At 67.4% G+C, this 56,618-nt stretch carries 55 protein-coding genes and 2 pseudogenes (2 of these 57 running past the window's edge); 23 read left to right on the top strand and 34 right to left on the bottom strand.

Translation table 11 applies throughout. The features are described from left to right. The 3 genes in view from ACWF0M_RS12505 to ACWF0M_RS12495 are tightly spaced (at most 46 nt apart) and all read right to left on the bottom strand, a layout consistent with a single transcriptional unit that may run on beyond the window. Positions 1-430 carry the start of a hypothetical protein gene (locus ACWF0M_RS12505; RefSeq protein ID WP_452235738.1) on the bottom strand. It extends 503 nt beyond the left edge of the window, so the window shows 430 of its 933 coding nt (coding positions 1-430); the start codon lies at positions 428-430; its stop codon lies beyond the left edge, outside the window. A 46-nt stretch (positions 431-476) separates the two neighbouring features. Continuing rightward, complete coding sequence (locus ACWF0M_RS12500; RefSeq protein ID WP_452235737.1) at positions 477-1,418, bottom strand: DUF4326 domain-containing protein; 942 nt, start codon at positions 1,416-1,418, stop codon at positions 477-479. A 46-nt stretch (positions 1,419-1,464) separates the two neighbouring features. Next, positions 1,465-1,818: a hypothetical protein gene (locus ACWF0M_RS12495; protein WP_452235736.1), complete on the bottom strand. Its 354-nt coding sequence runs from the start codon at positions 1,816-1,818 to the stop codon at positions 1,465-1,467. 117 nt (positions 1,819-1,935) lie between these two features. Between ACWF0M_RS12495 and ACWF0M_RS12490 the strand changes: the two genes are divergently transcribed. The 3 genes from ACWF0M_RS12490 to ACWF0M_RS12480 are packed head-to-tail and all read left to right on the top strand — an operon-like array spanning position 1,936 to position 4,138. Continuing rightward, positions 1,936-2,802 carry a Clp protease N-terminal domain-containing protein gene (locus ACWF0M_RS12490; protein ID WP_452235735.1) on the top strand — a complete coding sequence of 289 codons (867 nt, stop codon included), beginning with the start codon at positions 1,936-1,938 and terminating at the stop codon, positions 2,800-2,802. Positions 2,803-2,828: 26 nt separating this feature from the next. After that, the gene (locus tag ACWF0M_RS12485) at positions 2,829-3,215 is read left to right on the top strand and encodes a MerR family transcriptional regulator (protein WP_452235734.1); all 387 of its coding nucleotides are present in this window, start codon (positions 2,829-2,831) and stop codon (positions 3,213-3,215) included. Then, entirely contained in the window at positions 3,212-4,138 is a 927-nt protein-coding gene (locus ACWF0M_RS12480; protein WP_452235733.1) for an alkylmercury lyase family protein, read from the top strand. Before ACWF0M_RS12485 ends, ACWF0M_RS12480 begins: the two co-directional genes overlap by 4 nt. Here the strand turns inward: ACWF0M_RS12480 and ACWF0M_RS12475 are convergent. Continuing rightward, the gene (locus ACWF0M_RS12475; protein WP_452235732.1) at positions 4,106-4,276 is read right to left on the bottom strand and encodes a hypothetical protein; all 171 of its coding nucleotides are present in this window, start codon (positions 4,274-4,276) and stop codon (positions 4,106-4,108) included. The two genes, ACWF0M_RS12480 and ACWF0M_RS12475, sit on opposite strands and share 33 nt — an antisense overlap. A 226-nt stretch (positions 4,277-4,502) precedes the next feature. On the opposite strand from ACWF0M_RS12475, the gene ACWF0M_RS12470 reads away from it, so the two are divergent. Both ACWF0M_RS12470 and ACWF0M_RS12465 read left to right on the top strand, forming a co-directional pair. Beyond that, positions 4,503-5,432 carry a hypothetical protein gene (locus ACWF0M_RS12470; RefSeq protein ID WP_452235731.1) on the top strand — a complete coding sequence of 310 codons (930 nt, stop codon included), beginning with the start codon at positions 4,503-4,505 and terminating at the stop codon, positions 5,430-5,432. Positions 5,433-5,435: 3 nt separating this feature from the next. Beyond that, positions 5,436-5,966 carry a restriction endonuclease gene (locus tag ACWF0M_RS12465; protein ID WP_452235730.1) on the top strand — a complete coding sequence of 177 codons (531 nt, stop codon included), beginning with the start codon at positions 5,436-5,438 and terminating at the stop codon, positions 5,964-5,966. A 577-nt stretch (positions 5,967-6,543) separates the two neighbouring features. Here the strand turns inward: ACWF0M_RS12465 and ACWF0M_RS12460 are convergent. After that, the gene (locus tag ACWF0M_RS12460; protein WP_452235729.1) at positions 6,544-6,924 is read right to left on the bottom strand and encodes a hypothetical protein; all 381 of its coding nucleotides are present in this window, start codon (positions 6,922-6,924) and stop codon (positions 6,544-6,546) included. A 151-nt stretch (positions 6,925-7,075) separates the two neighbouring features. Here ACWF0M_RS12460 and ACWF0M_RS12455 point away from each other — a divergent pair, with 151 nt between their 5' ends. Beyond that, positions 7,076-7,288, top strand: coding sequence for a hypothetical protein (locus ACWF0M_RS12455; RefSeq protein ID WP_452235844.1), 213 nt, complete (start codon positions 7,076-7,078; stop codon positions 7,286-7,288). A 471-nt stretch (positions 7,289-7,759) separates the two neighbouring features. Here ACWF0M_RS12455 and ACWF0M_RS12450 read toward each other — a convergent pair. Next, positions 7,760-7,936 (bottom strand): annotated as a pseudogene (locus ACWF0M_RS12450) (recombinase family protein); the annotation flags it as partial. A 566-nt stretch (positions 7,937-8,502) separates the two neighbouring features. Between ACWF0M_RS12450 and ACWF0M_RS12445 the strand changes: the two are divergent. Beyond that, the gene (locus tag ACWF0M_RS12445; protein WP_452235728.1) at positions 8,503-9,309 is read left to right on the top strand and encodes a hypothetical protein; all 807 of its coding nucleotides are present in this window, start codon (positions 8,503-8,505) and stop codon (positions 9,307-9,309) included. 459 nt (positions 9,310-9,768) lie between these two features. Here the strand turns inward: ACWF0M_RS12445 and ACWF0M_RS12440 are convergent, their stop codons facing one another. The 4 genes from ACWF0M_RS12440 to ACWF0M_RS12425 all read right to left on the bottom strand — a co-directional run bounded on the left by ACWF0M_RS12440 (position 9,769) and on the right by ACWF0M_RS12425 (position 13,953). Then, on the bottom strand, positions 9,769-11,745 hold the full coding sequence (locus ACWF0M_RS12440; RefSeq protein ID WP_452235727.1) for a heparinase II/III domain-containing protein: 1,977 nt from the start codon (positions 11,743-11,745) through the stop codon (positions 9,769-9,771). 1,071 nt (positions 11,746-12,816) lie between these two features. Then, positions 12,817-13,254, bottom strand: a complete 438-nt coding sequence (locus ACWF0M_RS12435) for a hypothetical protein (RefSeq protein WP_452235726.1) — start codon at positions 13,252-13,254, stop codon at positions 12,817-12,819. A 195-nt stretch (positions 13,255-13,449) separates the two neighbouring features. After that, positions 13,450-13,719: a hypothetical protein gene (locus ACWF0M_RS12430; RefSeq protein ID WP_452235725.1), complete on the bottom strand. Its 270-nt coding sequence runs from the start codon at positions 13,717-13,719 to the stop codon at positions 13,450-13,452. A gap of 45 nt (positions 13,720-13,764) precedes the next feature. After that, a complete protein-coding gene (locus ACWF0M_RS12425) occupies positions 13,765-13,953 on the bottom strand; it encodes a hypothetical protein (RefSeq protein ID WP_452235724.1) in 189 nt (62 codons plus the stop codon). On the opposite strand from ACWF0M_RS12425, the gene ACWF0M_RS12420 reads away from it, so the two are divergent. Genes ACWF0M_RS12420 through ACWF0M_RS12410 form a run of 3 tightly spaced genes read left to right on the top strand, consistent with a single transcriptional unit; the run spans position 13,937 to position 19,708 of the window. Then, a complete protein-coding gene (locus ACWF0M_RS12420) occupies positions 13,937-19,042 on the top strand; it encodes an RHS repeat-associated core domain-containing protein (protein ID WP_452235723.1) in 5,106 nt (1,701 codons plus the stop codon). The genes ACWF0M_RS12425 and ACWF0M_RS12420 overlap by 17 nt on opposite strands. A 29-nt stretch (positions 19,043-19,071) precedes the next feature. Then, positions 19,072-19,392: an SCO4225 family membrane protein gene (locus ACWF0M_RS12415; protein ID WP_452235722.1), complete on the top strand. Its 321-nt coding sequence runs from the start codon at positions 19,072-19,074 to the stop codon at positions 19,390-19,392. Between the two features lie 25 nt (positions 19,393-19,417). Then, positions 19,418-19,708: a hypothetical protein gene (locus tag ACWF0M_RS12410; RefSeq protein WP_452235721.1), complete on the top strand. Its 291-nt coding sequence runs from the start codon at positions 19,418-19,420 to the stop codon at positions 19,706-19,708. 491 nt (positions 19,709-20,199) lie between these two features. Here the strand turns inward: ACWF0M_RS12410 and ACWF0M_RS12405 are convergent, their stop codons facing one another. The 5 genes from ACWF0M_RS12405 to ACWF0M_RS12385 form a co-directional block, all read right to left on the bottom strand. Beyond that, positions 20,200-20,532 (bottom strand): hypothetical protein, encoded by a 333-nt coding sequence (locus tag ACWF0M_RS12405; protein ID WP_452235720.1) that lies wholly within the window; start codon positions 20,530-20,532, stop codon positions 20,200-20,202. 63 nt (positions 20,533-20,595) lie between these two features. Then, positions 20,596-21,174 (bottom strand): hypothetical protein, encoded by a 579-nt coding sequence (locus ACWF0M_RS12400; RefSeq protein ID WP_452235719.1) that lies wholly within the window; start codon positions 21,172-21,174, stop codon positions 20,596-20,598. 29 nt (positions 21,175-21,203) lie between these two features. Next, a complete protein-coding gene (locus ACWF0M_RS12395; RefSeq protein ID WP_452235718.1) occupies positions 21,204-21,728 on the bottom strand; it encodes a hypothetical protein in 525 nt (174 codons plus the stop codon). Between the two features lie 172 nt (positions 21,729-21,900). Next, entirely contained in the window at positions 21,901-22,851 is a 951-nt protein-coding gene (locus ACWF0M_RS12390) for a hypothetical protein (RefSeq protein ID WP_452235717.1), read from the bottom strand. Positions 22,852-23,177: 326 nt separating this feature from the next. After that, entirely contained in the window at positions 23,178-23,705 is a 528-nt protein-coding gene (locus ACWF0M_RS12385) for a hypothetical protein (RefSeq protein ID WP_452235716.1), read from the bottom strand. 1,164 nt (positions 23,706-24,869) lie between these two features. Here ACWF0M_RS12385 and ACWF0M_RS12380 point away from each other — a divergent pair. The 8 genes from ACWF0M_RS12380 (at position 24,870) to ACWF0M_RS12345 (ending at position 29,710) form a co-directional block, all read left to right on the top strand. Then, entirely contained in the window at positions 24,870-25,268 is a 399-nt protein-coding gene (locus tag ACWF0M_RS12380) for a response regulator (protein ID WP_452235715.1), read from the top strand. Between the two features lie 88 nt (positions 25,269-25,356). Next, complete coding sequence (locus ACWF0M_RS12375) at positions 25,357-25,911, top strand: sigma-70 family RNA polymerase sigma factor (protein ID WP_452235714.1); 555 nt, start codon at positions 25,357-25,359, stop codon at positions 25,909-25,911. A gap of 19 nt (positions 25,912-25,930) precedes the next feature. Continuing rightward, a complete protein-coding gene (locus ACWF0M_RS12370; RefSeq protein WP_452235713.1) occupies positions 25,931-26,698 on the top strand; it encodes a response regulator in 768 nt (255 codons plus the stop codon). 95 nt (positions 26,699-26,793) lie between these two features. After that, positions 26,794-27,420 carry a hypothetical protein gene (locus ACWF0M_RS12365; protein WP_452235712.1) on the top strand — a complete coding sequence of 209 codons (627 nt, stop codon included), beginning with the start codon at positions 26,794-26,796 and terminating at the stop codon, positions 27,418-27,420. Positions 27,421-27,484: 64 nt separating this feature from the next. After that, entirely contained in the window at positions 27,485-28,402 is a 918-nt protein-coding gene (locus ACWF0M_RS12360) for a serine/threonine-protein kinase (RefSeq protein WP_452235711.1), read from the top strand. 157 nt (positions 28,403-28,559) lie between these two features. Then, positions 28,560-28,757, top strand: a complete 198-nt coding sequence (locus ACWF0M_RS12355) for a hypothetical protein (RefSeq protein ID WP_452235710.1) — start codon at positions 28,560-28,562, stop codon at positions 28,755-28,757. Between the two features lie 13 nt (positions 28,758-28,770). Continuing rightward, positions 28,771-28,914 carry a hypothetical protein gene (locus ACWF0M_RS12350; RefSeq protein ID WP_452235709.1) on the top strand — a complete coding sequence of 48 codons (144 nt, stop codon included), beginning with the start codon at positions 28,771-28,773 and terminating at the stop codon, positions 28,912-28,914. Between the two features lie 97 nt (positions 28,915-29,011). Beyond that, positions 29,012-29,710 carry a response regulator gene (locus ACWF0M_RS12345; protein ID WP_452235708.1) on the top strand — a complete coding sequence of 233 codons (699 nt, stop codon included), beginning with the start codon at positions 29,012-29,014 and terminating at the stop codon, positions 29,708-29,710. 3 nt (positions 29,711-29,713) lie between these two features. Here the strand turns inward: ACWF0M_RS12345 and ACWF0M_RS12340 are convergent, their stop codons facing one another. After that, the gene (locus tag ACWF0M_RS12340; protein WP_452235707.1) at positions 29,714-30,082 is read right to left on the bottom strand and encodes a response regulator; all 369 of its coding nucleotides are present in this window, start codon (positions 30,080-30,082) and stop codon (positions 29,714-29,716) included. A 372-nt stretch (positions 30,083-30,454) separates the two neighbouring features. On the opposite strand from ACWF0M_RS12340, the gene ACWF0M_RS12335 reads away from it, so the two are divergent. Further along, the gene (locus ACWF0M_RS12335; RefSeq protein ID WP_452235706.1) at positions 30,455-31,321 is read left to right on the top strand and encodes a hypothetical protein; all 867 of its coding nucleotides are present in this window, start codon (positions 30,455-30,457) and stop codon (positions 31,319-31,321) included. Between the two features lie 16 nt (positions 31,322-31,337). Beyond that, complete coding sequence (locus ACWF0M_RS12330) at positions 31,338-33,215, top strand: Na+/H+ antiporter NhaA (RefSeq protein ID WP_452235705.1); 1,878 nt, start codon at positions 31,338-31,340, stop codon at positions 33,213-33,215. A gap of 65 nt (positions 33,216-33,280) precedes the next feature. Here ACWF0M_RS12330 and ACWF0M_RS12325 read toward each other — a convergent pair whose 3' ends face one another. The 7 genes from ACWF0M_RS12325 to ACWF0M_RS12295 all read right to left on the bottom strand — a co-directional run bounded on the left by ACWF0M_RS12325 (position 33,281) and on the right by ACWF0M_RS12295 (position 41,068). Next, positions 33,281-34,144, bottom strand: a complete 864-nt coding sequence (locus ACWF0M_RS12325; protein WP_452235704.1) for an aldo/keto reductase — start codon at positions 34,142-34,144, stop codon at positions 33,281-33,283. A gap of 13 nt (positions 34,145-34,157) precedes the next feature. Further along, entirely contained in the window at positions 34,158-35,333 is a 1,176-nt protein-coding gene (locus ACWF0M_RS12320) for a TDT family transporter (RefSeq protein WP_452235703.1), read from the bottom strand. Beyond that, the gene (locus ACWF0M_RS12315) at positions 35,330-36,880 is read right to left on the bottom strand and encodes an MFS transporter (RefSeq protein ID WP_452235702.1); all 1,551 of its coding nucleotides are present in this window, start codon (positions 36,878-36,880) and stop codon (positions 35,330-35,332) included. The genes ACWF0M_RS12320 and ACWF0M_RS12315 overlap by 4 nt, the downstream gene beginning before the upstream one ends. Positions 36,881-36,884: 4 nt before the next feature. Further along, a complete protein-coding gene (ftsH, locus tag ACWF0M_RS12310) occupies positions 36,885-38,810 on the bottom strand; it encodes an ATP-dependent zinc metalloprotease FtsH (protein ID WP_452235701.1) in 1,926 nt (641 codons plus the stop codon). Then, a complete protein-coding gene (locus ACWF0M_RS12305; RefSeq protein ID WP_452235700.1) occupies positions 38,807-38,983 on the bottom strand; it encodes a hypothetical protein in 177 nt (58 codons plus the stop codon). Before ACWF0M_RS12305 ends, ftsH begins: the two co-directional genes overlap by 4 nt. Positions 38,984-39,057: 74 nt before the next feature. Continuing rightward, positions 39,058-39,327, bottom strand: a complete 270-nt coding sequence (locus tag ACWF0M_RS12300) for a hypothetical protein (protein WP_452235699.1) — start codon at positions 39,325-39,327, stop codon at positions 39,058-39,060. Between the two features lie 31 nt (positions 39,328-39,358). Beyond that, a complete protein-coding gene (locus ACWF0M_RS12295) occupies positions 39,359-41,068 on the bottom strand; it encodes a sodium:solute symporter family protein (RefSeq protein WP_452235698.1) in 1,710 nt (569 codons plus the stop codon). A 140-nt stretch (positions 41,069-41,208) separates the two neighbouring features. Between ACWF0M_RS12295 and ACWF0M_RS12290 the strand changes: the two genes are divergently transcribed. Then, positions 41,209-43,206: a GAF domain-containing protein gene (locus ACWF0M_RS12290; protein ID WP_452235697.1), complete on the top strand. Its 1,998-nt coding sequence runs from the start codon at positions 41,209-41,211 to the stop codon at positions 43,204-43,206. Here ACWF0M_RS12290 and ACWF0M_RS12285 read toward each other — a convergent pair. The 6 genes and pseudogenes from ACWF0M_RS12285 to ACWF0M_RS12260 all read right to left on the bottom strand — a co-directional run bounded on the left by ACWF0M_RS12285 (position 43,203) and on the right by ACWF0M_RS12260 (position 48,993). Next, complete coding sequence (locus tag ACWF0M_RS12285; RefSeq protein WP_452235696.1) at positions 43,203-44,717, bottom strand: ATP-binding cassette domain-containing protein; 1,515 nt, start codon at positions 44,715-44,717, stop codon at positions 43,203-43,205. The genes ACWF0M_RS12290 and ACWF0M_RS12285 overlap by 4 nt on opposite strands. Then, complete coding sequence (locus tag ACWF0M_RS12280; RefSeq protein ID WP_452235838.1) at positions 44,714-45,496, bottom strand: ATP-binding cassette domain-containing protein; 783 nt, start codon at positions 45,494-45,496, stop codon at positions 44,714-44,716. The genes ACWF0M_RS12285 and ACWF0M_RS12280 overlap by 4 nt, the downstream gene beginning before the upstream one ends. A gap of 60 nt (positions 45,497-45,556) precedes the next feature. Further along, a pseudogene (locus ACWF0M_RS12275) lies at positions 45,557-45,967 on the bottom strand (ABC transporter transmembrane domain-containing protein); the annotation flags it as partial. 439 nt (positions 45,968-46,406) lie between these two features. Next, complete coding sequence (locus ACWF0M_RS12270; protein ID WP_452235695.1) at positions 46,407-46,640, bottom strand: hypothetical protein; 234 nt, start codon at positions 46,638-46,640, stop codon at positions 46,407-46,409. Beyond that, a complete protein-coding gene (locus ACWF0M_RS12265) occupies positions 46,637-47,659 on the bottom strand; it encodes a cytochrome d ubiquinol oxidase subunit II (protein ID WP_452235694.1) in 1,023 nt (340 codons plus the stop codon). The genes ACWF0M_RS12270 and ACWF0M_RS12265 overlap by 4 nt, the downstream gene beginning before the upstream one ends. Positions 47,660-47,670: 11 nt before the next feature. After that, positions 47,671-48,993 (bottom strand): cytochrome ubiquinol oxidase subunit I, encoded by a 1,323-nt coding sequence (locus tag ACWF0M_RS12260; RefSeq protein ID WP_452235693.1) that lies wholly within the window; start codon positions 48,991-48,993, stop codon positions 47,671-47,673. Between the two features lie 178 nt (positions 48,994-49,171). Between ACWF0M_RS12260 and ACWF0M_RS12255 the strand changes: the two genes are divergently transcribed. Next, positions 49,172-50,863: a GAF domain-containing sensor histidine kinase gene (locus ACWF0M_RS12255; RefSeq protein ID WP_452235692.1), complete on the top strand. Its 1,692-nt coding sequence runs from the start codon at positions 49,172-49,174 to the stop codon at positions 50,861-50,863. A gap of 7 nt (positions 50,864-50,870) precedes the next feature. Here the strand turns inward: ACWF0M_RS12255 and ACWF0M_RS12250 are convergent, their stop codons facing one another. Genes ACWF0M_RS12250 through ACWF0M_RS12230 form a run of 5 tightly spaced genes read right to left on the bottom strand, consistent with a single transcriptional unit; the run spans position 50,871 to position 55,919 of the window. Continuing rightward, a complete protein-coding gene (locus ACWF0M_RS12250; protein ID WP_452235691.1) occupies positions 50,871-51,812 on the bottom strand; it encodes an alpha/beta hydrolase family esterase in 942 nt (313 codons plus the stop codon). 10 nt (positions 51,813-51,822) lie between these two features. After that, positions 51,823-53,175: an MFS transporter gene (locus ACWF0M_RS12245; RefSeq protein WP_452235690.1), complete on the bottom strand. Its 1,353-nt coding sequence runs from the start codon at positions 53,173-53,175 to the stop codon at positions 51,823-51,825. Beyond that, positions 53,172-54,272 carry an acyltransferase gene (locus ACWF0M_RS12240; protein WP_452235689.1) on the bottom strand — a complete coding sequence of 367 codons (1,101 nt, stop codon included), beginning with the start codon at positions 54,270-54,272 and terminating at the stop codon, positions 53,172-53,174. The genes ACWF0M_RS12245 and ACWF0M_RS12240 overlap by 4 nt, the downstream gene beginning before the upstream one ends. Before the next feature lie 44 nt (positions 54,273-54,316). Beyond that, positions 54,317-55,744, bottom strand: a complete 1,428-nt coding sequence (locus tag ACWF0M_RS12235; RefSeq protein ID WP_452235688.1) for a class I adenylate-forming enzyme family protein — start codon at positions 55,742-55,744, stop codon at positions 54,317-54,319. Next, on the bottom strand, positions 55,737-55,919 hold the full coding sequence (locus ACWF0M_RS12230) for a hypothetical protein (protein ID WP_452235687.1): 183 nt from the start codon (positions 55,917-55,919) through the stop codon (positions 55,737-55,739). Before ACWF0M_RS12230 ends, ACWF0M_RS12235 begins: the two co-directional genes overlap by 8 nt. Positions 55,920-56,128: 209 nt before the next feature. Between ACWF0M_RS12230 and ACWF0M_RS12225 the strand changes: the two genes are divergently transcribed. Continuing rightward, positions 56,129-56,618: the 5' portion of a hypothetical protein gene (locus ACWF0M_RS12225; protein WP_452235686.1), read on the top strand. It continues 98 nt past the right edge of the window; only the first 490 of its 588 coding nucleotides appear in the window; the start codon lies at positions 56,129-56,131; the stop codon falls past the right edge of the window.

The following is a 56,618-nucleotide window of genomic DNA, read 5'->3' as shown; positions in this document are numbered from 1 at the left end:
AGGCGTCCGATTGCTTGTTCTCCTCGAAGTCGACGGAGATCGCGTCCGGCTGCAGGATGGCGAGGCTGAGGCGCTTCCTGTTCGCTTCCTGGATGCTGCCGATCGTGTAGCGCGAGAGCAGAGACGCGCGAGCTGACTCGGAGACGGCTTTGGCGGAAGGTTCGAAGCGGTAGTTGATCCATTGATGCTGGTTCTGGTCACGGTTTCCCGCGATACGGAACGACTCCTTGCGGCTGTCCGCGGGGTTCCGTTCGAGCTGCACGCGGCTGACTCCCCAGCGGCGCGGAGCGTTTCTCCGAGCGAGTGGGTAGATCCGGATCAGGCTTCCGTATTCTGTGCTGACACCTGCTGAACAAACGAAGACTCGTCCGTCGCTGTTGGGCTCCGGCACGGTGGTGCCGAGCATGACGAAATCTTCGATGATCACCATGCCTACCATTCGGCCGTTCGGCGGTGGCGTTGGGCGGCGGGCAGTGTCATGGCTGGCCTGCCAGCCGCTTCAAGGTGTCGGCATGGCAGGGTTCGGGGGCGCACCAGCATCCCAGCGCCTTCCCGCGCAGCTCGGCGATCCTGCTTAACAGCGAGGGTTTGTGCGGCAGATAGTGGGTTGCGTAGTTCTCGATCACTGTGGACCGATCACCGTCGTACGGAAGCTCGAACGGGTTGCCCCACTCGGTGCTCCGGTCGACTGCAACGAAGGTACCGTTGGCCTTGGCCCAGTTCACCAGGTTGGCATGATTGTCGCGCATACTCACTACTACGGCCTCGCCGGCCTGCAGGGCTTTGTAAAGTCGCTGTTCGTCAGTTGACCACGTCGAAACATCGTGATGCTTCTTAATTTCTTCCGCGCGTTCGACCAGTCGTACGCGCATCCGGGCACCGGAGACATTCCCGGTCTCGTCGATCTCGTCCAAAGCGGCTCGGGCAGCCTGCCGCACTCGTTCGGGCCGCGATGGGTCCTCGGCTATCAGCTTTACCTCGCCGACCTTTTCGAGCGTCTTGTACCGGCCGGCACTTCCGCTCACGATGTCCGCGATGGCACCGCGGTCCTTGCCAGACACGGTCGGCTTACCGCTCGTGTTGCCAGCGTTGGCTGCGGCCAATGCTACGAGCGCCTCGTAGAGAGTGTGCTCCTCGGTCAGTGTGAAGGACTTGCGACAGGTATTCTCATCACGTTCGGCACGAAGGAGCTCTGCTGCGCCGTTCAGGTCGTCGACGACCTTTGCCTCGATCTCGGACCAGCCGAGCTGTGTTGCTGCTGCGAGGCGTCGCCCGCCGGCAATCAGACGTAGTTCGGAGTTGACCACAATCGGCTGTAGCTGGCCAATCTCCTTCATCGAATTGGCGAGAGAATCGATATCGCCGAAATTGGTTCGGTGGCGATCAACCACCTTGATCTCGGCAAGTTCAACCATCATCGCGCGTTCGATCCTCTTCTGCTCCGGCAGTGCTACTGGCTGTCACTCAGTCATGGTGCCGCCTGGTGGTTCGACTGGCAACCGGTAGGCCGTCGCGCCTGACTATTTGGTCAGTTGACGCTCTTGGACCTGAGAATTGGCAACTGTTGATCGCGTCGAAGGGTTTGGTGCCGGCGTTGAGGATCCAGGCGTATGCCCTGCTCGCGCCGTCCGGTAGTCGCCCGAAGATCCGTACGAGCCGCAGGAGCGCGCGGATGATCAGATACCCGAGCAACATGTGGAACAGCAACTGCCGGTTGGTCCACCGCGTGCCGTTCGACCTCCGGCGCAGGCTGGCGGCGTCGGCAAGTTCGACGAGCTCGTGGAACTCCTGTCGAGCCCGCTCCCAGTCCTCGTGCACCGGAGCACGGTCCATATCTCATGGTCAGCCGGGATCATCTCCGTGCCAACCTCCAGACATCCGTAGAGCGACAACAGCATCTTGTCGAAGAGTGAATCGACAACCTAACGTTGTCGCATGGAACTGAGTGCTCAGGCGCTGATCGAGATGGTCGTCGATCAGGCGCCGTCGCAGGACCCGTTGGTGGTGCTCGAGACCGCGGTTGCGGTTGCCGCTCAGGTCGGTGGGATCGCCGACGTGATGGTCGATCACTATGTCGGCGCCGCGCGCGCCGCGGGGCTGTCCTGGACAGAGATCGGTGAGCGGCTCGGCGTCTCGAAGCAGGCGGCGCGGCAGCGGTTCTCGCCGCGATTGGACGGTGGTACGTCGGTCGCTGGTGAGCTGCCTGCCTTGGCGCCGCGTTTGGTCGCCTGTGTCGACGTGGCGCGCTCCGCAGCTGATGCCGAGCACAGTGTCCCCGGCACGCAGCATCTTCTGCTTGGTCTGCTGCACGTTGGGGTGGCGGCGAACGTGCTGGATCGCCTCGGTGTCACGCGGGAGGCGGTGACGGAGGCGTCCGGACGGCTGCTGTCGGCACGCGACGCGAGCGGAGGCGAGCGGCTGATCGGCGACGGTGAGGCGGACAGCGCTTTGGAGGCTGCGCGGCGGTTCGCGGCCGGGCGTAGTCAGAACCTGACGCGGACCGAGCACCTTCTGTTCGTACTCGCCTTGGACCCCGGGTCGTCGGCCCGGCGGGTGCTGGACAGCCTGGGAGTCGAGCTGGCCCGGGTGAAGAAGGAACTTGCCGACCTGATTCCGCCGCCAGCACGGTCTGGCCGGCGCGGCCGCCGTACCGGGAAGCCGGACCGGGACGGTCGGGCGTGCTCGTTCTGTGGCTGCAGCGACACCGGCCGGGCGATGGTGAACGGGCCGGGCGTGCGGATCTGCAGCGAGTGCGTCGTACTGGCATCGGACATCGTCGGAGCTCAGCGGTTGACTCCGTAGTTGGGTACAGGGTTCACGATGGGGGTATGCGTACGAGCGAGCTGGCCGATCAGGTTGGGGTGAACACCCAGACACTGCGGTACTACGAGCGGCGCGGGCTGCTGGAGGCGCCTCCGCGCACTGTCGGCGGTTACCGCGACTATCCGGTCTCTGCGGTCGACCTGCTGCGGTTCGTGAAGCGGGCGCAGGAGCTGGGGTTCACGCTGGACGAGGTGGAGGAGTTGCTGCACCTGGACGGTGGGGGACCGGACGGATGTGATGCGGCGCGGGCCTTGGCTGAGCATCGTCGCGATGACCTCGCGGCCCGGATCGCGGACCTGCAGCGGATGCACGACTCGTTGTCTGCGCTCGTCGAGACTTGCGATCTGCCGCGGGCCGATCGTCGGTGTGCGTTGCTGGCGGCGATCCGATGAGGCTGGAGGTGCTGCACGTCCCGGACTGCCCGAACCTGGCTCCGTTGCTGGAGCGCGTCGCGCAGGTCACGGATCTGCCGGTAACGACTCGGGTGATCGAGAGTGACGCGGCCGCGGCGCGATACGGGATGGCCGGCTCTCCGACGCTGCTCGTCGACGGCGTCGATCCGTTTGCCGAGGCTGGGGAGTGCGGCTGCGGTGTGTCTTGCCGCCTGTACCGGGACGAGGACGGATGGATCGTGCCTGCACCGTCGGTCGCTCAACTTCGTGATGCGCTCGGGGACAGGGTCGCGCCTGTCGAGGTACTCAGCGAGTGGCGGCGGCGTGCCCTGCCGTTGGACCCGGCCGAGCGGGCGGCGCACCAACGGATTCTGCGGTCGTTCGCCGCCACCGGACAGCCACCTGATGACGTTCCGAGCGGCGTACTCCGCGCACTGCATGACGTGGACGCGATCCGGCTGACGCCGACGGGTGAGATCGCCGTCGCCTACCCGTTCTCCGCAGTGCCGACGCGGCACCGGGTGCGGATCGGCGATCGGGCGGACGTGTACGCGATGTGCGCGATCGACGCGTTGGGCATCGCACCGATGCTCGGTGAGAACACCGTGATCGAGTCGATCGATGTGACCACCGGCGAACCGATCCGGGTGGTGACGCGGGATCGCCGCAGTAGCTGGGAACCGGCTGAGGTGGTCGCGTTCGTCGGCGCCGAAGCCGGCGGTGGACCGTCCGCGGACTGCTGTTGCGACTATTTGAACTTCTTCACAGATCGTTCGTCGGCGCAGGCGTGGGTCGACGGGCATCCGGCCGTACCGGGCGAGGTCCTCGATCGGCAGCAGGCCGAAGCGCTCGCCACCAGACTCTTCGGGCATCTCCTGGTCGAAGACATCTCAGGGCAGATGGCGGTTGATCCTGTGCAGTAGCGGGCCGATGAGGCGCTTGTGGTGCCAGTCGTGGGCGATCACCCACTCGCGCAGCCGCCGTACTCCGATCCGCAGGCTCGCTGTCGGCGTCGGCCGGACCTCGTCCTCGCGCTGGCCGGCGCGCTGCCTGATGTCCACCGCGCACCGAAGACAGATCGCAACCTCAGGATGAGCACCGAGCCGCACCAATTCGCGCTCGTCGTACTCCCCGTCACAACACCAACACCTCACCGACACAGGTGGCGGCGACTCCTCCAAGCTGGTCACATGACCATCATGGCTGCATCGCTCCCCGGAGGAGCCGATCGGCCGCGGCTGTCTTGCTCGAGCGAAGATCGGCTGGGCTCGATACGCTGGTTTGACCATGACCGTGGAACCGATCCGTGCCGAAGTCCCGATTCGGACCTGCTATGTCGCCGAGTCGGAGGACGGCCGATCGACGGAAGCGGCCGAAAACGTCAGGCTCATCCTGGCGGAACTGCAGATCGGAATGACCGGTCCGGAGGCGATCGACTCACTGCCCCGTACCGCGGGCGCAGGCCCGGCACGACCAGACTTCGGTGTCTTCGTCCTGACTCGGGTACTGACTCCGATCCTCGTCTATGAGATCGGTCTACTGGTCGGAGCCCGCAAGCCAGTACTGCTGATCACCGTGGATGAAGTCGACCTGCCCCTACCACTGCGTGAGCTGCCGCAGTTGGCGTGGCCGCTCAGCCGCGACGCGTTGGCATTTCAGCTCTGGGCCTTCGTACGATCGCAGGTTCCGCTACGGAAGCTGCGATCCGGAAAGCGGCGGCAGCTACCACCATCGCCTGCAGAGTTGCAGCCCGAACTGATCCGTGAGCAGGAAACCACGCAGTCCGGCTGGGCGCAGTGGCAATCTGGCACTCACCTGGAACGGGAAACCGCATTGGCTCTGGCCTCGGCTCCTTTCAAGGTCGCGCCGATGTTTTCCTTGCTGCCAGAAGAGGCGCGCGACAGCTGGGCAGACGCAGGTCTCTGGGTACCGGAGATCGGCCCGATGAACCCTGTCGTTCTCGAACTCAAGTCGACTCGTACAGCTGACAGCACCGAGGCGATCCATCAACTGGCGAGGCTCATCCAAGGGGCGGGACTACATCTGGGACTTCTCATAGTCCCAGACCATCTGAAAGATCCCCGAACGATCCTTGTCGACGACGTGGCTATCGTGCGGGCACCAGTCCGCCTGTTGCAGGACCTTTCCCCAGAGGGGGAACTGAGGGGAACCCTTCGTCGTGCACGCAATCGACTCGTGCACGGCAAAGTCGACTGAAGGATGGCTGTCATAGCAGCCGGCAGAGTTGCCGGGTTCCTTCAGCACGGCGACGTCGCGTCATCGACGACGGCCAAGGGACGCGCCCTGGAGGATGCTGTCGCATATCTCTTCGGACGGATGCCTGGACTCACCCTGTTTGCGCGCGACGAGATCGACGTCTTCGGCTGCGCGGAAGTCGACCTGTGCTTTTCCAATGACCATCTGAAGAGTCAGCTCGGCTTCCTCGACTGGGGGCTGATCATCGAGTGCAAGAACCTCGCCAGGCCGGTGGGGAGTGCCGACGTGGACTACTTCCGGACGCGCCTGCGGGACAAAGGCGCCCGGTCCGGACTTCTCGTTGCCGCGGGCGGGTTGACAGGTGGTCAAGGAACTCACGCATTTCATGCCATCGAGACTGCGCTGTCCGATGGGGTGCACATCTTGGTTCTAACCCGCGAAGAGATCGAGCGAGTTCGGACCACCCAGGAGTTGGCGGGCTTACTCCTCGGCCGCTACATGGAGCTGAAGTCTCGAGGCACATTGACTTTGTGAGCGTCCAAAGCCCCGGCAGGCGGACAACCCGCCGGCTTGCTCATCGAGATGGCACAACGCGAACGTTGCCACGCAGCACGTTTGCTAGGCGTCGTGCCGCCCACTGGTGCAGAAGGTGTCTGGATCACCCCTGTGTCTGTGGGAGTCAGCACTGCGAGTTGATCCTGCCGATGCTGCTGGGATCACGCCCGCGTCTGCAACGAAGGACTCGCTCTGGCCCGGGCTCCGGGTGATTCCCGCGTGTGCGGGGAGGACGATTCTGCTGGTGGAGCATGGTCACGTTGACGGACTCGGCCCTGCGTGTGCACGGAAGTTGGTGCCTGTCGGAGTATTCGTCGGGATCCGGGGGCGTTGGCCGGACTCCACGACCGCATGCCCATGGCGATCGCCCGAACCGCTGGGCCGAGTGGCTCGATCCCCGCAACCACGACGTCGACCAGCTCCGCGGCCTCATGGCGCCGCCGGTCGACGGAAGCCTCAACGTGTACGCGGGTGTCGGAGGCCGTGAACAACGTGCGGAACAACGGGTCCGAACTGCTGGAACCACTGCCTGTGTCGCGGTGGCAGACCGAGAAGTTCAGGCCTGGTCGCCAGCTGCGTCGCGGGTCTTCAGACGCTTTGCCAGCCCTTGCCTGGTGAGGCCCAGCGCGGCCGCCATCTCCCGGAGAGACACCCCGTTCTCGAGCCCGTAGAGGATCCACGTATCGAGCTCGTGCTCCAACTGCTCACGCATGCCCACCAGCTTCTCCAGGGCAAACATGAGCGAGACGTCCTCCTGGTTCATCCTGGCCCAGCCCGCCAGGCTATCGCCCGCTGCAGCGAGGTACCAGCGAATCGCGATCCGGCCGGACGGATCCGCCTCTACACCCGCGTCATCGGATTCTTCGAGTGATTCCCACCACGCCTCAGAGAGGGGAGGATCGGGCTGGGGATCGGGGGTAAGTGCACGCCGAGTCATGCCAGGCAACTTTAGTTGCCTAACGCTTTCCGCGTCCTGTCAGGCTGTTCTACGAGACGGCGCGGCTGGCTGTGAAAACAGACGGCCCCCGCGCCAACGGGAGCCGTCTCGACCCCGAAGTGCAGCGCAAACCGAACTGGAGGTCCTGTCCTTGAGCGTAAACGATCCTCAGCTGGAGCAACAGCGGTCCAAGGTCAAGCGCTTCATGCGCCAACGCCCACGCCGGACTCTCGCAATCATCGTGGCTATCGCCGCGACGCTGGCTCTCATCACCTTGATCTGGCCAACGTTGGCTGGCGCCATCGCCCTGTTCGCGGCGCTGTTGGCCGCCCTCGCGCAGGTTGTCGAGTGCTGCAGGAAGTAGCAGAGGACCGGTCGGCCAGCCCCGGCGCTCCTGGTCGCTGGCTCTACCCGTGCCGGTCGCGCCGCCCGCACAGCCAATGGAGACCGCGTCGAGTCCACCCTCGACCGGCTGGCCACGATGCAACCGGGTCGGGGACATTCTCCTCGCGGCCAGTTGCCAGAGCTGCGCCGAGCATGACGGCTGAGCTGCACAGGCCGCACATGACGATCCGCGCCTCGTGAGATTGGCAACGCTCGCAGTGTCGAGCCAGACAGTTGACAGTCCTTCGCGGTGCAGCCAGCTCGTGCTTGCTGGACGGGCTGTGCCCGCAGGTCGGGCACGGAGGGTGATCGTTCGCCGTACCGTCGCGGCGGCGGTGACAGCCAGGAGCTTGAGCGAAGCGGGTGGGCTCGGTATGGCGGGGGTGCGGAGTTCCGGTACGTACTTGTAGATCGTCGAGCGGCTGACGCCGAGCAGTTTGGCGATCGAGGTCACGGAGTGCTCGGGTTCGACGAGAAGGGTTCGGGCCGAGTGCACCTGGTCTGGTGTCATCGCCGGCGGCCGGCCAAGCCGTGTGCCCCGCGCTCGGGCCGCGGCCGGGCCTTCGTGCGTACCTTCCACGATGAGCTCGCGGATGAACTCGGCGAGCGCGGCGAAGATGTGGAACACGAGCCGGCCGCCAGGGTCGTGGTGTCGATCGCCTTGTGCAGCGACCGGAACCCGCCGCCGCTGCGCCGAAGGTTCCCGACGATGCTGAGCAAATCCTGCAACGACCTGGCCAGCCGATCGAGGCTCGGCACGACGAGCGTATCGCCCGGGCGCAGGTGTCGATGTTTGAAGTCGTTTGCACAGATGTCCGTACTCGTCTGCACAGCAGCGGATGTGCCGCGCTAGAACTTGTTGCGACACCCCGAAGCGCTGGCCGAAATCCCTACCTGGTCCCAACCCCGCCGTCACCACCTAGAACGTCATTCCCTCGGACCCAGAACCCCTACTCACCTACACAACAGCCACAACTTGCGCGCGCACCCTTACCGCCCACCTCACCTGAGGAACCTCGCTGCTTGAGGGGCCGAGAAGGGAAGCGGATACTCGGCCCCATGGTGGGGAAGGTGTGGTTGGGGGTGGTGCTGGTGCTCGCTCTCGGAGGGTGTGGGTCCGAGGCAGCGCCGGGCTCTGCTCCCAGTAGTACGTCGGCTCCTCGGCCGGCGTGGAAGACACCGGAGGGTGATCTGGTGCCGCAAGCTGAGCCCACACAAGCGTTTGTGGAGCGCGCGGGAGTGGTGGCGCGGGTCGTGCGGGCGGCGGGGATTCCGGCGCCGGTGACCGGGGTCTTCTTGTACTCGACGCGGACGCCGGGGCTCGGGTTCGACACCGGGCAGCAGAAGATCTCGTGGATGTCCGGGCGGGTTGCCTTCGCGGACGGGGTCCAGTTCGCGGAAGGTGGTACGACGCGGGTCGATTTCGCGGACGGGTCGAACGAGACGATGCAGGTGCTCGACGCTCAGCAAGCTCTGACCGAGGCGATCGGACCTCCGAACGACATGTGCGAGAGGATGCCGAGCTGCGAAACGCTCACGATCACCGGCGGCTCGTTGACGACGACCGACGTGGAGACCAGCCATGGCCGGGCGACCGTGCCGGCTTGGTCCTTCACGGTGCAAGGCCTGTCGAGACCTGTTGTCGCCGTCGCAGCCCCCGCGGATGTGCTCAAGTCGCTGCAGTGGCCCGACCCGCTACCCGGTCTCGCCCGGCTCGAGCAGGGTCTGCTCCGCGTCGGCGTTCTCGACTGGGTCGACGGCAAGACCCTCAGTTTCGAGGTCAGCCACGGACTCTATGAGACCGACCTCCGGGCCCACGTCGTCGAGTACGACGATCTGGTGGTCATCGGCGGCAGTCACGGTCCATTACTCCCGGGCGGTGCGGACGTCGGGAAGACATCGACCGCGGTCGTCACCCTCGGCAAGCCGCTCGGCGACCGGGCCGTCATCGCCGCGGACACCGGCGTACGTCTCACGCCGTACCCGTACCTCAGAAAGTGATGGAGGTGAAGGCTCGGTTTTGGCCGCTGAGGGCTCGTTCGACGGGGAGGCGTTCCAGGGAGGAGGCGCCGTAGAAGCCGTGGTTGCCGGTGGTTTGCGGGGACGCACTCGGCGTCGGCGGGTTCGGCGACCGGGCCGCCGTAGACCAGGGTTCGAAGTCGTCTGCACGGATGTCCGGAGTCGTCTGGACGGGCCACCGCTTGCCACTGTTGGCGCAACCTCTTGGTACTCAGCGGCGCGGGTTGGCTGAGCCACAGCCAACCCACCGACGTTGCCTTCCCGGGACGTTTCCGTCCTCGGATCCCTTGCTCGGCGGAGGCGCTTTTACGACTCAGCGTTGCGGATGGTGAGGCCGCGTCGCTGCCGGGCGGGGGGTACCAGCGCCAAGGGCAGGAAGATGATTCGCGTGCCTGGCAGGCTCACGGGAATGCAGTGCCGTGCGGCGAGTTGCGGCTGAGGTCAGGAGATGCGATAGAGGGAGCCGCCGGCGGAGATGCCGATGGATGTGCGGACGCTGCCGAGGGACAGGTCGATGATGGTTGTGGTGCCGGATGTGCGGACGGCGTAGGTGACGCCTTGGGTTGCTCTGGTGGGGACGATGAAGGAGAGGATAGAGGCGGTGTAGCCGGACCGGGCGAACATCAGGGTGGGGGCGGGGTTGCGGGTGGTGATGTTGGGGTAGTGCCAGCCCTGGATGGGGTTGGTCTGGCCTTGTTTGATCAGGATCGCGCCGGGGGGGAGGGCCTGTTTGTAGGGCACTTGGAACAGGATTGTTCGGGTCACGTCGCCGGGCTTCATCGCGAGCGCGGTGGTGCGGGAGTAGACGGTGGCGTTCTGGTCCGACGGTAGGTGCCACAGGGTCTGGAACTGCTGGGCCGTGGTCGAGGTCGCGCGGTCCAGCGCCATGATCAGGTCGGGGTCTTTCAGCACGAGCACGGCCCGGGTGCGGTTGATCCCTGCACCTGGGACGTCGGTGAACTCGTAGAACTCCGACGTCGCACCAGTCGCTGAGCGGGTCAGCTTCGTGGCCGGGTACTTCTCCGCCGAGAGTGGTGTCGTCATCGTGCTGGCCGAGAATTGGCCTTTGGCCCAGGTCCGCCACACGTCGTTCTGGTAGCCGGCGTGGCCACCGGTGATGAGGATGTCGCGGCCACGGGCGGTGTAGGTGATGCCGGTGTGGTCGCTGTGGCCGTGCAGGGCGCGCGCCGGCCCGAAGCGGATGCTGTACGTGGATTCTTGCGAGAATGGGCGGGTTTGTCCCCAGCCGGTCCGTCCGAAGATGTAGCCCGCGGAGTAGATGCCGACGCGCTGCTGCGGGGCAACTCCTTTGGTGCCGAGGGATCCGGCGTATTCGGCGGAGGTTCCGGGGAATTGGCCGGTGGCGATCAGCTCGGAGTCGCCGATCTGGTGCAGCTTGCCCAGCGAGTTCGTCGCGAGCGCGAGCCACTCAGCCAGCTTCGCGCGCCTGTCGGTGATGGTCGTGCCGGGATCGACTCCGCAGTTCTGCAGAACCGTGACGGCCCGTCCCCACAGCGCGTAGTTGAACTGCGCATATCCCGTCGACTGCTCGTTGGTCGCTCCCTGGTCGTCGATCGAGGTGGTGATGCCTGCGGCGAGGCGGTCCTGCGCGGTCTGTTTGTAGTCGGCGCGGTCCAGCGTGCAGCCGACACCGAACAGCGCGATGCTTTCGTCGGTGCCGTGGTTCCAGGCGCCGGACCAGTTCGCGGTCAGGAACGAGGCGTGGTCGATCAGCGCCTGGTCGAGCCAGGTGTAGTCCGGCGGCAGTGTGGTTTGCGCGAGCCCGGACAAGACGGCCTGGCGCAGACAGACCAGCACGTTGGTCCGGTGCATCGTGGACTCCCACGCCCCGATGTCGGCCTTCCACGAGTACGGGTTGTCGGTGACCCAGTCCTTCGCGATCGCGGTGACTCGATCCATCGCGATGGTGTCGCCGGTGGCGGCGGCGGTGATGCCCTGGCCGAGCCAGCGCAGCGAGTGGAACCACATGTACCAGCTGGGGTTGTTGTACGGGTTCAGCCGCCAGTTGATGTTGCCGTTGCCGTCGCCCACCTGGTACGGCGCGAACGTGCTCCAGGTGAAGGTGTCCTTGAGGAGGTTCGCGACCGGATTCGGGCCGTCGATCCCGCTGTACCCAGGACACGTGTAGCTACCGGCAGCCTGCGCCGCGGCGCTGGAGGTGGTGGAGGTCTTGATATCGGTGGCCGGTGCTGCGGTCGGCTTGATCACGGGGCTTCGGCCCTCCGCGAACTGGGCGACCTTCGGCTCCGGCAGAGCCGGCGCGACGGCAATCCCGGCCGACCGAGTTTTCGGCGGGACGGGCGACGTGGCGGCGGACGACCCACCGGTGATCGTCAGCGTGGCCACAACGGCGGCAGCCGAGGCCGCAGCGATCCAGCCGACCAACTTTGCAGACATGAAACGCTTCCTCACCCTGTTGAAACCTTGCCGATGCCGCTCCCGCGGCCCGACCATCCCGGCGTCCCCCGCAGTTCGCCGCCTGCTGTGCCGCAGTACCGGTGGCGGTATCGATGCGAGGTCGGCCAGATGGGCCAGGAACCGTCACCGCACTGGTGTGCGATCACCTTGTGGTTGACAACCATCGGGCCGTCCGCGCGCGGCCGGCTCCCGCATCATCGTTGTAAGCACGTCCCGTGTTACAACGCCATCAGTGACGCCAGCTGCATCGCCTTGAAGGCTTCATCGCATCAGGCGGAGCGTGCGATGTCGCAACGGCCTGCTGCACGACCTGGCCGCCGGCCGCTCCCGTGCGTGACAAGGACCCGGCCGAGATCGTGACCACCTAGGTCCTGGGCCCTCGAAGCTGCCCAGACCGACAGGTCGTGTCGGAGGTTGTGGCCTCGGTCCGTGATTGGACTGGGTGTCAAGGGATCGCCGCGAATTTGCAGCTTTGTGCAATTTCGGTAACGTCCGGAACCATGCCGGCGATGTAGCCGATGCTGGCCTAGCCTGGTGACCCGTCTGTCGCCTGTGCTTTCTCCTGGGGCCGGCGTGAGGTGGGGGTGTCATGTCTGGTTCTCGGCGTGCCCGGAAGCAGTGGATTTCGCGTGCCGTTGCGGTTCTGGTGTCGTTCTCGTTGCTGGCGACAGGTCTTCAGATCGAGGACACGGCGATAGCCGCCCCTCTTGCGGATCCGAACCTGTCGGTGGCCAAGGTCGCGTCTCGACCGGACCTGGTGTCAGCGGTCGTATCTGCGCGGTCGCAAGGTTCGCGGGTCGAGGTCGAGTCGATGCGTTCGGAGACGTCCACCACGTGGGCAAATCCGGACGGAACGATGACGACGGAGGCGCACAGTGTGCCGGTCCGATTCAAGGACGCGAAGGGCACGTGGCAGTCGATCGACCTGACGCTGGCGAGGAGTGCTGACGGCACAGTCGCGCCGCGCGGCCATGGCTTCGGTTTGCAGTTGGGGAAGCGGAACGCTGCGGCTGGAGGTGTGTTCGCGTTCGTGACGGCGGGGACGGGCCGTCAGGTGGAGTGGATGGCTCCCTGGAAGCTTCCGGAACCGACGATCGAGGGGACGGCGGCGACGTACGCGGAGGTGCAGCCGGGTGTGGATCTGAGGCTGGATGCACGCAGGTCGGGCTTCGAGTCCGACCTCGTGGTGAAGGAGCGGCCGGCTGATGGTGTGGTGCCGGTGTGGCGGATCGCGTTGCGGACCAGGGGCCTGACTGCGCGCCAGAACGCCGACGGGTCGATCGAGTTCGTGGACGCGAAGAACGTCGTACGGTCGCGGATCCCGGTGGGGCGGATGTGGGACGCGGTCACCGACGAGCACACAGGCTTGCCGGCGGACACTGAGTCGGTGGCGATGTCGCTCGAGGCGGTGTCGCCGGGGAAGGCGACGCTCGTGATCGCCCCCGACAAGGACTGGTTCCTGGATCCGGCTCGGGTCTTCCCGGTCACGGTCGACCCGACCTACAGCAACACGGCGGTGTACTCGAGCTTCGATACGTTCGTGCAGACCAGCGTCAGCACGGATTTGTCGTCGTGGGTGGATCTGCGGGCGGGCAAGAACGGGACGCACATCGAGCGGTCGTTCCTGAACTTCCCGACCTCCACGTTCGCTGGTAAGGACGTGGTGGACGCGACGCTCGAGCTCTACCAGTACGGTGCGACGACCTGTACGCCGACCCAGGTCAACCTGTACTCCGCGGCCCCGGCCTCGACGACCACGACATACGCGAACCAGCCAGCCACCAGCACCACGGTCTCGGGTTCGGCCACGGTCGCGAAGGGGTTCTCGAGTTCCTGTGCGGCGGGCCGGATCGGAATCCCCATGACCAGCCTCGCCCAAGCCTGGGCGAACGGAACGATCGGCTCGTCCGGGACCGCGGGTGTGGCGTTGAAGGCCGCGAACGAATCGGACACGGCGTACTGGAAGCGGTTCGTGTCCAGCGAAGGCGACGCCGACCCCTACATCTCGTTCACCTGGAACCGGCCCCCGAACGCGCCCGCGACGGTGGAGACGACCGAGGCAGTCGCGTACGGTGCGCCGGCGGACTCGACGTCGTACATGTATTCGCCGAGTGCGACGCCGTGGGTGCGGACCAAGGCGACGGATCCGGACGGGAACACGGTGAAGTATGTGTTCGAGTTCTTCACCGGCGACGGCCCGACCTTCCACTCCTACGGCACGTGCACGTCCTCGGTCTATGCCTCGGGCACGACGGCGGGCTGCCGCCCGTCCACCCCGCTGCCAGATGACACGTTGCTGTACATCAGGGCGAAGGCCAACGACGGGCGTATCGATGGCGCGTGGACGAACTACCAGACGAGGTTGCGGATCGGGGCCGCGACGCCGGCCGAGCCGCAGATCTCCTGCCCGAGCCCCTACGCAAACAATTCATGGCAAGACGTCAACCCAACGGCCGACGTTCAATGCACCGTAACTGCGACGGGCAACGGGTACAACGCGCCGGGCTACATCCGGCTGGCCGTCGATGGTCAGCCGGTGGCGACGAACTTCACCGGAGGGGCGCCCGGGCAGATCAAGGTCACTCCGTCCAGTGATCCAACGGTCGCGAAGACGACGGTGACGATCTCGAAGGGGACGCCGGGGCTGCACACGATCAATGCCCACGCCGAGACGCCGTCGGGCCTTTTGTCGGCAGACCCGGGGGCCGAGTACGACATCGGTTGGGGCGGTACTTCGGTTTCGTCTCCGGCCGCGGATCGGCGGATTACTACGACCGGTGGCGTGACGATTGCCGCGTCGGGTCCGCCGAAGGGTTCCGGTGCGACGCCGACGGCCAAGCTCAAGTGGCGGCTCTCGGGGTACGACCGCACTAACAGTGAGCTCGTCGGCTGGAATGACGGCCCGGATCTCACCGTGACCGACAAGGGCACCGCCGGTGTCACCGTGAGCGGCCTCTGGGACACCGCCTCGGCAACGGCCGACAGCCAGCTAGATGCCGATCCCAACATGCCAGGCGTGCAACCGACGCCCGTGTCTGCGTCCAGGCCAGTCTTGCTGGATGTTCAGGTGTGCCTGACCTACTCGACCGCCACGCAATGCACCTGGTCGCAACAGGCCACGTCCGTCCTTCGCGTGCCCCACGCCTTCGGCGGCGACTACCCCACCGCGACAGCCGGTCCAGGACAGGTGGCCTTGTGGACGGGGGAGTTCAGCCTCAGCGTGACGGATGCATCCCTCGGAACCCCCGATGGTGCGCTGGAGCTCTCACGCACACACTCAACCTTCGATGGACCTACTAATGCGACCACAGGGATCTTCGGGCCTGGGTGGACTGCACAAATCGATGGCCCGACTGCACAGGACATCGGGATACAGGTCGTGGACTCGACACGAACCGATGGCACCATCGCGTTCATCGACGGAGTGTCAGCTCCTCTGGTCTTCAGCACGCCGAACGGCGCGCGTCGTACCGCTGCCGCCTTCCCGCAGGGAACGTGGCAGCCGGCCGACCAGTGGACCACGGACGCCAAGGTCAAACTGACAGTCTCGGGAACCGACTCGGCGACGAAGCTGACACTTGCCAGTGAGGCTGGCGACACGACCACGTTCATCTTGGCAGCACCGCTCTCCACGGGCGCCGATGCCAAGTTCAAGCCAGACGCCGTCACGGAGGCTGACACCACAGACACGACGCGATACCTCTACGATCCGGTGAATCCGAGCCTCGTAACGAGGATTCTCGCGCCCGCCGCTGCGGGTGTCACCTGCGTGGCGTCCGACGGCCAGTACACAGGGGCCGTTGGCTGCCGGTCGCTGCGGCTGCAGTACGGGACGGGTGCAACCAGCGGGTTGCTGACGAGTGTCTGGCTGGACGTCTACAACCTAGCAAAGACCGGCGGCGCGGGAATGGACTCGGTCCAGATGGCGGCATACAGCTACGACGCGTCGGGGCGGCTGGCCAGCGTCACCGATCCGCGCTCAGGGCTCGTCACCGCATACACCTATGATGCGGCCAACCGGGTGACAGCTGTGACCCCTCCTGGCCTGAAGCCCTACGTCCTCAACTACGCGACCGTGGGCCCTAGCACCAAGCTGACCTCGGTGACCCGTGAGCGGCCATCAACGGACTCGGCTGGCGGCACAGCGACACTCGCCTCGTTCGTCTACGACGTGCAGCCGACGGGCCAGGGATTACCTGATCTGTCCTCGACATCAGTGGCCCGCTGGGGGCAACACGTCACACCGACGCATGGGTTTGCCGTCTTCGGACCGGACCATCCGGCGCCAGGAGCCACGTCCAGCCAGGTCACGGCCAACGACTGGCAATACGCACAACTTCAGTACACCGACGACGACGGTGTCACGCTCAACACCGCAGACTTCGGAGCCGGAGCCTGGCAATACTCGGCGAGCGAGCGCGACGAATGGTCGAACGTGACGCGGTCTCTCGACCAACGCGCGATTCGCCAGATACTCGACAACACCTTGCCGGCATCCGCGGCCGACCTCCTCGCGACGAACTCCGTCTACAACGAGGAGATCAGGAACGCGGACGGCGTAACCATCGTTGCCGCCGGCACCCGACTCACCGACACCTACGGCCCCGTCCGAAACGCCGCCACGCCCAGTGGAACGGTCCGGCTTGTCCGCCTTCACACGCATCTCGCCTACGACGAAAACGCACCGAACGGTGGCATCAGCCCCCTCACGAATACCCCCTACGGTCTCGTGACGAGTGCGACGAAGTCTGCCTACGACCCCGGAATCTCTACAGGTGAAGTGGTGCTGCGCACGCTCAACAACTACTCCGCCGCAGTCACCGGTGACACGGACGGTTGGGAGACAGGTGAGGCTTCCCGAGTGATCACCGATCTAGACCTCGACGGTCAGTGGAGCACCGGAGACGTCGTTAACTTCACGCGGCGAGACTCCGACGGCCGGGTGGTCGAGATCAGGCAGCCGAAGTCGGCCACCGCCGGCGGCGACGCGGGCACGACGCTAACCACCTACTACACCGCTGGCACCAATAGCGACGCCGCCGAGTGCGGCAACAAGCCCGAGTGGGCCGGACTGACATGCAAGACGTCCCCGGCCGCGGCGCCTAGCCCATCCGCTGGACAGCCCGCGACCCCGAGCCTGCCGTCCTCCCGGGTTGTCGCGTACAACTACCTGCTGCAACCGACAGTGATCGAACAGACGTCGGACGGGGTCACCCGAACGGCTAGCACCGTCTACCGACTCGACGGCCAGGTCGACAACACGCGCACGGCCGTGACGGGACTGACCGGATCGACACCCAACACGGCGAAGTTCACGACATACGACCCAGCGACCGGTGCGGCGACCACGATCACCGCGCGCAACGCCGACTCGTCCATCGCCGGCACCGTGACAACGACCTACGACACGTGGGGACGCCCAATCAGCTACCAGCCGTCGGGCGAGACCGCGACCACAACCGCCTACGATGTCGGCGGCGGCGTCAAGAGCGTCGTTGATGCGAACGGCGCCACCCTGTACACCTACGACGGGACTGACGCGGCCGGTCACCTTGAACACCGAGGGCTACCCACCAAGATCGACATCACGACCGGAACCTCAACGTGGACATCGACAGGCGCATACGACTCAGCCGGCGCCTTGACAGTTCAGAAGCTGCCAGGCGGTATCACACGAAACCTCATCACCGACGTCACCGGGTCGCCGGTGAGCCTCGACTACACCGGCCAACTGACCACCGTCAACGCTGACGGCTCGTCGACCACGGTGCCTGACGGCGGCTGGCTCGGCTGGTCCCAGGACCGCGACGTCGTGGGCCGTGTGGCGCACGAGTGGACTCCCGACGGCGCCGCCTTCACCGGGCCCCCCAACGGCGGCTCCGGCGACGTCGGTGACGCCATACCCTACGACCGATCCTTCATCTATGACCCAGCTGGCCGGCTTACCCGAGTTAACGACCGCACCGCGGCAGGATCGGGAGTCGACATGACCGATCCTGCCCAGGCCCCACCGTGCACGACCCGCACGTACTCGTTCGATACCAACGGGAACCGCCAGTCAGAGGCCGTGGCTTCGGCCGCTGGTGACGGCAGTTGCACGACTGCAGGCGGCACGACGGCTACGCATCAGTTCGACACCGCTGATCGTCCCACCACGGGCACCTCAGGGCAGGGGGCCTACGTCTACGACGCGCTGGGCCGGACACTCACGATTCCCGCAGCAGACGCACCCAAGCCTGCCGCAGGCGACGTCAGCCTGAGCTACTTCGACAACGACATCGTCAAGTCGATCACGCAGGCAGCCTCGACGACCACCTTGAGCCTCGACGCAATGGATCGACGATCGACTGAGACCATCGCGGGCGCTGCAGGCACGACGCAGACCACGCGGCACTACACCGACTCCAGCGACAACCCGACCTGGATCAGTGACGGCACTGCCAGCACCAGGTATGCCACTCTGCTCGACAACCAGCTAGGTCTCATCGTGCAGACCGGAGGGTCGGCACTGATCCCGCTCATCAACCCGCACGGCGACATCGTGACCACCTCCCCGATGCCGGGCTCGCAGGCCACAGCAACCAGCATCGGTGGATGGAGCTCATTCGACGAGTACGGGCAGGGAGGCACCGGCAGCGTTCGCTACGGCTGGCTCGGCGGAGCGAGCCGAGCAACAGCAGACAGCGGGCTGATTCTCATGGGCGCCCGTGTCTACAACCCGACCACCGGGTTGTTCACGAGCGAAGACCCAGTGCCGGGAGGCAGCAACACGAGTCAGGGCTACTGCAACGGCGACCCCGTGAACTGCGCGGACATCAGTGGCCTGTACACATACACCCTCATCTACTCACTCGGCCACTACCGCAAGTCGGTCTATTACTTCTTCATGTACCTCATCCGCTGCTTCACCTGCTACTTCCCGATCCCCGGTGCGCGCGCTCTGAAGTACAACACCCGGATGGACCTTCGTCCAGGCGGCGCCTGGTTCCCCGTCTGGGTCCAGGCCATTTGGTGGAGTGACACGAGCGCGGGGTGGAGGTTCAAGACGCTGCATGGCCACCCGGACTATCCCGGCTACATCCAGTTCACCTTCACGAAGTCTTCGGCCGGATGGCTCTATCTGACGATTCACGGCTGGGTCCCGTGGTATTCCCAGGCGGGACTATGGATACCGAAGTCGGTCTACGTGAGAATTGCCCGACGGACGTGGAACCGGTTCGCCCTCAACCTCTGGTATCTCGCGTGCGCCACAGGTGGGAGCTACCTTCTGTGCTAGCGCGAGTTCGAACTGATAGGACCGAGCACATGTCACCTGCGTTTCAGCAGAATCGGCGGCGTCGCCTGATCGCAATCGCCTATGTGTTGATCGTCGCCGCACTCGCGGTCATGGTAGCGGTGCCCGAGCATCCGAGCTTCGCGGCCTATGCGGGCCTGATGCTCCTCGCTGCCCCACTAAGCCTGGTGCTCTACTTGCCCTACTACGTGATCTCGCTTGGGGTGCTCCCAGCGGATGGGAAGTGGCTTTGGCTATTCCACGTCGCCTGGTATGCCGCGATCGCAGTTGTGCAGGCCTGGCTCACGATGAAGTATCTGGACCGCCGTCAGCGCAGAAAGGCGGCAGCATGACCGGCGAGCAGCGGTGGCGAGTTCGGTGGAGATCGAGCGTCGCCTGCTGGTGAACTATCGGGTCGACTCCGACGCGTTGGCGCGGATGCTGCCTGCACCGTTTCGCGCACAGTTGGTCGAGGGCTCCCCGGTTGCGGGCATCTGCCTGATCCGGCTTGGGGCCATGCGACCGGCCGGAGTGCCGAGGTGGGCTGGCCTACGCAGCGAGAACGCTGCGCACCGCATGGCCGTCGAATGGGATGACACCGACGGCGCCCCCAGAACAGGGGGCTACATTCCCCGACGTGACAGCGATTCCTGGACCAACGTTGCCTAGGTGGCCGGCTCTATCCCGGGTGGCACCATCGTGCGCGGTTTCACGTGTCGGCCGGCGCCAGCTTAGACGGTCGGCGAGGCTGCCGTAGGGCGCCGGGCGGGTTTGGTGGCGGTGGCTTTGGTCGCGTGTCTCGGGGGAGTGCTGCTGCGTACGACGCGGAGGTCAGCCGACGTCACGGGATGGGGCGGCGTTGTGTCCCTTCCAATCAGAACCATGCAGCGGCTTTCGGGAAAGATGCCTCGAAGCCCGAGACCGTGCTCGCTTCGGGGGTTGCGTGCATAAGCGAGGTTGTGAGTGAGCCAGCTTCGCCACTTGCGTATTTGATCGAGACCTTGATTTAACTGTTCGTTCGGGTGCACATCCGTCTTACGCATGACTCCCAGGTCGGGCCGTTGCACCTCGACCATCGTCCAGACAATTCCTGTACTGCCCAGTCTCGCGATCGCAAAGTCCGACACGAACTCGGCGCCCAACCGCTTCCGCGGTACGACCTATCGGCACTGTGCTCCGAACTCGCCGACCAGCATGGCGGGATGTTCCGCCAGGAACTCCTGGAGGGGCGCCTCGCGGGTCGCGCTGTTAAGGACAGCTTCATACTCGTCGATCACTGCCGAGGTGACGTCGTACCGACCGCTCCAACCCGTGCGGTACCGATCGAATCCATCCGCGTCGAGCTCGGCACTCGTCTGTTCGAGGTACGCCTCGATGTGGTTCATCGTCCTGCCTTGTTCAGTCAGATCGTGAGTTGTCTGACCCAGCATGACTTCGATGACCCACACCTGACCAGCTCGATCACGCAGCGTTACGTTGCCCGCCTGCTCCACAGAGCGCGAACAGGCTGCCCGCGATGGAGTCGTCGCACCGTAGAGACGGCATGTGGAGCGCCATTAACGACCGTCCTTCGACCAGTGAGGGGGATCGGACGCGAGCTTGCGCACTCCGAAAATGTTGGCACCCACTTCGTGAAGGTCTATGCTGCTGGCGCCGGTGCGCGGACTGGTGCTGATGCGCCACAGCGACGCGCCTCGATGCGCTGGAATCGGAAGGGACAACTCTGCCTTCCACGCGATCGTCATGTCGACAGCCGTACCTCGTGTGTGGTTCGACGTGAGGCTGGCTATATGCGCCATGTGGAATAAGTCGACCATCTCCTGGGCGCCCTTCCTCGATGCCGCGTCGTCGCCGTGGTCCCAGTCGATCAGGACACCTGACTTGACGGGCACCCTACCTGGCTCAATTTGCCCGTTCGCGACGTTCCATGAGTAGTGCATGAGGTACGCGCGCTCTGGGGAGCGGCGAGTGCTGCTGACGACCACGGATGCGCCTGCGCTCCGGAGCGCAGCTATGAACGCCGAGACGTTGTCGCGGAACCCTGGCGCCAGTGCGTCGATGTCGCGACTATTTGGATAGCGCGACTGATTTTGCTTCCACCAACTTGCGCCGCTTGGCATTCGAATGGCCGGCATTGTATTCCCTACTCGATATCATCCAGTCGTCAACCTAGAATAATCAGGCCATCGCGGGGCCCGACCAGTGAATCCATCTGGACAACTCCGGCGGCGATGTCCGGATCTGCTCGCATCAGGTCCATCAGAAGGTGGAGTCGTAGTTCGTTGCTCTGGTCAACGGAGCCGATCAGGCCCTTTTGGTGGGCGATCGCAACGACTCGACGACACCACGCGTCGGCCTCGTTGATCCGTGAGTGTGTCGTCGACAGTTCTGCGTAGACCTCGCCGACGACTTGCTCGAGCGCGTGGATGCACGCGGCGGCGCGGTCGCGACGAGTCGGACGAGGCTTGGACCGAAACGGTCGTCCAGCGATCTGTAGCGTCGCCCTTGTGATCGCAACCTTGGAGGCGAGCGGCATCCTGTTGTTGGAAAGCGCAGCTTCCAACAACTCGAGCCATTTGCCAGCTCGCTGCTCCAAGGCCTCGATGCCAGTCTCGGCGTGTTGTAAGAGACCGGGAATGCGCAGCAGGAGTCCGTCCAACTCTTCAGTCTGCAGGAGGCCGAGCATCATCGCTGCTACTCCGGCACTAAACGTCTCGACGTCGGGTCGTCCGGATCGAGCACAGTCCACTCAACGCCGTCCTCGCTGAGAGTCAGGTCGAGTTGAACCAGATGGTCGCCGGCCTCCTTCAGCTGTGGCCCCGCCAACTCGGCTGCACGGGGACAGGTCTGTCAGAGCGCAATCACTCGCCCAGCCGCTGCGGGCCGGCCCCGCCGGTGAGCAGGAAGTGCACCTTCGCGCCGAACGTGGCCTTGAAGGTGCCGTAGCTCTTGATCACCGTGCTGGCACCGGTGGCCTTGCTGACGGCGTACACGGTGGCGGTATCGGTGTCGGTGTCGAACGCGGTCAGCAGCGTGCTAGTCGCGCCGCACCGCTGGGCGACCAGCGAGTCGAACGCGGCAAACCCGGAGGCACGGACCTGCTTCACGACCGGCTTCATCGACAGCTGGACCGGCACGTGCACCGTGTAGAGCGCACCGCCCTTGGTCAGCACCAGCAGCGTGTCATACGTCGACGTCTCGGCGATCAGGGTCATCGCCTTGACCGAACCGAAGCCGGGCGCCGAGCCGTACGACCGCGCCTGGTCCTCGACCGTGTACCGGTAGAGCGATCCGTTGGCGTGCAAACCGTAGAGGAACTCGTGCTCGTTCACGCCGTACACGTAGTTGGAGTCGGTGATCTGGCCGAACCCGCGCCAGCCGGTGCCCAGCTTGACGGCCCGGACGGTCGGCGTGGTCGCCGACCCCTGGTACATGGTGATCGCCCCGTACAGGTTGTCGCCCTGCAGGACGAGCCCGTGGTAGAAGCTCGTCGTGCCGTCGCCCTCCAGGTACCAGCTGGCGCTGGACCGGACGCCGAAGAGCTTGTAGGGGTCGAGCGGGTTCACGGTGAGCGGCCGGGTAGCCGTCACGTCGTACCCACCGGCCGTCCCGGTGGCGTTCACCGCGCCGACGCCGACCCCGCAAGCTGTGGTCGCAGCCTGCGCGTCGGTGGTGGGGAGCTTCCCGGCCTTCCTCCCGGCGGCCCGGAACGAGTCAGGTCCGGGCTTGACCGTGGTCGCGGCCGCCGGTACCGCTGCCGCGGTGACCAGGCACAGCCCGGCCAGCGCGAGTGCAACACGTCGCAGTCTCATGGCCCGTACATCGGAGTGTGAGTATTCCGCGTTACCGGGAACCCATCACCTTACGGCTGCTAATCCCGCCTCATGAACTCCCGCCCTTGCCTGTTCCTCACTCGCCGGGTCACGGATCGTCGAGAGACTCCGCCCGGTACTCCCGCCACGGCGGTACCAGTCAACTATCGGGAGTTCGCGTGCGGATGGTCCCGCGGCTGTGAAGATGGAGCGATGACCGATTGGGCCGCGCTGGAGGATGCCTGAATCGCAGAAGATGAGGTGGTCGAACCTCAGGTACCGAAAGCGGCGGCCAGCTAGTCGGCTCACGCGAGACGCAGGTCTTCCTATTCGGGGTAGTCGTGCGGCTCGCGTGGATCTTCAGGAGGGATCTGCATGACGGGGTTGCAGATGCAGGCGTCGTCGAGGAGCGAGGCCTGCCAGGCCACCACGTTGCGCCAGCTGCTGACCGAGAGCTTGGCCAGGCCCTGGTACAGCGTCAGGTCGAGCGAGAGATTGCCCTTGGTGTCGATCGAGACGGCGATCGGCAGGATGCGCTTCAACTTGGTGAACCGCGAGGGCAAAGGGATGTCGCAGTCCACCGACCCGGTCGGCTGGTCGGCGTTCGCGTCGTACGACAACTGCCGTTCGACCTTGCACTTGCAGGTCAGCTGCGCAGAGACGGAGTTGTCCGGTTTGCCGACGACGTGGACGTGGTCGGTGTTCAGCCCGGTGCTGTAGTTCAGGGCGAACAGGACGTCGCCGCCGTCGCCGCCGTCGAGGAAGTTCGACAGCGTGTCGGCAGTCACGGCGAGGCGTTGAGCCTTGGCAGTGACCGCAGCCTTCGCGAAGGGGGCACGGTGTCGATGACTCACCGTTTTACTCACCGGAATGAACGGCAAATGGTGAGCGATGCTGGTCGGAAACAAGTACTCTCCGTCCGAGAGTGTGCAGGTCAACGGTCATTTTCGACCATCGATGCGAACCAGCGGTGAGCCTGGCATGGTAAAGCGGGGATTAGGGTGTCGAGCCGGGCCGCATCCGAGCTACTCGCCTCAGGCGATTGGTGGAAACGCAATGTCCGAGGTCGACAACGTAACGCGTGCACCTGCCGGTCGTGATCGCCGAACTGACGGCTCGTTCGACGGCTTCGCTCGACGACCCCGGTCGTTCCGTCGACTTAGCCGGTTCTTGTGCCCGGCACGGACCCGGGTCGGGTCGGGCGACGGGTGCTCTTGGCAGCCGCGGGCCCTCGAGTTTGCGCATTGAGGGCCGGGTTTTGAGGCGGTTCGGATGAAGATACGCAGAACGCCGTCCAGGGCCAGCCGGTTCATCCGGCGGAGCGAGATGGGAGTTGCGTCATTCCAGCACTCGACGCCGAGGCTCCATATGCCGACCCGCTTGAGGGCTCCGCCTGCATGCGTGGGCGGATTCTCGCGGAGGCCTCCGAGCATCTGTGGACTGCCCCAACTGCGTTCGCCTGCTCCGTCACTGCTCCGTGAGACGCTGACAAGCGTTGCTCATCGGCGGGTGCCGATGAGCAACGAATGCCCAGGTCAGAGGCCATATCGGGGCGATGTGGCCGCAGGCGGCTGAGCACCAGCAAGATCCTCGACATCTTCGAAGGCACCCAACAAATCCAGCAACTGATCGTCGCGCGCCGATTGCTGGGAAAGACGTCGGCCGAGCTCAAATAGCCTTATTCGAAAGGGCTTCCGCTACTGCCGGAACTCCAGCTAGAGCAGTCCGGGGCCCGGGTCCGGAGGCTCGAATTCTGGTCCGAGTTCCGCCCTGATCCGTGACTGGTCCGTGAGCCGCCGCGCAAGTCGCGTCAGCCGCCGGTCGACAGCCTGCCGGGCGCGATCGTAGGACGATTGCTGGTACCGATCACGACGAGCGCAGGGGAGTGGCTCAAGCACAAGCTGGCGCCGATCCAGCGGTTCGGCAGATCGAGAGCGCGGAACGCCACTCAGTGATGCTGGGGGAACTACCCCGCTAGCCGGAATGTGCTGGGCTTCGACCGGCGAGATGCTCTTGTCATGGTGTTGCGCTGCTTCCTCGTCGATGACAGCCCTCACTTCCTGGCCGCTGCCCGGGCCTTGCTGGAGCGAGAGGGATTTGTCGTCGTCGGTGTTGCGTCGACGGCCGACGAGGCCGTACGGCGCGTGCAGCAGACCGAGCCGGACGCCGTACCGGACGCCGTACTGATCGATGTCGAGCTCGGCGTGGACAGCGGCTTCGACGTCGCCCGCCGGCTGGTACAGGAGACCAGTTTGGACCGATCGCGGCTGATCATGATCTCCACCCACGGCGAGGACGATCTCCGCGAGCTGATCTCGGCCGCCCCGGTCGCGGCGTTCCTGTCCAAGTCACGGCTGTCCGCCGATGCCGTCCGCCAGATCCTCGGCGACGGCTCCGCAGCCCGCGATACCAGCTAGCGGGTGGGTCGGAATTGCTGTCAGCGGGCCTGCCGGCTGGAGGCTCACCGCGACGACAGGACCACCGCTGCCGCGCGATGCTCCAAGGGTGCGATCACTGGCAAGCCCCCACGAGCTGAAGGACCGCTTCGAGGCCGAGGCAGTCCCACTTCGACCGGGTCTCTACGTCGCTGCTGTCCGGCTGACCGGAAATCGCGCCGACGCGGAGGACCTGCTGCAGGAGACGTACCTGCGTGCCTACCGGGGATTCCGAGGCTTCGAGCCCGGAACCAATCTGACCGGATGGTTGTTCCGGATTCTCCGCAACACGTTCATCAACACCTATCGCAAGCGCCTGAACGAACCGCGAACCGTTCCCGACGACTGGTACGGCGGCGCCGACGGCGCCCAGCGCCATGTCGCGGCGTCCGCAGAGGCCACTGTGATCGACGCGATTCCCAGTGCACTGCTCCAGGAGGCGCTGGCGGAACTGCCCGAGCGGTACCGGCAGGTGGTTCTGCTCTTCGATGTCGAGGGCTTCAGCTACAAGGAAATCGCCGGGATGGTCGGGGTTCCGCGCGGAACCGTGATGTCGCGCCTCCACCGCGGCCGCAAGGCCCTGAAGGAGCGGATGCGGCCGCCCGTCCCCGCGCCGGCCATGTGATGGGGAAGGACGACCGGCGATGATCAGCGACCCCTGGACCGCGGCCGCCAGCGGGCACGGCTCGATGCCGGCGCAGAGGTTGCTGCTGGTGGACGACGATCCGCTGATCAGGCGGCGGCTGCGGCTCGCGCTGGAGGACGAGGGATACCAGGTCCGTGAAGCCACCAACGGGGCGGACGCGCTCGCGGCGCTGCGCCGCGACCCCCCGGACGTCGTCCTGCTCGAGCTGATGCTGCCGGACCGGCACGGGTTCGGTGTCTGCCGTGAGATCCGCCGGAACAGCGACGTCCCGGTGATCATGGTGACGGCCCGGGCCGACAGCCACGACGTGGTTGCCGGTCTGGAGTCCGGCGCTGACTACTACGTCACGAAACCCCTCGTCGCCAAGGAACTCTCGGCCCGGATCCGCGCAGTGCTGCGCCGGACAGAATCCGCCTCGCCGGCGCCGCCGCGGCAGTTCACCGTCGGCGAACTGCGGATCGATGTCGACTCCTTGGAGGCGACGCGGGACGGTGAGCCGTTGCCGCTGACCAGGACCGAGTTCAAGCTGCTGGCCGAGTTGGCCGGTGCGGAGGGCGCGATCTGCAGCCGCGAACACCTGCTCTCCAAGGTCTGGGGCTACGGCTACTTCGGTGACAGCCGGATCGTCGACGTGCACGTCCGCCGGCTCCGCCTGAAGGTCGAGCGCGACCCAGCCAACCCCCAGCACGTGGTCACCGCCCGCGGACTGGGCTACCGCCTGAAGGCGGCGCCGCTGTCGCTCCTGGTTGCGGAGCGGCTCCACTAGACCGGGCGGACCCGGCGTCTCGAGTACCTACCCCTCGGCGCCGGGTCTGCCGCTCCATCCCGCGTCGGACGACGAGAACTTTGAGAGGTGTTGAGATGCACTCGAGGCGTCGCACCCGCTGCCTGACGGCGTACCGGCTCGTGTGGAGCGCTTTGTCCGGCTTGTTCGGCGCAGTGGGTCTGGCGGCGGGAACCTTGCTCGTGCCGTCCGATGTGATGTTCGCGCTGCTGTTCCTCGCCGGTCTGATCGGATCGACCATGGGTGCCAACGCCTGGTCGAAGGCGAAGGACGACACGGTCCCAGCAAAAGCATGGAGAGCAGTTGCCGTCGCCGGCACAGTCGTCGCGACGGTCGTCGCCTGCGCGGGCTATATCGTCCTCCTCGGCCCGGCCGGTCCGTCGTTGGTGGTGATCCTCGGTGTCACGTCACCACCCGCGATGCGCTGGTTCGGTCGCCGGCTGGGGCACGTCCCCGGCAGGCTCTACAACGGCGCGCTCACCACGGCCGAGCTGTGCAGGCGTTGGCAGGACAGCTACGAGGCTCTGCGGGATGCGACCACGGCGCCGGCTCGGCTGCGCATCGTAGAAGCCAGGCAGCACTATCTGGACGAGCTCGAACGACGCGATCCGAGCGGGCTCAACGCCTGGCTGGGCGGAAACGCCACTGCCGCCGGCGATCCCAGCCAGTTCCTGGCCCGCGAGGACGGCGGAGATTCCCGCTAGCCGGTACCTGGTGTGGAGGCCCGCCCGGACGACATGGTATCCGGCCAGGGTCATCGTTGAGGGTATGGAGGCTGTGCCCAGCATCACCAGAACGCGATTGGACCGCAGGAGCGGCACGCCCGCGGCCGACGACACCGTCCCTGTCGTCGATGGCCTCCTCGTCGAGCGTCCCTCGGTCCGACCCGCTACGAGTCTGGTCGCAGGCCGGTACCGGCTTCGGTCACAGCTCGGACGCGGCAGCATGGGGGTCGTCTGGCTGGCCCAGGACGAGGTCCTGAATCGATCAGTCGCGCTCAAGCAGGTGATCCGGGGCGGTTCGACGGAAAGTGGGACAACGATCTTCGCGCAGGCGCTCGGCGAAGCGCGAGCCGCGGCGAGCGTCGACCACGCCGGAGTGGTCAGGGTCTATGACGTGGTCGAGAGCGACGGTGTCGCCTGGATCGTGATGGAGGTGCTGTCCGGGCGCACTCTGCGCGACGCGCTCGACGCCGGCGGGCCGCTGCCGGTCGATGAGGTGACGAGGATGGCTCGGTGCCTTCTCGACTCCTTGCAGGCGACACATCGGGCCGGGATCGTCCACCGCGACGTGAAGCCCGCCAACGTGCAGCTGTGCGAGGGCGGCAGGGTGGTTCTCACGGACTTCGGCATCGCGCATTCCCGGGACGACGGGTCGAGCCTCCGGGACGAGTTCGTCGGCAGTCCGGCGTTTGTCGCCCCGGAGCAGGCGCAAGGCGAGGAGGTCGGGCCGGCCTCCGACCTGTTCTCGCTCGGAGCGACCTTGTTCGCCGCGGTCGAGGGCGAACCGCCGTTCAGCCGTGACTCGGTTGTCGCTACGCTGGCCGCCGTACTCGAAGACGCGCCGCGACCGTTCCTGCACGCCGGTCCGCTGCGCCCGGTCATCGAAGGCCTGCTCGACAAGTTGCCTGCACGGCGTCTCACCGTCGACGCCGCCCGCACCGCCCTCGACGCGATCCGTTCCTAGCCGGTCCTGGGTCGATACCTGCCAGCGGGTACGGCGGATTCCTGATCTCCGGACACAGGTGGCTCGCTGGCGGGAGTGATGGCCGCTCGGTTCGCAGGGAGGATGAAGTGAACCGCACTCGTCAGTTCGGACGGACGCGAATCGCTCGGAGGCAGAGATGGAACGTGCTGACTGGCTGGACGGTGCATTCAACCCGACCCAGGCTCGATTTCTGATGATGACGGCGATCACGCATCACCGGTTCAGTTCGCCGAACTGGGGTGCGGAGGAGGTCCGCAAGTTGTACGTCGAGCTCTCGGAGATCGAGCTCTCGGCGATGCGACTGGTTGCGGCCCTCCAGGTCGGCGCCGACTGACCAGGAGAGCCTCGTGATCGCCACACTGCGAGAGGCCTGGCGTACCGCCGGCGGCCGGCACGCACTACCCCCCTTGATCGCCACTGTGCTGCTCGCGGTCGCCTGCCTCACCGGCCGGCAGCTCGCCCGGTCGCGCGCGCCTTGGACGCGCGCTTAGTGATGCCGGCGCGGCGGCCAGTCCTCTGGTCAGCCTCCAGCAGGGATTCCTGCTGGCCGGAAGACCCAGGGGCACGGCATGCGGGATACTCATTGACATGACGACCGGGCCGTCCCACCAGCACCCGCAGAGCGACGACGGTGCTCCCGTCTCGCGCGTGCTGCTGGCTGAGGACGATGTCCTCCTCCGTGAGGGCTTGGCGAGTCTGTTGCAGCGGTCGGGGTTCGAGGTGGTCGGGCAGACCGGCGACAGTGCGTGGATTCTTCCGCTGGTGCGCGAGTTGAAGCCTGACCTGGTCGTCGTGGACATCCGGATGCCGCCGACGAATACGACCGAGGGATTGGATGCCGCACGGGAGATCCGCACGGAGTTCCCCGAGATCGGCATTCTGGTGCTGTCGGCCCACGCCGAGGTCGAGCACGCGATGGAGCTGCTGGCGACCGGTCAGCGGATCGGCTACCTGCTGAAGAGCCGCGTGACGGATGTCGACGAGTTCATCGAGACGCTCCAGCGGATCGTCCGCGGCGGTTCGGTGATGGACCCCGCTCTGGTGCAGGAGCTCGTGAGCGCCCGGCGGCGCAACGACCCGCTGGCCGGACTCAGCGAGCGCGAGCGCGAGGTACTCGCGCTGATGGCCGAAGGACGGTCGAATGCCGGCATCGCGCGGCGGCTGTGGGTGACCGAGGGGACCGTGGAGAAGCACGTCCGGCACATCCTGGCCAAGCTGAGCCTGTCCGAGACCGACGACGATCACCGGCGGGTGCTTGCCGTGGTCGCCTTCCTCGAGTCCCGCTGAGCGTCAGGCGGAGAGTCCCAGAACGCCACGGATAGCCAGGGCGGACAGCCTGGTCTTGGGCAGGAATCCGGCGACCGGGCTCGCCGAGATCAGCTCGGCGTAGTCCTCCTCGGCGTGGGTGGAGACCATGATCACCGTGCCCGGCGCCAGGTCGGTCTCGCGGGTCAATCGGCGTACGACGTCGAAGCCGCTCTCCCCGCCGAGGTCGATGTCGACCAGGGTGACGTCCGGTCCGAGTTCGCCGGCCAGCCGCACGGCATCGTCCCCGTTCATGGCAACGGCGACGACCATTATGCCCTCACGCTCCAGTAGACCGCGAGCAGCCGAGAGGAAATGAGGGCTGTCATCAACGATCAGGCAGCGTAACTCCATGGGTTCAGCATGCCAACCCGTCCGGTCTGCGGACAATCCGGCTAGCTGGACCTTGGTGTCGCCGGGCCCGGGATTCCTGCTACCAGGTACGCGGCGTCAGCGCTGGCGGCAAGGAAGAAGCGCGGCCCGGTTCGTTGACGACGGCAATTACCGCCAGCCGGTACGGCGAATGGCCGCTCACCGTGACGACTTCCGGGGCGTCCCACGACACCGTTGAGGAGACGGCGCAAGCACGTGCGGGATGCTCGGAAGGGATTGATCGTGGTCACCGGATCGAGGCTCAAGGTCACGGCGTTCAGGCCTGCCCGGACGCTACGCCGATGGACGGCGACCGTGCGCAGGCCGGCGGTGGTATCCACTCTGCTGCTGTCCGTGACGGGGTACGGAATCGGTCCGCAGGTGCAGCCCGACCGCGATCCGCCGCAGGTGACGTCGCAGGCTGCCCGGGTGGCGGAGACGCTGGCCGGGGCGACGCCCGCCGAGCGGGCCCGGGTGGAGTCGACGCTGGTTGCGGCAGGTCCCGCGGAGCGGCCGTATCTCCTTCGGGCGTTGGCGGCCGGACACAGCGCCGCCGAGGTCATCACGTTCGCGCGGCTGATCCGAGGCAGGACTCCCGGATGGCTGCACAGACACCTCACCCTGATCGATCCCGACGGATCGCATTGGGTGACGTACCGGTTCTCTCCGGTTCAGCAGACCGACAACACGAGCTGCGGGTCGATGACGATCTTGATGGCGCGAGCGATGACGGATCCGCTGTACGCGCTGTATCTCACGACCGGCGACAGTGCCGACCGGGCTGATGCGAGCGCGGACCAGTTCCAGGCACGGCTGACTGCCGAGGACCATCGCATCCACGACGCGACCAACCGGTTCTGGCCGCAGTGGCTCGGCTCGACTCCGGCCGGCGTGAGCGCGGAGCTGAACCGGCATGCCGATGCGCTGGGAACCCGCTACGAGTCGCGACTGGTTACCGGGACCGCCGGCAAGTCAGTTCTGGGGGACGCGGTCATGGCCGCCGGCAGCGGGCAGCCGGTGCCGGTGCTGATCGGAGGTCTGGTGCCGCGGCACTACATCCTGCTGATCGCCCGCGAAGGTTCCGACCTGCTCTTCTACGAACCCGGCCATGCGACGGTGGATCGCGTCGACGCGCAGAACTTCCTCGACGGCAAGATCGACATCATCGGATTCCACCACATCTACGCGGTCGTCGCTCCCACGCTCGCCAAGTCTCGATGATCGCGACGAGCGCCCAATGGCGGTAACACCGCTCGCCGGACGGACCGTCTGGGCGCGGACCCTCCGGACACCGCTGAGGGACTTTCTTCACACGGAGACGGGCGGCGCGGCGTTCCTCCTGGCCGCCACTCTCGTGGCGCTGGTCTGGGCGAACGTATCCAACTCGTCGTACGAGACGGTGTGGGAGACCGGGGTGTCGGTCCATGTCGGCGGCTGGAGCGTGTCCCAGGACCTTCGCCAGTGGGTCGACAACGGGCTGATGACGTTGTTCTTTCTCGTCGTCGGTCTGGAGGCACGCCGCGAATTCGACATGGGCGAACTGCGGGATCGGCGGCGACTCGCACTACCGCTGGCCGCGGGCCTCGGCGGCATGATGGTTCCGGTCGCGGTCTACCTGGCCGTCAACGCGGGCCGTTCGTCCGCGCAGGGATGGGGTACGGCGATGTCGACGGACACCGCGTTCGCGCTCGGGATGCTGGCCCTGGTCGGGCGACCCTTCCCGACCCGGCTCCGCGCCTACCTGCTCACGCTCGCAGTCGTCGACGACATCGTCGCGCTCGGCGTCATCGCGACCGTCTACAGCAAGGGCATCGAGGTGATGCCGCTGCTGGCTGGGGTCGGCATCTTCGGGCTGGTGCTGCTCATACGCGCCGCTGGAGTTCGCTACGGCCCTGTCTATGCGCTGCTCGGAGGATCGGCCTGGGTGGCGCTCTACTTCTCCGGAGTGCAGCCGATAGTGGTCGGCCTCGCCATGGGGTTGCTGACCTACGCATACCCGGCCGCGCGCAGCGACCTCGAACGCGCGACCGAGGAGTTCCGGCTGTTCCGTGAGCAGCCGACCCCGGAGCTTGCGCGCTCCGCGCAGATCGGTGTCGTCTCGGCGATCTCGCCGAACGACCGGCTGCAGCTGCTCTACCACCGGTGGACCAGCTACGTGATCGTGCCGATCTTCGCACTCGCCAACGCGGGGATCGTGATCAACGGCGATTTCCTCGCCCGGGCGTACCGCTCGCCGATCACGCTCGGCATCCTGTTCGGCTATCTCGCCGGGAAGCCGATCGGGATCGTCGGCTTCTCGCGGCTGGTCACGTGGGTCAGCCGCGGCCGGCTGCGCCCGCCGGTCGGCTGGGTTGCCGTCGCCGGCGCCGGCACGATCGCCGGTATCGGGTTCACGGTGGCCCTGCTGGTGTCGGCCCTTGCCTTCACCGGCTTGCAGTTGCAGGAGGCCAAGCTCGGCATCCTGTCCGCGGCGCTCTGTGCGTCGATCGCCACCTGGGCCGTGCACCGCGCCGTCAGGCTGCTCCCACGACGTAAGCGGAGGCGGGCGCTGTTCGGCACCGCCGAGTCCGTCGTCGACCTGGCGGCGCCGGTCACCTCGGACCGAGACCACATCCGCGGACCGGAGGACGCGCACGTCACCGTGGTCGAGTACGGCGACTTCGAGTGCCCGTACTGCGGCCGGGCAGAGCACCTCATCCGCCAACTGCTCGCCGAACACGGCGACGTACGGTATGTCTGGCGGCACCTACCGCTCGGAGATGTGCATCCTCATGCGCAACTGGCCGCGGAGGCAGCGGAAGCGGCGGCCGTGCAGGGAGCGTTCTGGGAGATGCACGACGTGCTGATCGAGCACCCGGACGCGCTGCGGATGCCCGACCTCGTCCGCTACGCCGCCGAGCTGGGTCTCGACGTCGAACGTTTCCGTGACGATCTGCGCGGGCACGCCGGCACCGGGCGAGTCGCCGAGGACGTCGACTCGGCCGACCTGAGCGGGGTCTCAGGTACGCCGACGTTCTTCGTCAACGGGCGGCGACACCATGGCGCCTACGATATCGCCACACTTTCGGCCGCGGTGGTGGCCGCCGGCAGGCGGGCGGCGGCGAAGAGCTCGTAGGCGTCGGCTGCGGCGAGCGTCGATGTGTGGCCGCGGAGGGGTTTCGCTGCCGTTCGGGCGACTGTTCAGCCGGCCGTTGAGCCGGCACCGCCGGTCACGGAGGCGACCTCGGCCGGGGTCAGCTCGATCGACGCGGCCGCGATGTTGTCCTCCAGGTGTGACACCGATCCGGTGCCGGGGATCGGCAGGATGGCCGGCGACCGGGCCAGCAGCCACGCGAGCACGATGTGCCGGGGCTGAACGTGGTAGCGCTTGGCCAGTTCCTGGACGGGTCGGTTGTCGTCGAGATCCTGGATCGGCGCCCACGGCAGGAACACCATCTGTTCCTGCTCGCAGAGGTCGGTCAGCGACTCCGAACGGCGGTCGTCGACGTTGTAGCGGTTCTGGATCGACGCGATCGGGGTGAGCCGCTGTGCGCGTCGCAGCTGGTCCTCGGTGACGTTGGACAGCCCGATGTGCCGGATCTTGCCCTGTTCCTTGAGGATGACGAGGGCGCCGATCGAGTCCTCGAGCGGCACGTCCGGGTCGGGCCGGTGGAACTGGTAGAGCGGAATCTGTTCGACCTTGAGCCGGCGGAGGCTTCCCTCGCAGGCCTCGATCAGGTGCTCCGGTCGGCCGTTGACCGGCCACTGTCCCGGACCTGTGCGCTCGAGACCGCCCTTGGTCGCGATCACCAGGTCGTCCGGGTACGGGTAGAGGGTCTCGCCGATGAGTTCCTCGCTGACGTGGGGCCCGTAGGAGTCGGCGGTGTCGATGAAGTTCACACCGAGCTCAACCGCTCGGCGCAGTACCGCCTTCGCCTCGTCACGGTCGGTGGGCGGCCCCCAGATACCGGCTCCGGTGATCCGCATGGCACCGAAGCCGAGACGGTTGACGGTCAGGTCGCCGCCGACCTCGATCGTTCCGGCGTCGTGGGCTGAATCTGACATGAGTCCTCACTCCTTACAGGTGGGTGGCTGATGCAGCAGGGACGAACAGGGTTCCGCGGAGGCTGCCTCGCGCGGTGCGTAGCGCGACGGTGATCCAGGCGGCGACGAGGCCGAGGTAGAAGACCGCGGCCGCTCCGTCGAAGAGGTCCGATCCCGTGCGCAGTGCGAGCTCCGACGTGCCCAGGACAAAGGTGCCCACCGGGAATGTGAACGACCACCACGTCAGGGAGAACGGAAGCTGGTCGCGCACGGTACGAAGCGTGATGGCGCCGGCGATGGCTACCCACAACATGCCGAAGCCCCAGACGGGTACGCCGTACACGACGCCGAACGCCTGCAGGGCAGTCGAGTACGGCGCGGGCAGCGCCTCGTGGGCGACACCGCCGAGCAGGTTGGCGGCAGCGATCGACTGGCCCACCGGCCCAAGCACGATCCAGAGGGTCGGCACCATCGCCGCGGTGCCTGTCTTGTAGACGGCCAGGCGGTACCAGATGAGGGTGATCGTCACCATCGATGCGAGCAGCGTCACCCCGAACATCGCGCAGCAGGACAGCAGTAACGCAAGCCTGGCCTGCCCGGCCGGCGCATACGGGACGAGAAGCGCGCCGGTGGAGGCCGACACCATCGGTGGCACCACCGGCATCAGCCAGCCGCCGAACGCGCTGTCGGGTTGAATGCTGTGACGGGTGAACATGAGGTACGGCACGACCGCGGCGGCGAGCAGGCCGGTAAGGGTGCCGACGATCCACAGGATCCAGTCGATGTCGACCGCGGCCCGCAGCCCCAGGACGTCGCGGCCGAGCAGGATCGTTCCGGCTCCGACCGTGAGCAACGCCATCGGCGGAGCGCCGTAGAAGTGCGCCATGACGGGGTTCAGGAGATGACGTCGCGCGGCACCGGGGTAGCGCAGCCAATGGATGCCGGTCGCTGCGGTCAGGGCGACGAGCAGAACGGCGGTCAGTGCCCAGATCACCAGTGCGAAGCTATGCAGCCCACGCGGCTGCCACGGCAACGATACGGCCGTGACGGCGACGATTCCGGTGCCCATGATCGATGCGAACCAGTTCGGCGTCAGGTTGGAGAACAGGTCCGACGGGCGCTCGAGATCCCGCAGCACACCGGCCTGAGCCAGACGATGGCCCCTTTCCCGCCGTCCGGACGCGATGGTCGCCGAGTTGTCCGCTTTCATAGCTCCACGATCCCGTCCGCACCGCGCTGTGTCGTCATGGCCTCCGGCCGTCCGCACCCCCTGCTGGCCGAACGTCCGGCCTGCCCGCCAGTGGGTACTGCGCCGGCGTCGCCCCCTCCGTGCCGGGCCAGGTCGACGATGGCGATCAGCAGCGCCAGCAGCATGAGCCCGGATGCGCTCACGAGTGCGTCAGACACCGCCGACGGGTAGTCGTGGGCGGAGCTCATGAGTACCCGGTAGAAGATCGTGGCCAGCACAGCGGTGCCGATTGCCCCCCCGATCCTCTGAGCGGTCTGCAGGGCGCCACCTGCCGCGCCCGCCATCCGTACCGGGACGTGCTGCAGAGACAGCGTGACGTTGGGTGAGGTGACCATGCCGCCGCCGAGTCCGGCCACCAGCAAAGGTCCCGCGGTCATCCATGCCGCGGCCTCGCCACCGATGTGCCGCAGCAGCAGCGCGGTGGTTACGAGCCCGGCAATCGTCGCCGTCAGGCCCGCCACGGTCAGCACGCGACCGAACCTCGAGACCAGGCGTCCGGCGACGGCCGCGGAAACCGCGACCCCGATCGCGAACGGAGTCACCGCAAGGCCGGACCGCAACGGCGAGTAGCCGATCCCGTCCTGGTAGAACACTGCGAGCACGAGCCAGATGCCGGTGAAGCCGATGAAGTAGACCATGCCGATGATCGAGCCGACGGCGAAGCCGGAGGTGTGTGCCAGTCGTGGGTCGAGCACCGGCGCGCGCCCCCGGCGTACGGTGCGTAGCTCCCACCTGGCGAAGCCGACGAGGAGCACCGTGGCGACCATGAAGAGCCACCAGTCGTGGCCCAGACCGTTGCTCTCGGCATCCACCGCCGGGAGCAGCAGGCAGAGCACGCCGGCGCCGAGCAGCAGCGACCCGATCAGGTCCAGCTGGGGCAATCGGGCGCCGCTTCGCGGGCGCGCCGGAACCCACCGCGCGGCGAGCAGGAGGGCGACCATGCCGATCGGCACGTTGACGTAGAACACCCAGCGCCAGGCATCCGGACCTGCGATCAAGGCGATGATCAGACCGCCGACCACAGGCCCGGTCGCCGTGGCCAGTCCGACCGTGGCGCCGAGGAGGCCGAAGGCCTTGCCCCGCTCGGCGCCGTCGAACAGGTCCTGGATCAGGCCGGAGTTCTGCGGCAGCAGCATGCCGCCGGCGACGCCTTGCAGCAGCCGGGCGGCGATCAGTAGACCGATGGTCGGCGCCGCACCTGTCAGTGCGCTGGTCAGCACGAACGCTGACAGGGCGATCAGGAACATCCGGCGTCGGCCAACTGCGTCGCCGAGCCGGCCGGCCGGTACGAGCGCCAGCCCGAAGCTGAGCGCGTATCCGGACACCACCCACTGCGCGGTTCCGGCCGACACGCCGAGCCCACGCTCGATGGACGGCAGAGCCACGTTGACGATACTGACATCGAGCAGTGCCATGAACGCGGCGAGCTGGCTGACCGCCAACGCCCGCCAGCGCAGCGGATGGTCAGTCGTGCTGGACGCTCCAACCGCGTCGCGAACGCCGTCCACGGCGCTATCCGTTCTTCGCCTGACGATCGACGGCACCGACCGGGCGCCGGCTGCCCAGATCACGGCCGAGGACCCGGTCGACGTCGGTGCCGTCGATGGTCTCCCGTTCCTGCAGCAGTTCGGCAAGCTGGTCCAGCTCGGCGCGGTGGTCGGTGAGCACGGTCGTGGCGCGTTGCTCCGCCTCGCGCAGCAGCTTGGCGACCTCTTCGTCGATCACCCGCTGCGTGGCCTCGGCGTACGACCGGCTGCCGATCTCCTCACCGCCGAGGTAATTCGGGCTGCCCACGCCGAAGCCGACCGGGCCAAGCGTGGTGCTCATGCCGAACTCGCGCACCATCCGGGTGGCCAGCGCGGTCGCGCCGGCCAGGTCGTTGCCGGCGCCGGTGGAGATCTCGCCGAGGACGATCCGCTCCGCGACCCGTCCGCCCATGCGGATGGCCAGCGAGTCCTTCAGGTATCCCTCGGACTGTAGATGGCGTTCGTCGACCGGCAACTGCTCGGTGACTCCGAGGGCCTGCCCGGCCGGCAGGATCGTGACCTTGGCGACCGGGTCGCCGTGTTCCGACAAGGCAGCCACCAGCGCATGGCCGCTCTCGTGGACGGCGACCGCGTGCTTCTCGTCGGGCAGCAGTGCGTTGGAGCTGTCGCGATGCCCGAGCAGGATGCGGTCCCGGGCCTCGCTGAAGTCGACCGCCTCGACGACCTGGCGGCCGGCGCGTACGGCGAAGATCGCGGCCTCGTTGATGAGGTTGGCAAGGTCGGCGCCGGAGAATCCGGGTGTGGCGCGGGCGACGACGTCGAGGTCCACGTCCGGGCCCAGCGACTTGCCCTGGCTGTGCACCGCGAGGATCGCCCGGCGTTCACGCTGCGCGGGCAGTGGGATGACCACCTGCCGGTCGAAGCGGCCAGGACGCAGCAGCGCGGGGTCCAGGATCTCGGGCCGGTTGGTGGCGCCGATCAGCACGACGCCGGTGGCCGGGTCGAACCCGTCCAGCTCGGCCAGGAGCTGGTTCAAGGTCTGCTCGCGCTCGTCGTTGGCGACGAACTGCCCGCCGCGGCGCTGCCCGATCGCATCGATCTCGTCGATGAACACGATCGACGGCGCACGCTTGCGGGCGTCCGCGAACAGGTCACGAACCCGGGCCGCGCCGACGCCGACGAACATCTCGACGAAGCTCGAGCCGGTCACCGAAATGAACGGCACCCCGGCCTCCCCGGCCACCGCCCGGGCCAGCAGCGTCTTGCCGGTGCCTGGCGGCCCGACCATCAACACGCCCTTGGGTCCGACCGCGCCGGCGCTGCGGTACCGGTCCGGATGCTTGAGGAAGTCGACCACCTCGGTGACCTCACGCTTGGCACCCTCGTAACCGGCCACGTCGGCGAACGTCGTACTTGGCCGCTCGGTGTCGAACAGCTTGCCTCGCGAGCGTCCGATCCCGCCGAGTCCGGCAAGCTGCCGGCGGGCCGCCCGGCCGGTCCACACGAACAGGCCGACGATGATCGCCAGCGGAAGCAGGTTCAGCAGCACCGACGAGGCCGAGGTGCGGGCAGGCTGGGTGGTGATCTGCACTTTGTGGTCGTCCAGCAGTTGGGTGAACTGCGGATCTTGCAGTCCCACCGGGTAGCTGGAGGTGAAGGTGGTGCCGTTGGCGAGCTTTCCGGAGATGCTGCCGTCCGGGCCGATCGCGACCGACGAGACCTGGCCGGAGCCGATGTCGCTCTTCAGTTGCGAGTAGCCGATCTGCTGGACATTCCGGCCTGGCAGGAAGAACAGCGCCAAGGTGACCAGCAAGCCGGCCAGCAGCAGCCAGTTCCGCCACTTGGGCGGCGGTGGCGGGGCGGACGGGGCCGGCCGGTCCGGTGGCGGGCCCGACTTGGCCGTCCCGGTCCGGTGTACGGCGTCCCAGCGGCCCGCGCTGATCCCGATCATCGGGTTGCCTGTTGATAGGGGATGCCGTACGGCGCGAACACCTCGTGCAGCAGCCGGTCGCTCTCCTCGTCGTACCGCACCGTGTAGACGTCGGCCTGACGCAGTTGCTGGATCGTCAACGCGACGCCTGCCTCGCGAGCGACGTGCATCTCGACCGACCGGTGTATCGCCATGAGGGACGGCATCACGGACCCCTGTCGGGGGGACTGCCAGATCCTCAGCCACAGCGGCCGGGTCGTGTCCGCCGTCATTCGACGATCACCGGTCGCAGGCGCGACCACACCAGTAGAACTGTCGCGAAGACGGCCATGACAATGCCGGCCCACAGGTTGGCGTGCACGCCGCCGGTTTTGGAGAGCTCCTTGGTGGAGTCCGCGAAGAGGCCGACGATGATCAGTACGACGCCGTAGAACCCGATCAGTGCGCCGACGATCGTGCGGATGTCGAAGGCACTCACCGTGTGCGGTACGGCGTCGTTGCCGTCGTGGGTCGCCGGGGCGGACTGTTCGTTGCTCATGTGGAGCTCCTTCGGTGGAGGATCACGGTGCTCAACGGAAGATCACGTTGAGTGCGATCACGAGGACCAGGGAGAGGCCGGCGAGCTTGGTCGGCGAGCGGTACCAGGTCAGCCGCCCTGCCAGCGGGTCGGTGCGCTGCTCCTTGGGGGTCTCCGAATAGACGAGCCCGGCGAGCGCGACAGCGGGTTTGGGGGCGGTCGCCAGACTGACCACGACGCTGACGACGACGTCGACGACGAATGCCACGCCGGCAGCGACGAAGGCAGCGCCCTGGCCGGGCAGACTGATGACACCGACCAGGTTGACCACCCAGATCGCCACCGCGCCGACCGTCCCGGAGACCAGCCCCACCCAGCCCGCGGTCGCGGTCATCCGCTTCCAGAACATGCCGATGATGAAGGTCGCGAACAGGGGGGCGTTGAAGAATCCGAACAACGTCTGCAGATAGTTCATCAGATTGCCGTAGCCGGATGCGATGGCCGCGGTGCCGATGGCCAGGACGGTGGCCCCGACTGTGGCCCACCGGCCGACCTTCAGGTAGTACCCGTCGGGCCGGTCCTTGCGTACGTACCGCTGCCACAGGTCGTAGCTGAAGACGGTGTTGAAGGCCGAGATGTTGGCCGCCATCCCGGCCATGAAGGAGGCGAGCAGACCTGCGAGCGCGACGCCGAGCAGGCCGTTCGGCAGTACGTCGCCCATCAGCAGCATGATCGAGTCGTTGTACGTCACACCACTGGGAGCGCCGCCCGCCTTGAGTTGCACGACCTGCGGCACCAGGACCCCCGCGATCATTCCGGGGATCACCACGATGAACGGCATGAACATCTTCGGGAACGACGCGAGCACCGGCGTACTGCGGGCCGCCGACATCGAGCGGGTCGCCATCGCCCGCTGGACCTCGACGAAGTTCGTCGTCCAGTAGCCGAACGAGAGGACGAACCCCAGCCCGAAGACGATGCCGATGACCGACAGGAGCGAGCTGCTGAACCCGGACAACTGGTTGCCGGGCCACGAGCTCAACTGCTCGGCGCCGCCGCCGACGGCGACCTTGACCTTGTCGACCAGCCCGGCGACGCCGCCGACGCGGTGCAGGCCGATCAGCGTGAGCGGCAGCAGTGCGGCGACGATGACGAAGAACTGCAATACCTCGTTGTAGATCGCCGCCCGCAGCCCTCCGAGGGTGATGTAACTGAGCACGATCGCGGCGGCGACGATCAGAGCGACCCACAGCGGCCACCCGAGCAGGGCGTTCACCACGGTGGCCAACAGGTACAGGTTGATGCCGGCGATGAGTACCTGGGCGAGAGCGAAGCTGATCGCGTTGACCAAGTGGGCGCCCGGGCCGAAGCGCCGGAGCATGAACTCGGGGACGCTACGCACCTTCGACCCGTAGTAGAACGGCATCATCACCACGCCCAGGAACAGCATGGCCGGGATCGCGCCGATCCAGTAGTAGTGCATGGTCGGCATGCCGTACTCCGCGCCGTTGGCGGACATGCCGATGATCTCGACGGCGCCGAGATTGGCCGAGATGAAGGCCAGCCCGGTGATCCACGCAGGCAACGACCGGCCGGACAAGAAGAAGTCGAGGCTGTCGACGACCCGGCGGCGAGCCGCCCAGCCGATCAGCACGACGACGGCGAAGTACACGAAGATCAGTGCGTAGTCGACGGCGTCGGCGCCGATTTTCAGTCCATTGCTCACAGCTATCAGGATCCGGGGCCGGCGACTGCCTGGCATCGCCACCAGCGGCCATCTGGAGTGCCGGGCAGGAGGGAGCCCGCACCCCTGCTAGCCGGTGGCACAATCGAGTAGGTCGGCAGTCCGCCGCGGGCGCCCGCGGCGGCAAACCGCCGGCGAATGGCGAGGGAAGCGATCTGATGGCACGGAGCCGGCTGAACCTGCCCAGCGCTCCCTGGCTGCGCGGGCTGATGGCATGCGTACTTCTGGTCGGGGCCGTGACCGGCATGGTGGCACTGCTCAAGCCGTACGTCCCGGTGCTGAACCTGCTGGTCCTGTACCTGCTCGCCGTACTGCCGGTTGCCGTGGTGTGGGGCGCGCGGTTGGCGGCGATCACGTCGGTGGTAGGCGTCATGGCCTTCGCCTTCCTGCTGCCGCACCAGACTTCGATCTGGACCGCCGACTCCCGGAATCTGGTGGCGCTCGGGGTGTTCCTGGTGACGTCGCTCCTGGTGGCCGAATTGGCGGCACGGTCGCGGCGGGCGGCTGTTGAGTCGGAGCGCCTTACCGAGGAGCAGTCGGCGTTGCGGCGGGTCGCGACCCTGGTCGCGGAGTCGGACGCGCCGGCAGCTGTCTTCGAGGCTGTCACCCGGGAGGTGGGGCTGCTGTGCGGGGCCGATCTCGCCCGGATGGAGCGCTACGAGGAGGACGGCACCGTAACGGGTGTCGGCGCCTGGAGCAGCGTGACGGCCCAGCTCACCGTCGGCACGCGGATCGAACTGGACGGGCTGAGCGTTGCCAGCGAGGTGCTGAAGACGTGCCGCCCTATCCGGGTCGACAGTTTCGCGGGCGCCACTGGAGAGATCGCCGAGGAAGCGCGCGCGCTGGGTATCCGCTCGTCCGTCGGCTGCCCGATCGTGGTGGCCGGTCAGGTCTGGGGTGTGATCGCCGCCTCGACGAAGAGTGACGAACCCTTCGCGGCGAACACGGAGTCACAGATCGCAAGCTTCACCGAGCTGGTCGCCACCGCGATCGAGAACGCCGAAGCGCGCACCGAGCTCCGCCGGATGGCCGACGAGCAGGCCGCGCTGCGGCGAGTGGCGACACTGGTCGCGCGCGGGGCCGCACCCGAAGCGGTGTTCAATCTGGTCGCCCAGGAGCTCAGTCAGCTGGCACACGCCGACATCACCGCGATCTTCCGGTTCGAGACCGATGGTACGGCGACGATGGTGGGCAGCCGCGGTGTACGAGCGGACGAGATGAGCGTCGGCGAGCGAGGGAAACTTGAGTCGTCGTCGGCGATCGGGACGGTGCAGGCGACCGGTGCGTCCGCCCGGTACGACGTGGACGACGTGCTGCGCCCGCACTTGCCCGCGTTCCTGCGCGAATTGGGCGTGCTGTCGGCGGTGGCCAGCCCGATCATCGTCGAGGGGCGCTGCTGGGGCGGCCTCAGTATCGCGTCGCGACGCGGAGCGTTTCCCCCGACCACCGAGCAACGGATGGTGGACTTCACCGAGATCGTCGGCACCGCCATCGCGAACGCCGAGAGCCGCGCACAGCTCACCGCGTCCCGGGCGCGGGTGGTGGCCGCCGGGGACGAGATGCGACGCCGGGTGGAGCGGGACCTGCACGACGGGGCACAACAGCGGCTCGTCTCGCTCGCGCTCGTGCTGCGCCTCGCCCAGGCCGGCGTACCCGCCTATCTGCCGAACCTCCGGGCCGACATCGGGAACGCCGCCGAGGAGCTCACCGAGGTGGTGGACGAGTTGCGCGAACTGGCTCGCGGCATCCACCCGTCGGTCCTGGTCGAGAGTGGTCTCGGCCCCGCACTGCGGACCCTGACCGGCCGCTCGGCCATCCCCGTCGACCTGAAGATCGGGACCAGTTCCCGGTATCCGGCGCCGCTGGAAGTAGCGACGTACTACGTGGTGTCCGAAGCGCTCACCAACGTGGCCAAGCACGCCCACGCGTCGCGTGCGGCGGTTTCCCTGGAGGAGCGGGACGACGCGCTGCGGCTGACCGTCCGGGATGACGGCACCGGCGGCGCCGAAGCAAGCGGTGGATCCGGTCTGGTCGGATTGCACGACCGGGTCGAGTCACTCGGCGGGTCGATCCTCGTCATCAGCCCGGTCGGGCACGGTACGGCGATCTACGTATCGCTTCCCCTGGATCGCGCTGCGGAGCACCACAGGACCTAGTCCAGCGACACGATGGACCAGCCGGTGCCAAGGACATCCGGGTCTGCCGGCGGCTCGTGCATCGCCAGCACGAGTACGGCGGCGGGCAGGCGATGGCGCACGACCGCGAGGACGTGGTCAGCCGTGGCGGAGTCGAGTCCCGTGGTCGGTTCGTCGATGAGCAGTACGTCGGGCCTGGTGGTCAAGGCTCGGGCGAGGTGGACGCGGCGCTGCTCACCGCCGGAGAGATGGCGTCCCCCGATCCCGATCTCGGTCTCCGGGTCGAGGCCGAACCCGTCCAGTCGCAGGTCGGCGAGAAGGTCTGAGACGTCGTTCTCGTCGGCCGCCGGGTCCGCCAGGCGGATGTTGCCGGCCACCGTGCCGGTGAACAGGTAGTCGTCCGCGAGGACGGAGGTCACCACGCAAGGTCCGGCAGCGGCCGCGATCGCAGTCAGAAGGGTGGTCTTCCCGCTTCCGGACGCGCCGGTCACGATCGTCGTACGACCCGCCGCGACCGCGAACTGGAGCCGACGCCGGTTCCGCGTCGAGTAACCGGACACGGTCAGGCCCCGGCCGTCAAAGGTCGCCTGGATCATCGGCGCCCAGCTCGGTCCGCCGCTCCCGGCTGCTTCCAGGCGTGCGGCTGCCTGGCGCGCGGCGGCTCGTGCTTCGATGGCGGCGACGAGGCGATCGGCGTTCCCCAGCACGCCGGCCGTGAGCAGGGCAAGGAAGACCAAGGTCGAGACCGTCGCGTCACCCTGGGCGGCCTGCACCACGACGAGCAGCAACGTGGCCGAGGTCACCACACGGCCGGCTGTCCGGGTCCGCCCGGCCGCCGCATCGCGGTGGAATCGATCGTCCTCGAAGTCCGCGAGCCGACGCACAGTCCGGTCTGCAAGACGCTCGGCAGCGCCCAGCGACGCCATTTCCGTCCAGGCTCCAACCGCGGTGACGAGCTCAGTACGCAGGCGGCTGCGCGCAGCGCTCCCATCGTCCGTCCGACGCGAGGTGAAGATCGCCAGTGCGGCACAGACGGCAACGCCGACGGCCAGCACCAGCGCGACAGCTGGATAGCCCGCGATCGTGATCGTCACGCACCCACCGGCCACCATCGCGGCGGCGACGGTCATGGGTGCCGTGGCCTGGATGAGTGTCATGCCCACGGTGTCGGCGTCGGCCAGCACCCGATCCAGAGTCTGCCCGGACCATGTCTGTTCGGTACGACGGTCAGCGGCGGCGCGGTCGTAGAACCTCAGCCGCACGGCGGTGATCCGGCCAAGTGCCGCGGAGTGCAGGACGACCCGGTTGGCGTAGTTCGCCGTGATCCTGCCGAGGGCGAAGGCTCGCACACCGCCGCTCGGGGCCAGGTAGGAGAAGACGCTGTACGTCGTGGCTCCGGCCACGGCCGAGCTTGCGATGAACCACCCGGACAGTCCGACAAGTCCGACCGAGCAACTCTCGGCGAGAACGGCGAGAACGAGGCCCGCGACAGCCATCGGGGCATTGCGCCTCGAGCCGGCAGTCCGCTTCATGCTGCTTCCTCGACAGCGTGTACGGTCCCGTCCGCGAGACTGAGCACGGTGTCGGCGGCGCGGGCGAGGGGTTGCGAGTGCGTCGCCACAACGACCGTCCGGCCTCGCGTGGCCCGGCGCAACGCGTCGATGACGTGAGCCTCGGCCTCGGGATCGAGGTGTGCGGTCGGCTCGTCGAGAAGCCACACCGCGGCATCGGTGAGGAACGCACGAGCGATCGCGATGCGACGCGCCTCACCCGTCGAGACTCCTGAGCAGAGCTCTCCGAGCGGGGTGTCCAGGCCCTGGGGCAGCCGTGCCACAACATCCGCCAGCCCTGCCGCGGCAACCGCCTGCTCGACCTCGGACCGTCCGGCACTCGGGTGCCCGATTCGGACGTTGTCAATGATGGATCCGGGCAGAAGCACGGTCTGCTGGCCGATCCATGCACAGCCGCCGAGCTGCGGTGACCAGGCTCCGGTGGCTGTGATCCATCGGACGGTTCCGGCAGTTGGTTGCCGAAGGCCCGCGATCAGCGAGAGCAATGTCGTCTTGCCGGCACCGGAAGGCCCGACCACGGCGGTCCAGCGATCGGAGTCGAAGACTCTGCACACTCCTTGAAGGACCGGCTCATCGCAGTCGGCAGGACGGAAGCCGACGTCATCGAGGACGACCGTGATCGATCCGGCGGGCGGATCCTCGCGTCGGACGACCTCCGGCCCCTCGGCTTCGGCGAGCAACGCGATGATCGTCGGCGCAGCCGCCAGTGCCCGTTCCTCGGAGTGATAGGCGGCGGCCATTGCCCGAAACGGCTGGAAGTACAGCGGGGACAGGAGAAGTGCGAGGAGTCCGCTGAACAGGGTCGTGGCCGGGGCGGCGCCGAGGCGGAGGTACCCCAGCAGGGACAGGCCGATGTACGTCGCGTTGGCCGCGATCGAGAACGTGATGACGACATCCATCACCGCGCCGGAGACGAACGCTCGCCGTACGACGGCCATCGTGGTGGTGTCCAGCGTGGTCGCTGCGTCGGCGAGCTCGTCGCGCCGGCGCGCCACCGCGCCGATCCCCTGCAGCGTGCGCAGCCCACGGAAGCTGTCGAGGACGACGGCTGCGAGCCGAGCGATCGCTGCCGCTCGCTCGTCCGCGCCTTCCCGCGCAAGCAGACCCGCGAGCCGCAGGTTCGGCGGGATGAGCAGGCTGGCCACCAGCAGGACGACAGCTGCCGGCCATTGCACGGCGGCGATGACCACCAGGATGATCGCCATCGACATCGCAGCGGACAACCGCAGCGGTTGGGCGTGAGCGTGGTGATCGGCGATGTCGTCGGTCAACTCGACGGTCGCGAGGGCTGCGGTCGCGGCGTCGGGTTCGCCGCGCCGCTGACCGGAGGGCAGCAGTCCGACGACGAGACGTTGCCGAATGTCGCGGGCGATCTGTTGCCGGCCCGCGGCCTGGAACCGGGTCGCGTTCCAGGACGCGGTTGCCGAGAGGAGACTGCCTGCGATCAGCAGGCCCAGTTGGCGCCAGCCGGGTTGCGACCGGTGAACGAGTACGCCTTGAGCTATCCAGGCCAGGGCTGCCCATTGGACGATGCTGAACACCGTCTCCAACGTCTGGCACAGCGCAGCGAGTCGCAAACGGCCACGCCCGGGGTCGGCCGCGGCCTTGAGCCAGCTACGTACCTCCGCGGACGAGCCGGCGGCCCTGCCGTCAGTCGTCGGCATCGATCCGGCGCTGGTCGATGATCCACACGATGCCGCCGGTCAGGGCGACGAGAATCATGGCGATGATGCTGAGCAGCCCGGTGTGGTATTTCGGGTAGCCCGAGAACACCCCTTGACAGACGAAGTACAGCAAGACAGCGACGACGACACCCAGGATGGTCAGCACCACCCGGGTGAGGACTCGGAGGACTGTCCGCAGCGGGTTGGATCCGGCCTTCACAGGTGGCTCCTCAGGCCGGGAGCGGCCAGGTCGCGGCCGCCAGGCCGGCTGTCGAGCTTGCCCCGGAAGGCGTGGTGGGAGAACCAGTTGTAGAACAGGATCAACGGCACGTTGAGGCCGATCCCGACGGCGAGGAACACCATCGTGTTGCTCGGCGCCGCGGTGCTGCCGATCGTGAGGGCGGTCGGAGCCAGCACCGGGTAGCGAGCTACCACGACGGCGATGGTCAGCGAAGCGATCGTGGTGACCAGGCCGGCCGTGGGCAGAGCATCGTACCGAGAGGTCGGGGAGAGCGTCACAATGGTCGTCACCATGCCGGCGGCCGCGAACATCAGCAGCCAGGTGAAGGCGATCACGCGCTCGGGGCCGTGCAGGTTCAGTGGTGCGTCCGTGGCATCGACGGCGAACAGACACACCACGCCCAGCACCGACGCCAGTACGGCGCACGATGTGCCACGGCGGCCGGCCCGCGCCCGCAGCTCGCCGGTCGCCTTCCACTTGAGGAATGCATAGCCCAGCGCCAGGTAGACGCTGGTGACCGTTGCCGCGGTCAATACCGAGTACCAGCCGAACGCCCGGAAGGGGGAGCCTGACAACACGCCGTTCACAACCGTCAGTCGCGTCGTCAGGGTACCGACGACGACGCCCTGCGCCAGCGCGGCAGTCAGCGACGCGACGCCGAACGCTCTCGACCACCCGGGCGCGGGCGGTGACTGGGACGCCATCTCCGCGCTGACCCCACGGACGATCAGGGAGAGCAGTACGACGACCAGGGGGAGGTACGCGTGCGGGAGCATCGTGCCGAACGCCTCGGGAAAGCCGGCCCACAGGCCGACCACGAGCAGAACCAGCCAGGTTTCGTTGCCGTCCCAGGCCTGAGCGACCTGCTCGAGCATCTCGCGTCGATGCCGTTCGTCACGCTCGAACAGGGTGGCGATGCCGAGTCCGAGGTCGTATCCGTCCAGCGAGACATACATCAACAGACACAGCAGTATCAGAGCGAACCATATCGATGCCATCAGCTCAGCCCCTACCGGTCGGCCGCGGCGCGGCGGTCCGGTCCGAGCCGGATCGCGCGTGCGATGTAGACGACGTACCCCACCAGCATCACCAGGTACAGCAACGAGAAGGCGACGACGGAGAAAAAGATCTCGCCGGGCGCGAGCTGCGAGACCGCGGCGGACGTCCTCAGGAGTCCGAACACCAGCCACGGCTGCCGTCCGGTCTCTGCGAGCACCCATCCGGCCAGCAGGGCGATGATGCCGACCGGCGTCGTCCACAGCAGGAGCCGGTGGAACCGCCGGGAGGTCCAGAGCTTGCGCCGCAAGCGCAGGATCGTGGCGTAGAAGAGGGTGCCGAACATCCACAGTGCCGCGAAGAACATGACCCGGAATCCCCAGAAGACCGGCGTCATGGCCGGCTGGTCCGCCGTGGGCGTCAGGTCCAGCGGGGGGTTGGCCGCCTTGCAGCTGAGGTCGCCGTAGAAGGCGCTGCCCAGGCAGGGGATCGACACCTCCGCGAGGTCGCGTCTGGCCTGCTGGTCCGGGATCGCGAAGAGCACCCAGCCGGTGTTCGGCTTGCTCCAGTTGCCTTCGGCGGCCTCGGCTTTCGAAGGCTGCAACGGGAACAGGTGTTCGGCGACCTGGTCACCCACGAAGATCTGGACCGGCAGCAGCATCGCCGCGACGCCCAGCGCAATGGACACCGTACGCCGGGCGAACGGCAGTGCTCGTCCCTTGACCAGGTAATAGGCCCCGATGCCGGCCACGAAGAAACTGGCAGAGATCAGGACGGCGAGCACCATGTGCGGCCATCGCCAGACGAACGACGGGTTGAAGATGGCGTCCACCCAGTTCGTTGGTACGAACTGCCCGTTCCGCACCGTGAAGCCCGCCGGCGTCTGCATCCAGGAGTTGGCAGCGATGATCCAGCTCGACGACAGCAGCGTTCCGATCGCGACCATCACGGTCGCGGCGAACATCGTGCCACGCCGGACCCGGCCGTCACCGTACAGCAGGATGCCGATGAAACCGGCTTCCACGAAGAACGCGGTGACCACCTCCATCCCGACGATCGGGCCGATGATCGGGCCGGTCTTCGCGGCGTACACGCCCCAGTTGAGGCCCATCTGGAAGGTGATCACGATCCCGGCGACGACGCCGATCGCGAACCCGACCGCGAAGATCCGCCGCCAGAACCGGAACATCTGCAGGTAGACGGGCTTCCCGGACTTCCAGTGCAGCCCGTACAGGGCGCACAGCAGGATCGACAGCCCGACGGTGATGGCCGGGAAGGTCATGTGGAAGATCACGGTGATGGCGAACTGCCACCGGGACAGATCCATGAGACTCATCGCGGCCCTCCTCACGTCGTCGAGCCGGGTGCTCCCATGTTTGCGCCTTGCGAGCCGTCTGGCATGGCCGGTGGTGGCCGTCACGGCCTGCTGCTGGCGTGGACCTCGAACTCCTGCTAGCCGGTACGTCGTCGATCGCGGCTATCGTCGGCGTCGGTAAAGGACTACGGTCGGCCTTGTGAAGGCGCCGGATCCGGCACGGTTGCGTCTGCTTGCCGAAGAGCAGGCTGCGCTGCGGCGGGTGGCCACCCTGGTCGCCGAAGGCGCACGTCCCAGCGAGGTGTTCACCGCGGTCGCGGACGAGCTCGCCCACCTGGTCGGCGCCGAGGTCACGTTCGTCGCCCGGCTCGATCTTCGGCCCGGGGCGCACGGCGAGCCCGAGGCCTATCTGACCATCGTGGGGTCCTACGGCCGGGTCGGCGACGCCGTATCGGTGGGGTTCCAGGGCAGGCTGGACGCCACGACGGTCAGTGCGGCGGCTCTCCGCACCGGGCGGCCGGCGCGGATCAGCGGCGAAAGGCTTGCGAGCGGTCCGTTCGGCGAGGTCGTCCGGAAGCTCGGCCTGCGGGCCGCGGTGGCCTCGCCCATCACGGTCGCGGGGCGCCACTGGGGCGTGATCCTGGCGGCCACGTCGCGCCGGGATCTCGCGACCGGTACCGAGTTGCGCATCTCCCATTTCATGGAACTCGCCGCGACGGCGATCGCCAACGCCCAGGCCGACCAGAGCCTTCGCGACCTCGCCGACACGCAGGCGGCACTGCGCCGACTGGCCATGCTTGTCGCGCGGGGGGAACCGCCTGAGACCGTGTTCGCAGCGGTCACCTCCGAGGTTCTGCGGCACTTCGGTTATGACACGGTCAGAATGATCAGGTTCGAGCTCGACGGAACCGCGACGGTCGTCGCGAACGAGGGCACAGTGGGTCCTCATGTGCGGGTTGGTGAGCGCTGGGAAGGCTATCCGCCGGACGGGCTGACTTCCAGCCTCCTGCGTACCGGCCGGCCGGCCAGGATCGATGACTTCCGCGAACACGAGGGCGCGGAGCCGTATGTCCGCGAGGGGCTGCTCGCCGCGGTGGCGATGCCGGTCCAGGTCCATGGCCGGGTGTGGGGAATGATCGCGGTCGGGTCGGCGACCGGGCCGCTGCCGCGCGACACCGAGCACCGGATGACGGAGTTCACGGACCTGGTCGCGACAGCCGTCGCGAACGCGCAGAACCGGGCTGAGCTGATCTCTTCCCGCGCGCGGATCGTGGCGGCATCGGACGATGTCCGCCGGCGGATCGAGCGCGATCTGCACGACGGCGCGCAGCAACGCCTGGTGGCGCTGGCACTCAGGCTGCGTTCGGCCGCGGCGTCGGTGCAGCCATGCGGCGCCGAGACCGAGATGGCGGAGGTCGCCGAGGAGATCATGAGCGTGATCGACGATCTGCGGGAGACCTCCCGAGGCATCCACCCGGCGATCCTGACCGAGTCCGGACTGCGCCCCGCACTGCGTGCGCTCGCACGACGGTCGGCTGTCCCGGCGGAGGTCGACGTACGAGTCGAGGGCCGGCTCCCTGAACCGCTCGAAGTGGGCGTCTACTACGTCGTCTCGGAGATGCTCACCAACGCGGCGAAGCACGCGCGTGCCTCGGTCGTCCAGGTGAACGTGGATGCGTCCGGCGGCAGGCTCCGCTTGACCGTCCAGGACGACGGCATCGGCGGCGCCGACACCAGGCGGGGCACTGGCCTGGTCGGCCTGAAGGACCGGATCGAGGCGCTGGGCGGAACGTTCGCGGTACACAGCCCCGCAGGTGAAGGTACGGCGGTCACCTGCGACCTTCCCCTTTCCGTCGGGACCGAGCAACCAGCCGCCGAGTTCGGCGCGTAGCCGCTGGTCAGTCGCCGCCGCCCGTGAGGAAGCGCCACATCAGCACACCGCCGGTGGCATCCGGTGGAACGACGCCGACGCCCGGCCAGCGGTGGGTGAGGCCGTCCCAGCGAACCAGCTCGACCCGGCCGCCGTACCGGCAGGACGTCCACTGCGTAACGGCCGCCGGCCCGACGTCGGCCCTTGACGACGCGTCGGTGCAGCCTTCGACAGACCGCCAGTCGGCTGCTGTCACGGGAGCGGTGGTGCCGCGGTCGGGGACGTGTCCGGGCGCGGCGTGCGGGTCGTCGCTGCCGTAGCCGATGAACACCGGCGGCGGTGTCCGGCCGGCCGCGCACTGCGCCGGCTCGGCCGCCCCGTACGTCGCGACGCCGGCGATCCCGGTCACTGCACAGGCGGCGGTGAGCGCCAGCCGGCCACCGTTGCTGTAGCCGACGAGGTACGTTCGGCTCGGGTCGACCGGCGCGTGCTTGTCGATCGCGGTCAGCAACGCCCGCAGGAACGCAAGGTCGTTCACGTGTTGCTTGGCGGCCGCCGCGCAGCAGCCGGTGGTCGCGTTCCACGACCGGCCGATCCCGGCCGGATACGCGAGAACGGCAGATCCGCTCGCGGCCAGGCCGGTGAGGCCGGTGCGGACCAGTTCCTGGGCCGGGGTGCTGTTCCGGCCGTGCAGCACTACGACCAGCGGGACCGGTCGGTCGGTGTGCGGGGTGAGCACGATGGCTGTTCGTGACCGGCCGCCGGAGGTCAGCCGGACAATCTCCGGGCGTGTCCCTTTCGCGGCCGGGACCGCCGATGCCGGCAGTGTCGCAGGCCCCCAAACGCCGGTGCCGCTAGTCGCGCCGGCCACACCGCCATCCGTGCTGTGGCCGATCGCCAGCGTGGCCGGGACGGCAGCCGCCAGTGCCAGCAACACGAGTACGACGAGGGCGCGGCGCGATCGGGTCATCAGCCGGACCTCAACCTGTGACGCCGGCGACCGACGACGGCTCCGGTTCGGGGTCCATCGGCCGTGGATCCACCCGCAATGCCAGCAACGTTCCGGCCGCCAGCAGCCCCACCGACAAACCGAACGGCAACTGCCAATTCCCGGTCCGGTCGAGGAGGAAGCCGAAGACGATCGGCGAGACGATACCCGCGACGCCGAAGCCGGTGTTCATCAGCCCGCTGGCCACGCCGGCGTGGTCGGGCGCGATATCCATGGGGATGGTCCACAGCACCGAATTGGTCAGCTCCAGGAAGAAGAACGACACCGCCAGGCTGGTCGTGACCAGGACCAGGTTGTGGACGAGCAGTGACGGGATCAGCGCCAGCATCGAGCCGGCCAGACCGATCACCAGGTTCACCCGCCGAGCCGTCCGCAGGCTGCGGGTCCGGGCAAGCAACCGGTCGGACAGCATCCCGCCCAAGGTGTCCGACACCACCCCGGCCGACAGCACCAGCGTCGTGAACAGCGCGAACCCGGCCAGCGCCAGGCCGTACTGATCCTTGAAGAAGGACGGCAACCAGGTGAGATAGACCCACAACATCCATCCGTAGCAGAAGTCGACGAGCGTGACGGGTGCGATCCGAACCACCAGTCGCCGCCACGGTACCTTCCGCGGGTCAGCCCTCGAGTTCGCTCCGGGCGCCTCGTCGGCGTACTGGGAATCGAGCTCACCCAGTTCGGTCGCGGAGACACGGTCGTCGTCCTGCGGCCGGTTGCGGAACCGGCGTACCCAGGCGACCGACCAGAGCGCGGACAGGACGCCGAGCGCGACGAAACCGGCTCGCCAGCCCACTGTCGCGATCAGACCCGCCATCCCGAGCGGAGCGATCGCGGCGCCGACCCGGGCCGCCGAGTGCACCACGCCCTGGCCGTAGCCGCGGCGGTCGCCGGGCAGCCAGGACGACATCGCCCGGGTCGCGGTCGGGAACGCGGCACCCTCGCTCAGACCGAGCAGCAGCCGGGCCGCACCCAGCGCGATCAGCCCGGTGGCCAGGCCGGTCCAGATGCTCGCGAGGCCCCAGGCCACCGCCAGGATGCCGAGCACCTTGCGTGGGCCGTAGCGGTCGCCGATCCAGCCGCCGAAGACCTGCAGCAGCGCGTACGGCAGCGAGTACGCCGCCAGCGCGAACCCGAACTGGGTTTCGCTCAAGTGCAACTCGGCGCCGATCGCCGGTCCCGCCGTCGAGATCGCGGTGCGGTCGACGTACGAGATCGCATAGAGCAGGCAGAGCAGCATCAGTACGCGGCCTCGCACCCGATGCCGCAGCGGGGAGCGGGCTGTCGCCACGGCCGGCGGTCCGGCTGATCCGGTGCTGAGGGTCATGCCACACCTTGAAGGGGAGGGTGGGGTTCGACCCGCCCGGCCGCCGCCTGGGCCGGTCGCCGGCGTGGTCTCCCGGTCAGGGCGAGGCTGGCCGGCGTCCGCCTGGCGATCTCGACCACCACCACTGACCCGCCGATCGCGAGTGCGGTGGCCGCGACGGCGGTCACGGCCGCGGGCGGCGAGGACATCCACGCAATGGCGAACAGGCCCATCAGCAGGAGCGGATGAACCAGGTAGATGCCGAACGACAAGTCCGAGGCGCGATTCACCAAGCGCACGTACGGCGCGCCTGCGACCGTCCACCCGGTCGCCGCAGCGCCGAGCCCGGCCACCAGGACGACCGCCCAGACCTGCATCACCGGCTGGACGGGGGCGGCCGCGGCATCAGCGTGGGTGCCGGTGGCGACCAGGACGAAGTACAGGCCCTCCATTGCGACCGCGCCGGCCAGGGTTCCGGCCATGACGGCGCAGCGGTGTCGGGTCAGCCAGTCCAGGACCGCATCGAGGTGCAGCGCGGCGACGCCACCGGCGACGAACAGGAGCGTGTACGTCGGCAGCAGCTGCGCCGCATACACGCGGTACGTCGCGAGCGGACCCGGCGCCCAGTCCGTGTAGTGCAGCCAGCCGGTGAACACGACGGCGAAGGCCAGACCGAGGCCGAGCTGCGTCAACGGATGCCGGCGAGTGCGCCGCAGCAGCCAGAGGAAGGCGGGAAACGCCACATAGAACTGCATCGTGACGAGGAGGAAGTACAAGTGGTACCAGGCGGTGCCGGTCAGCAAGGCGAGCCCTGCGCCGTCCCAAGGCCTGTTCCGACCGCCGGTGGCCCAGGAGACCACGAGGTAGATGATCGACCAGACCAGGTACGGCACGCCGACCAGCGTCAGGCGCCGACGCAGCTTCCCGATGCGGCCGGACACCTCCGCCGAACGGACCAGGACGATCGCCATCAACACGAAGAAGCCCGAGCGGGTGTAGTGCAGCAGCATCAGCGCCGCGTTACCGCCGACGTCCAGCGCGGCGAACGAGAGACTCACCGCGTGCACACCGACGACCGCGCCGAACGTCACCACCCGGACCAGATCGAGCTCCGGCACCCGCCCGCCACCCCGCGTCACGGCGGCCCGGTGGCCAGTCCGCGTCACGGCGGTCCGGCGGAGAGGCGGCCCGAGGCGCGCGCCATTGCGGCGACCTCGGCCCGCCGGACCTTGCCGCTGCCGGTGGTCGGCAACTGCTCGACGACGGTGAGCTCGGCCGGCCGCCGGTCGCGGGGGAGAGCAGCCCGGCACCGTTCGGCCAGCCTGGCGGCCAATTCGGTGTCGTCGTTGCTACTGGCAACGACGTAGGCGACGGGTACCTCGCCGAGAACGGGATCCGGCCGCCCGACCACCACCGCATCCCGGACGCCGGGATCCCCGCGCAGCGCGTCCTCGATCTCGCGGGGCAGGATCTTCTCCCCGCTGCGGTTGATCAGTTCGCCGGAGCGGCCGACCAGCCAGACGTAACCGTCCTGATCCATTCGTCCCAGGTCGCCGGTGTCGAGCCAGCCCTCGGCGTCGAACCGCTCGGCGCCGGCGCCGGTCGCGTAGGCCCGGATGACGCCGGGGCCGCGGATCAGGACCGTGCCAGGCTCCCCGGCAGGCAGCGCACGTCTGTCGTCGCCGACGATCTTCAGCTCACCGCCGACGGGTAATCCCACCGAGCCGGGACGCTGCTCGCCGTTCAGCGGATTGACCGTGATCTGGCTGGCTGCCTCGGTCATCCCGTAGGACTCCACGACCCGGATGTGGTGCAGATCCTGGAACCGGCGCAGTACCGCGACCGGCAGGGGAGCCGAGGCACTACGGACGAACCGGATCCGGGCCGGATCGTTGGTCGTCGTACCGCCGTTCTCGGTCAGTAGTACGACGATCGCGGGCACCGCGTTGACCCACGTCGCCTCATGCTCGTCGACCGTGGCCCAGAATCGGCTGCGGGAGAACCGCCGGTCCAGCACCAGCCTGCCCCCGGCCCGCAGCGTCGCAAGCAGTCCGACGACCTCCGCGTTCACGTGGTACAGGGGAAGCGGGCAGTACCCGATGTCGGCCGGCCCGAACTGGTGCGATTCGGCGACCGCGGTGGCGACGTACGCGAGTTGGGCGTCGCTGAGCAGGACCTGCTTCGGCTCGCCGGTGCTGCCCGAACTGGACAGCAGTACTCCGGCCGGTCGTCTGGTCGGCACTCGGTCAGCGAGCCGCTGGAGGCCGTTCTCGGTGAGGATCGCGATGGTGTCCGGCTGCGCCCGGAGGCGGTCGGCGGCCCGCGGGGCGGAAGGATCGAAGGGCGCCGCGACTCGACCGGTCGCGACGAGGCTGAGCAGCGCCAACGCGGCGTCCAGCGGGTCGGTTACGGCAGTCGCCACCGTCGCGCCAGGCGGCACGTCCGCATCGGTCAGGCGTTTGTCCCAGTCGGCGACGGCCACCGCCAGGTCGCCGTACCTGACCCGCCGCGGGCCGCGCGCGTCAGCAAGATACACGGCGTTCCCGCGCTCCGCGGCCGCTGCGTTGATCCGGTGTGCGATCTCATCCACGGGCAGGCCTCGACGCCAGGCCTTCGATCTGCGTGGTCCCTGAGGGCGGGCTGGTCGGGATCTCCGACGCTGCCAGGGTGTCGGCGGTCGCCGCGGACTCATTGGTGATGGTCAGTCGCAGAGCTGCGTCAGCCCCGGGGTCCAGTCCCTGCGGCGTCGTCCAGGTCTTGGCCACGGTCAGTTCCTTTCTGCGCTGTGGTTGCCAGGCTGCCGCTCCGCCGACCCGAAGTCCTCACCGCCAACGCCCATCCGCCTTACCGGCCAGCAGGAACCGGTCTTTGAAGTCAGCCGTAGCGACAAAGGAAGTGGGCCGCCCCGATGGTGGAAACGCGGGCTCGGACGAGCCGGCGGTTTCCACAGTGCGCGAGGAGAAGAGACGCCCTGATGAGTGTCACATTCGCGGCTTCACAGTTTCCGCCGCTCGCCCTGGGATTCTTCGGCCTGGGGACCGGCTACCTGATCTGGGGAACCCAGGAACTGTTCGGATTTCCCGAGCGGGACGAACGAGTCGACCGCTCGCTCGGCGTCTGGGGTGTGTGGCTGCCTGGGCTGTGCCAATTGGTGACCGGCCTGATCCTGTTCATCGGCCTGACCTGGTTCGGTGTCTTCGGCTCGGACCGGATCCTCTACATGGCGGCGCTCGCGTTCTCGGCGTACGGCATCCATTGGTTCGCGCTCGGCTGGAACCGCTACCGCGGCAACGACGCACGTCCCAACGCCGGCATGTCCGTTGCGTTCACCGTCATGTCCGCACTTGGCGCGACGGTCTTCTTCCACGGCGGGGACTGGCCTGTCGGACTCCTTTTCATCGGTCTGGCCGGGATCTATGTCGTTGACTTCTTCATCGCACTCGGTGCGAAGCCTTTCGAATCCG

The sequence above is a fragment of the Kribbella sp. NPDC055110 genome, from assembly GCF_053607525.1.
This window is presented reverse-complemented; position numbering and strand designations above follow the sequence as displayed.

What these genes read in the sequence shown, in the direction of transcription:
- ACWF0M_RS12500 (WP_452235737.1), bottom strand. Translation starts at nt 1,418, where the DNA reads ATGATGGTTGAACTTGCCGAGATCAAGGTGGTTGATCGCCACCGAACC.
- ACWF0M_RS12490 (WP_452235735.1), top strand. Translation starts at nt 1,936, where the DNA reads ATGGAACTGAGTGCTCAGGCGCTGATCGAGATGGTCGTCGATCAGGCG.
- ACWF0M_RS12485 (WP_452235734.1), top strand. Translation starts at nt 2,829, where the DNA reads ATGCGTACGAGCGAGCTGGCCGATCAGGTTGGGGTGAACACCCAGACA.
- ACWF0M_RS12480 (WP_452235733.1), top strand. Translation starts at nt 3,212, where the DNA reads ATGAGGCTGGAGGTGCTGCACGTCCCGGACTGCCCGAACCTGGCTCCG.
- ACWF0M_RS12470 (WP_452235731.1), top strand. Translation starts at nt 4,503, where the DNA reads ATGACCGTGGAACCGATCCGTGCCGAAGTCCCGATTCGGACCTGCTAT.
- ACWF0M_RS12465 (WP_452235730.1), top strand. Translation starts at nt 5,436, where the DNA reads ATGGCTGTCATAGCAGCCGGCAGAGTTGCCGGGTTCCTTCAGCACGGC.
- ACWF0M_RS12460 (WP_452235729.1), bottom strand. Translation starts at nt 6,924, where the DNA reads ATGACTCGGCGTGCACTTACCCCCGATCCCCAGCCCGATCCTCCCCTC.
- ACWF0M_RS12440 (WP_452235727.1), bottom strand. Translation starts at nt 11,745, where the DNA reads ATGTCTGCAAAGTTGGTCGGCTGGATCGCTGCGGCCTCGGCTGCCGCC.
- ACWF0M_RS12415 (WP_452235722.1), top strand. Translation starts at nt 19,072, where the DNA reads ATGTCACCTGCGTTTCAGCAGAATCGGCGGCGTCGCCTGATCGCAATC.
- ACWF0M_RS12400 (WP_452235719.1), bottom strand. Translation starts at nt 21,174, where the DNA reads ATGCCGGCCATTCGAATGCCAAGCGGCGCAAGTTGGTGGAAGCAAAAT.
- ACWF0M_RS12395 (WP_452235718.1), bottom strand. Translation starts at nt 21,728, where the DNA reads ATGATGCTCGGCCTCCTGCAGACTGAAGAGTTGGACGGACTCCTGCTG.
- ACWF0M_RS12390 (WP_452235717.1), bottom strand. Translation starts at nt 22,851, where the DNA reads ATGAGACTGCGACGTGTTGCACTCGCGCTGGCCGGGCTGTGCCTGGTC.
- ACWF0M_RS12380 (WP_452235715.1), top strand. Translation starts at nt 24,870, where the DNA reads ATGGTGTTGCGCTGCTTCCTCGTCGATGACAGCCCTCACTTCCTGGCC.
- ACWF0M_RS12370 (WP_452235713.1), top strand. Translation starts at nt 25,931, where the DNA reads ATGATCAGCGACCCCTGGACCGCGGCCGCCAGCGGGCACGGCTCGATG.
- ACWF0M_RS12365 (WP_452235712.1), top strand. Translation starts at nt 26,794, where the DNA reads ATGCACTCGAGGCGTCGCACCCGCTGCCTGACGGCGTACCGGCTCGTG.
- ACWF0M_RS12360 (WP_452235711.1), top strand. Translation starts at nt 27,485, where the DNA reads ATGGAGGCTGTGCCCAGCATCACCAGAACGCGATTGGACCGCAGGAGC.
- ACWF0M_RS12355 (WP_452235710.1), top strand. Translation starts at nt 28,560, where the DNA reads ATGGAACGTGCTGACTGGCTGGACGGTGCATTCAACCCGACCCAGGCT.
- ACWF0M_RS12345 (WP_452235708.1), top strand. Translation starts at nt 29,012, where the DNA reads ATGACGACCGGGCCGTCCCACCAGCACCCGCAGAGCGACGACGGTGCT.
- ACWF0M_RS12340 (WP_452235707.1), bottom strand. Translation starts at nt 30,082, where the DNA reads ATGGAGTTACGCTGCCTGATCGTTGATGACAGCCCTCATTTCCTCTCG.
- ACWF0M_RS12330 (WP_452235705.1), top strand. Translation starts at nt 31,338, where the DNA reads ATGGCGGTAACACCGCTCGCCGGACGGACCGTCTGGGCGCGGACCCTC.
- ACWF0M_RS12325 (WP_452235704.1), bottom strand. Translation starts at nt 34,144, where the DNA reads ATGTCAGATTCAGCCCACGACGCCGGAACGATCGAGGTCGGCGGCGAC.
- ACWF0M_RS12320 (WP_452235703.1), bottom strand. Translation starts at nt 35,333, where the DNA reads ATGAAAGCGGACAACTCGGCGACCATCGCGTCCGGACGGCGGGAAAGG.
- ftsH (WP_452235701.1), bottom strand. Translation starts at nt 38,810, where the DNA reads ATGATCGGGATCAGCGCGGGCCGCTGGGACGCCGTACACCGGACCGGG.
- ACWF0M_RS12305 (WP_452235700.1), bottom strand. Translation starts at nt 38,983, where the DNA reads ATGGCGATACACCGGTCGGTCGAGATGCACGTCGCTCGCGAGGCAGGC.
- ACWF0M_RS12300 (WP_452235699.1), bottom strand. Translation starts at nt 39,327, where the DNA reads ATGAGCAACGAACAGTCCGCCCCGGCGACCCACGACGGCAACGACGCC.
- ACWF0M_RS12295 (WP_452235698.1), bottom strand. Translation starts at nt 41,068, where the DNA reads ATGCCAGGCAGTCGCCGGCCCCGGATCCTGATAGCTGTGAGCAATGGA.
- ACWF0M_RS12290 (WP_452235697.1), top strand. Translation starts at nt 41,209, where the DNA reads ATGGCACGGAGCCGGCTGAACCTGCCCAGCGCTCCCTGGCTGCGCGGG.
- ACWF0M_RS12285 (WP_452235696.1), bottom strand. Translation starts at nt 44,717, where the DNA reads ATGAAGCGGACTGCCGGCTCGAGGCGCAATGCCCCGATGGCTGTCGCG.
- ACWF0M_RS12280 (WP_452235838.1), bottom strand. Translation starts at nt 45,496, where the DNA reads ATGGCCGCCGCCTATCACTCCGAGGAACGGGCACTGGCGGCTGCGCCG.
- ACWF0M_RS12265 (WP_452235694.1), bottom strand. Translation starts at nt 47,659, where the DNA reads ATGGCATCGATATGGTTCGCTCTGATACTGCTGTGTCTGTTGATGTAT.
- ACWF0M_RS12260 (WP_452235693.1), bottom strand. Translation starts at nt 48,993, where the DNA reads ATGAGTCTCATGGATCTGTCCCGGTGGCAGTTCGCCATCACCGTGATC.
- ACWF0M_RS12250 (WP_452235691.1), bottom strand. Translation starts at nt 51,812, where the DNA reads ATGACCCGATCGCGCCGCGCCCTCGTCGTACTCGTGTTGCTGGCACTG.
- ACWF0M_RS12245 (WP_452235690.1), bottom strand. Translation starts at nt 53,175, where the DNA reads ATGACCCTCAGCACCGGATCAGCCGGACCGCCGGCCGTGGCGACAGCC.